Here is a 55,472-nt window from a genome sequence, read left to right as displayed (position 1 = left end):
GATCCCTCATGGGGCGCGAAGTAACCAATCAGATCGGCCCCGCATCGCGGAATGCACTGGCCCCAGGTGCGGGCATACTGCTCGAAGTCCCCGCGCTGGGCGGGCTCGATCTCGTAGCGGATGATACAGGTAATCATGGGCGTCTCCTTTCGCCCCCTCCTCGCACGTCCGCCCGCGCCGATGCTTCGGCCCCGGACGAACCATCCCCGCTTGACCGGCCGCCGCCCCGCGCTCACCCTGCCTCCATGAAGGAAGGCCCCGACATCACCCGCATCGCCGCCCTCATCGGAGACCCGGCCCGCGCCAACATGCTCACCGCCCTGCTCTCCGGCAAGGCGCTGACGGCAGGTGAGCTGGCGGAGGAGGCCGGCATCACCCCGCCCACCGCCTCGGGTCATCTGTCGAAGCTGGAGGAGGCAGGCCTGCTTTGGCGGCGCAAACAGGGCCGCCACGCCTACTTCGCCCTCGCCGGCCCCGATGTCGCCGCCACGCTGGAAGCCCTCGCCGGGCTCGCCGCAGCGCGCGGCCACCTGCGCACCCGCACCGGCCCGCGCGACGCGGCGCTGCGCGACGCCCGCATCTGCTACGACCATATCGCCGGGCTGGCCGGCATCCGCATCTTCGACAGCCTCGCCGCCGCGGGTGCCCTCACCGTCAACCGCGAGGCCATTACCCTCACGCCCACGGGAGAAGCCCGCATCACCGCGCTGGGCATCGACCTCGCCCCGCTGAAGGCCCGCCGCCGCCCACTCTGCCGCGCCTGCCTCGACTGGTCCGAGCGCCGCACGCACCTCGCAGGCGGCCTCGGCGCCGCCATCCTCACCCACGCCACCACCCAAGGCTGGGCCACCCGAACCGAAGGCTCCCGCCACCTCGCCTTCAGCAAAAAAGGCGCCTCCGAATTCGAAAGCGCCTTCCCGATCTGAAACAGGACAGTTCGTCTAAAATTGGCCCCACCCAACTTGCATTTTCTTGCTGCAAGTATCTCCGGGAGTCGCCATTGAGGCGCCATTGGTTCGAGCCCAATGGCGACGGGGCAGCGCCCCCACTCCAACAGAGGCCTCAGAGCGACTCTTCGAGGGCCGCAACAATCGCATCGCCCATCTCGGCGGTGCTCACCGGCTGCACGCCCTCCTCGCCGAGCAGGTCCGCCGTGCGCAGGCCCTTAGCCAGCACCGCGTTCACCGCCGCTTCCAGCCGGTCGGCCTCGGCGCCCTCACTGAACGAGTAGCGCAGCGCCATCGCAAAGCTCAGCACGCAGGCGATCGGGTTGGCCTTGCCGGTGCCCGCGATGTCGGGGGCCGAACCGTGGACCGGCTCGTAAAGCGCCTTGGGCCGGCCATTGGCCATCGGCAGACCGAGCGAAGCCGAAGGCAGCATGCCCAGCGAGCCGGTCAGCATCGCCGCGAGGTCGCTCAGCAGGTCGCCGAACAGGTTGTCGGTGACGATCACGTCAAACTGCTTGGGCCAGCGGGTCAGCTGCATCGCGCCCGCGTCGGCATACATGTGGCTCAGCTCGACGTCCGGATATTCGGCGTCATGGATCTCCTGCACCACGTCGCGCCACAGGATGCCGCTCTCCATCACGTTGGCCTTCTCCATCGAGCAGACCTTGTTGCCGCGTTTCCTGGCCAGCTCGAAGGCAGACCGCGCCACCCGGGCAATCTCGCTCTCGGTGTAGCGCTGAGTGTTGATCCCCACCCGCTCGTTGCCTTCCTTGATGATGCCGCGCGGCTCACCGAAATACACACCGCTCGTCAGCTCGCGGATGATCATGATGTCGAGGCCCGCCACCACGTCCTTCTTCAACGACGAAAAGTCGGCCAGCGCGTCGAAGCACTGCGCCGGGCGCAGGTTGGAAAACAGGTCCATCTCCTTGCGCAGCCGCAGCAGGCCCCGCTCGGGCTTCACGCTGAAATCGAGGTTGTCGTACTTCGGCCCGCCCACGGCGCCGAGCAGAACCGCGTCCACCTCCTGCGCCTTCGCCATGGTCTCGTCGGTCAGGGGCGTGCCGTGCTTGTCATAGGCGCAGCCGCCCACCAGGTCCTCGGACACATCGAACTTGAGGTCGCGCTTTTCGCCATACCAGTCGATCACCTTGCGGACCTCGGCCATCACCTCGGGGCCGATGCCATCGCCGGGCAGGATCAGAAGGGAAGGGTTGCTCATCGCGGTCTCCTCGCAGGTCTTTGCAAAATAGGGTCGCGCGAGGGCCTACGCCCTTGGTGCAGCAGGGTCAAGCAGCGGCGGCAGCGCCTCGGCCAGCACACCCCACACCCGCGCCACCCGGGGCACATGGCGCAGCTCCTCGTGGGCGGCCAGCCACATCGGCAGCGCCGGCACCGGATCGCCCCGCAGCAGGGCCACCACCCCGGGCTCCACATCGCCCACCATGCAGGGCGCAAAGCCCAGCCCGCAGCCCGCACAGACCAGTGCCCAGTAAACCGATTGGTCATCCACCCGCGTCGCAAAGCTGTGCCGGTCGGCCGCCATGCCAAACCGCCGGAGCCCCAGAATGATCCGCTCCTCGCGGTCGTTGCCCACGAGGTCCATCTCCATCATCGCGTCGAACGTCGCCGGTAGCTCCCGCCCCTCAAGGTAGCACTCGGCGCCATAGAGCCCCATCGGCAGGTCGCCCAGCCGCTTGGCCACGATGTCTAGCTGGGTCGGCTGATACATCCGCACCGCAATGTCAGCCTCGCGAAACAGCAGGTTGTCGCTGGCATCGTTGGGCACCAGCTCGATCTGGATGTCCGGCTCCTCACGCCGGATGCGGGCAATGATCCCGGGCAGGAGCCAGCGGCTGACGGCGACTGGCGCGGTGATCCGCACGGTGCCAGCAAGCTCCTCCTCCCGGCCCGCAGCGGTGAGCTCCATCCGCATCGCCGCCTCCTGCATCGCCCGCGCAGGCTCCACCAGCGCCGCGCCCGCCTCGGTCAGCGCCAGCCCCTTTGGTTCGCGCTTGAAAAGCCGCGTCGACAACGCATCTTCCAGCGCCTTCACCTGTCGGCCCAGCGTGGGCTGGCTGGTGCCAAGCTTCCGCGCCGCCCCCGAAAGCGAGCCCGCGTCGATCACCGCCAGAAAGGCCTGCACGCGCGACCAGTCGAGGGAGGAGGGGAGGCTTGCCATTCAGATATGAATACATGACCTTCATGTTCATGCAATTAACATTTGCGGATGAATACCCCATCTTCCCCGCATCACACCCCAACCGGAGACAGCGCAATGCCCGGAACAGCTCTCATCCTCGGTCCTAGCGGCCGCTTCGGTCGCCACGCCCACATGGCCTTCTGCGAGGCCGGCTGGCGCACCCGCCTCTTCGACCGCTCCCGCGACACCCTGTGGGATGCCGCATGGGGCGCCGATGTGATCGTCAACGCCTGGAACCCGCCCTATCAGCACTGGGCGCGTGATCTGCCCGGCCAGACCGCGCAGATCATCGAGGTGGCCAAGGCCTCCGGCGCCACCGTGCTGATCCCCGCCAATGTCTATCCCTACGGCCCCGATGCCCCGACGCAGCTCACCGCCACCACGCCCCATGGCGCCACCAACACCCTCGGCCGCCTGCGCGCCGAGATGGAGGCCGCCTATGCCGAGGCCGGGGTGCGAACCATCCTGCTCCGCGCCGGTGATTTCATCGATACCGAGCCCTCCGGCAACTGGTTCGACAGGATCATGACGCCAAAGCTGAAGGCCGGGCGCTTCACCTATCCCGGCCCTACCGATGTGCCCCATGCATGGGCCTATCTTCCCGATGTCGCCCGCGCCGCCGTGGCCCTCGCCACACAGCGCAACTCCCTGCCAACCTTCGCCGACATCCCTTTCTCGGGCTACACCGTCACCGGCAGGGAGCTTCGCGCGGCGCTCGAAAAGGCCTGGGGCGGGCGGCTCTCGCTTCAGCAGATGTCATGGTGGCCGCTCCGGATGATGGCCCCGGCCTGGCCCATGGCGCGCCATCTCGTCGAAATGTCCTACCTCTGGCGCATGCCCCACGGTCTCGACGCCGCGCCGCTTGCCGCGCACCTCCCCGACTTCCGGCCAACCCCGCTGGTCGATGCCCTCGCCTCAGCGATCCATCACTATATCGACCCAGACCAGCCGGTGGCGCGAGGCTGCCCGCGCCGTCGCAAGGTCCAGCCCGTCTAGCGGCTGGCCCTCCACGGGCCAGAGCACACCCGCCCCGGAGACCTCCAACCCGGCTTGCGGCAGCACGTAGTCGACCCGCAAGTTGCCGGGGCCGTCCCAATCGACCGTGTCCTGCCCGGCCGGGCCGCGCTGCTCCGCATCCGCCTCTGCCGCCCCGCCGGGGCCGAGCGGGGCCACATCCTGCAACGGCCCGGCCAGCAGGGCGCCCAGCACGTCGCGCCGCCCCTCGCCATCCACCGGGTCCACGTTCACCCGGCCCAACACCACGGCAGGCCCCTGCGGCGGCCCGCCCAGCCTGCCCGCGAGGTAGGCCTGCCAGAGCCGTAGCTCGTCCTCAGCCCGCCGCCCGTTGCGGTCCTCTTCGCCGTCGAAGACCGGCGGCGTCGCGGAGAAGGCAAGCAGGTGCAGCGGCCCGCCCGGCCCCTCCACCCGCAGATCCCAATGCGCCACGCTCGAAAGCCTCTGCACCCCCGCCGCCGCCTCGCTGGCAAACCACGGCGCCCCGCCCGGCAGGTCTCGCCACAGCAGCGACGTCAGCTCCGTCACCGGCCCGAGCGGATAGCGGCTGAGCACCGCCATGCTGCCCTCACCGGGAAAGCGGCCGAACCCCTGCGCATCCTCCGGCTCGTCCAGCCGCCCGTCGCCATCGAGGTCGAGCCCCGTGCGCAGGCCGGTGTTGCCCGGCGCGGTGAAAAGGTGAGGGTAGGGGGCGCCGGCCTCGGCCAGCCGGTCCGCGAGCGCCGCCAGCGTGGCACCCTCCATGTCCATGTCGATCCCGGTGAGCAGCAGCACATCCGCATCGGCCGCGCGCACCACGGCCACCACCGCCTCAACCTGCGCCTCGCCCTTGAGAATGTCGCGCAGCAGCAGGCCCGGTCCCTTGCGGGTCAGCTCGGGCGAGAAGGTCGCCACCCGAACCGTTTCGGCCCGGGCTGGTGTGAGAAAGATCGCGGCCAGCGCCGCAAGCGTCAGGCAGCGGCCAGCGTGTCGGTCACTTCGGCCCCGGCCTTCGCCTCGCTGGTGCGACGGCGCTTCTGCTCGATCATCGAGGCAATCCGCCCCATGGCGATGCCGCGCATGAACAGCGAGGAAGGAAGAAAGGCCCATGCCGCCATCGTCCAGATCAGGGTCTGCGGCGCTTCCATGGCCAGCGGCGTAAACACCACCGCCGCCATCTTGGCCACCGCCGGTGCCACGAAGGGTAGCAGAAAACCGAGGGTGATGTTGAGCCTTGCATCGCGGTTCAGCCGGTCCACCACGTCGCCGCCGGTGGTCGGGTCGAAGGTGGGCAGGTTCACCCAGACGTTGAAGGCACCCGAGCGCGTGGGCCAGCCCCCGGCGCGGATGTAGATCACGAAGACCGCCAGCGAGATCAGCGAGGTCAGGTAGGCAATGCCCGCCGCCGAGCGCACCAGGTCCAGATGCTCCGGGCTCACCGAGCTGGGCATGCTGAGCAGCACCAGCTGCACCGGGCTGTAGGGAAAGTCGATCGCATCGCCGATGAGTCGCCCGACCGCTTCGGTAAAGATCGTCAGCCCGTTCTCCTCAACCTGGCCACGGCAGAGCATGGTCAGCAGGAAAACGGTCACAAACAGCGTGCCGAAGCGCAGTCGGTTGAACGGCGGCGCATCGCGGAATTCCACGAGGCTGGGGTAGTTCGACGCGTATTCAAAGATCGTGAGGCCGGCCGCAAACAGCGCCAACAGGGCCGTGACCTGCGCCGCATCCGGGCCGATCCGGGGCAACAGCAGAGAGGGCGTCGCAATCAGCAACGCCACAAGTCCTGCGCGCACCAAGGCGCCTGTGATCCGGGTGATCACTGCTCGATCCCTTTCCCGCAGCCGGTTCCGATACATAGCCGGAAGCCGTTCTCCGCAGATTTCCGCCGATTGTGACGGTATGCCTCAAACTTGCCCAATTTTTGCCGTCTTTCATCTGCCGCCACAAGGTTCTGTTAAGGTTAACGAAATCATTTGGGCGGTTTCGCGGGCCAAGTGGTGCGGCTTTGCATCAAATTGCAGGCAGAAAGGTGGCCATCAAATAGGCAAACGCAACATGTTGTGGTGGCTCAATAATTTGCCCCAAGCCAACGGCCCGAACCTCGCAGCCGCCATCGTCACCCCAAAGAAAAAGGCCGCCCCGAACGGACGGCCTCCTTCATGTCTCTCGGACCAATCTCAAACCCAGGGACGGGCCTGCGCAGCCTTTTCCTCGAAGCTCTCGATGCTGGCCGCCTTCTCCAAGGTCAGGCCAATGTCATCCAGCCCGTTCAGCAGGCAGTGCTTCTTGAACGAGTCCAGCTCGAAGGTCACCACGCCGCCATCCGGCCCGGTGATCTCCTGTTTCTCGAGGTCCACCGTCACCACCGCATTGGCGCCGCGCTCGGCATCGTCCATCAGCTTGTCGACATCTTCCTGCGGCAGAACGATCGGCAGAATGCCGTTCTTGAAGCAGTTGTTGTAGAAGATGTCGGCAAAGCTGGTGGAGATCACGCAGCGAATGCCGAAGTCGGCCAACGCCCAGGGCGCGTGCTCGCGGCTGGAGCCACACCCGAAGTTGTCGCCCGCCACGATGATCTTGCTCTCCCGATAAGCCGGCTTGTTGAGCACGAAATCCTCGATCTCGTTGCCCTGCCGGTCATAGCGCATCTCGTCGAAGAGGTTCACGCCAAGCCCCGAGCGCTTGATCGTCTTAAGGAACACTTTGGGGATGATCATGTCGGTGTCGATGTTGACCAGCGGCATGGGCGCCGCGATCCCGCTGAGTTTGTCGAATTTTTCCATATCGGTCGTCCTTATCCGGCGGTCCGGGCGGCATGGGCCGCCAGGTAATCGCCGTAGGTTTCAGTATCGGGGCCACGCGGGGCGAGGAACTCCTCTGCCTCCGCCTGCGGCAGCGCGATGGTCACGGCACGGGCCTTGGCCGTGTCGAACTCGGCTTCCGTGAGCGGCCCGTCTCCCTTGTTCACGAGGGTCATCACTTCCGCGAAGGAGGGAATGGGCACGAGCACCAGCCCGCCGGGATTATCCAGCGCGCTGAGCTCGCCCCAAGGGCCAACCTTATGCGGAGCGAGGGCGCTCACATCATCTCCCGAACGTCGGTCAGCTTGCCGGTGATCGCCGCCGCGGCCGCCATGGCCGGGCTCACCAGATGGGTGCGGCCCTTGTAGCCCTGCCGCCCCTCGAAGTTGCGGTTCGAGGTGGAGGCGCAGCGCTCGCCCTCGGCCAGCTGGTCGGGGTTCATCGCCAGGCACATCGAGCAGCCCGCAAGGCGCCACTCGAAGCCGGCTTCCTTGAAGATGTCCGCGAGCCCTTCCTCTTCGGCCTGCGCACGCACGAGGCCCGAGCCGGGCACGATCATCGCCCGCATCCCGTCCTTGATCTTCTTGCCCTTCAGGATGGCAGCCGCCGCCCGCAGGTCTTCGATCCGGCCGTTGGTGCAGGAGCCGATGAACACCGTGTCGATCTCGATGTCGCTCAGCTTCTGGCCCGGCGTCAGCCCCATGTATTCGATCGCGCGCTTGGCCGCCTCGACCTTACCGCCCGAAAAGCTCTCGGGGGCGGGCACCACATCGGTGATCGGCAGCACGTCCTCGGGCGAGGTGCCCCATGTGACCACGGGGGCAATGTCTTCACCGGCGATGGTGATGACCTTGTCCCAGGCCGCATCGTCGTCGGAGTAGAGCGTCTTCCACCAGGTCAGCGCGGCTTCCCACTGGGCACCCTTGGGCGCATGCGGGCGGCCTTTGACGTACTCGTAGGTGGTCTCGTCAGGCGCGATGAGGCCAGCGCGGGCACCGCCCTCGATCGCCATGTTGCAGACGGTCATCCGGCCTTCCATCGAGAGGTCGCGGATCGCCTCGCCGCAATACTCGATCACGTAGCCGGTGCCGCCCGCGGTGCCGGTCTTGCCGATCACCGAAAGGGTGATGTCCTTGGCCGTCACGCCGGGGCGCAGCTTGCCGGTGATCTCCACCTTCATGTTCTTCGATTTCTTCTGGATCAGCGTCTGCGTTGCCAGAACATGCTCCACCTCGGAGGTGCCGATCCCGTGGGCCAGCGCCCCGAAGGCGCCATGGGTCGCCGTGTGGCTGTCGCCGCACACCACCGTCATCCCCGGAAGGGTCCAGCCCTGCTCGGGGCCGACGATATGCACGATACCCTGCCGCACATCGCTCACCGGGTAGTAGTGCACGCCGAAGTCCTTGGCGTTCTTGTCCAGCGCATCCACCTGGATGCGGCTGTCTTCGGTCATCTGCGCCGGGTCGTCGCGGCCCTCTGTGGTGGGCACGTTGTGGTCGGGCACGGCAATGGTCTTGTCGGGCGCGTGCACCTTGCGGCCGGCCATGCGGAGGCCCTCGAAGGCCTGCGGGCTGGTGACTTCATGCACCAGGTGGCGGTCGATATAGAGCAGGCAGGTGCCATCCTCGGCTTCATGCGCCAGATGGGCATCCCAGATCTTGTCATAGAGTGTCTTGGGGGACATCTGTCCTCTCCCTTGATAGTCATGGATTTTCGAATGTGGGGGGCGCTCAGGCGGCGCCGCGCCTCATAGCGAGGCGAGGATCGTCAGGGTCGCACCAAAGAACCGCCACGGCAGGCGGGCCCGGTCGTCCATATCGAAAACCACTGTCATGATCGGGGGAGATACACCCGCCCGGCCTTTGCGGCAAGAGGAGTCGCAAGAGCGCAGGGGCATGCGCCGTCGCGCTGCATCGGGCCGTGGCGGGCCAAATTTGGAGTGTCGCCAGACACTTGCCCCCTGTTCCCCTGCCATGCCACGATGCGGCAGGGAGGTGGCACCTCATGGGCCCGGACGAGCAGGCACAGCAGATCGAAGCGCTTCAGGCGCATTTCTCCGGCCTCCTCGGCATGGCCGAGAGCTTCCTGCTCTCCATGCTCCAGCCCTGGCGGCTCTACCAGCTCGCCATCGTTGCCGCCCTTCTTGCCGTGGCCTGGGTGCTCGGCCGCTGGGCCTCGCCCCGGATGCGCGACTGGATGCGCACCCTCGAAGGGCGGCCCAAGTGGCAGCTCCGGGTGCTGCTCGTGCTGGAGCAACGGCTGACGCTGATCTTCTTCGTGATCCTGTCCTGGGGCACCTTCCGCGTGATGCAGGAGGCCACCTGGCCCTCGCGCAGCTACATCATCGGCATCGTCGCAACCATCGCCACCGCATGGCTGCTGATCGGTCTGGCCACCCGCTTCATCCGCAACCAGTTCCTCCGCCGCCTCGTGCGCTGGGGCGCATGGATCTGGGTCACGCTCTACTTTCTGGGCCTCTGGGCCGACACCTCCGACCTGCTCGAAAGCGTGGCGCTGGAGGTGGGCGAGTTCCGCCTGTCGATCCTCGGGCTGATCAAGGCGCTGATCATCACCGGCCTGCTGTTCTTCTTCGCCCGGGTGATCCTGAAGGGCGCACAGGGCAAGATCCGGACGAACAAGGATATCTCGCCCTCGATGCAGGAACTGCTGATCAAGTTCCTGCAGGTGATCCTCTTCGGCGCTGCCTTCTTCCTCGGCCTGAAGGCGGTGGGCTTCGACCTCACCGGCTTTGCCGTGCTCTCGGGCGCCATCGGCATCGGCCTCGGCTTCGGCCTGCAGAAGGTGGTCTCCAACCTCGTGTCGGGGGTGATCATCCTGCTCGACAAGTCGATCAAGCCGGGCGACGTGATCACCGTTGGCGAAACCTTCGGCTGGATCAACTCTCTCGGCGCCCGCTACGTCTCGATCACCACGCGCAACGGCAAGGAATACCTGATCCCGAACGAAGACCTGATCACCCAGCAGGTGGTGAACTGGTCGCATTCCAACGATTTCGTGCGGCTCGATATCTTCTTCGGCACCGCCTACCACGACGACCCGCACGTGGTGCGCAAGCTCGCCATCGAAGCGGCCAAGAGCGTCGACCGCGTGCTGACCTGGAAGCCGCCGGTCTGCCACATCGTCGGCTTCGGCGACAGTTCGGTCGATTACATCCTGCGCTTCTGGATCGAAGACCCGACGGGGGGGCTGACCAACATCCGCGGCAACGTCTTTCTGGCGCTCTGGGACACCTTCAAGGAAAACGACATTTCCATTCCCTTCCCCCAGCGCGAAGTGCGGATGCTCGAAGACGAAGACCCCTCGCAACCCGCCGATGCGGAGATGCCGGCAACGGGCAAGGCCGACTGACCACCGCCCGTCCGGCGCTCCCACCCGCCCACCCCGCACCGGCCGGCCGGTGGTCCGCCGGCCTTGCGGGGCGCCGGGTTGCAGGAGGGCGAGTCTGGCCTAGCCAGTCCGCTCAGGCGGCCAGGGCCGGGAATCTTCGGCGGCAATCCAGGCCGTGACCCATTGGGGCAGGGTCATCGCAGGGTGGTCCGCCACCCCCATCGCCGCCATCACCTCGGCGGGCGGCACGATGCCCGCACCCCCCGTCACCGCCCCGCGAAACACCGCCTGCCCGCAGCAGGTCTCGCCGCGCCACATGCTCTGCTCGATGTATATGAACCTATGGTCCCAGCCGATCATCCGGCTCCGGGTCTCGAACCGCTGAAACATGGTGATCCGCTTGCGATAGCGCACCACCGAGCCCGCAATCGTCAGCCCCCAGCGGTTGCCCCGCAGCACCGGGATCATCCCGGTGCGCCGTGCCAGCGGGATGCGGCCAAGGTCATAGAGCGTCAGCGTGCGCCCGTTGTTCAGCTCCATCCAGAAATCGAGATCCCACGGCCAGCACCGGTGGTGGCTGATATGGGTGCCATCGAGGGGCAGGGCGGGCTGGCGGCCGGCGAGCCAAAGCTCCTTGGCCATGCGGATGAATGGGTACATGCGCCGGAACCTGCGCCCGCCAGCGCGCGCGTCAACCGCGACGTCACGGCACGGTTAACCCTGTTGCAACCTTCCCCGCCCATGAATACCTCTGTGCCGGACCAAACGGAGACCCGCCCCATGTTGATGCTCTACCAACTGCTCGATCTCGTGCTCGGCGTGGTCTTCTTCATCATGCTCGCCCATGTCATCATGAGCTGGCTGATCACCTTCCAGATCCTCAACCTGCGCCAGCCCTTCGTTTACCAGCTCTGGGACGGGCTCAATCGCCTGCTCGAGCCGATCTACCGCCCGATCCGCAAGGTGCTGCCCGACACCGGCGCGCTCGATCTCGCGCCGCTGGTGGCCTTCGTCATCGTGATCGCCCTGCGCAACATCATCCTGCCCGGCGTGTTCCAGCAACTCGTCTGAGCGCCTTCCCCTACGTCACTTTTTAAAGCCCCGCGGGTTCCCAAACCGGTGCGTTTCCCCATATAATAAGGCAGGAGCGGAAATTTCGGCCGTTCCATCTGCGTCAATTCATATCTGCATCAATCAATTCGGGAACGCATATCATGTCCAAAAAATCATCCATCCTGTCCAATGACTGGCAAGTCGCAGGGCTCATGCAGGGCGGCGGCGGTGCGGCCGTCGGCGGCGGTGCCTTCAGCTTCGTGATGAAGAGCGAGCGCGCCAAGTTCTGCGGTATCTTCACCTTTCTCGGCGCCGGCCTCGCGGTTGGCGGCTCCTCGGGCGGGGCTTCCGCGCCGAACCTGCTCACCGGCGGGCTCAACTGGTCGCCCCTCAAGGGGTATCAGGACCGACACTTCTCCGCCGACAACATCGACGGCTGCGCCGGGCGCCTCAGCACCATGGGCGCCTCCCTCGGCGCCGGCTTGGGCGTGGTGGCCATCACCGCCTTCGGCTGGGGCGGCTTCGTGTTCAACTCGCAGGATTCGCTCGGCATCAGCTTCGGGGGTGGCGCCGCCGCAATGACCCTCGTCGGACGCTGGGACCTGGCCACCGAAACCGTCATGTACCGCTGACTGGCAGCGTGGTGGCCCCACGCGCCCGCGCCATGGCTTGAAGCCGGGCACGGGGCAGGGGTAAGGGAGGGGCATGTCCGCCCCCGCCGAGCTCCTCCATTCCGTCTTCGGCTTCCCCGAGTTCCGCCCGGGGCAGGAAGAAATCGTATCCTCCGTCCTCGCCGGCGAGCCGACCCTGGCCATCATGCCCACCGGCGGCGGCAAATCGCTCTGCTACCAGCTCCCGGCGCTCTGCCGCGAAGGGGCCACGCTGGTGGTCTCGCCGCTCATCGCCCTGATGCGCGACCAGGTCGCGGCCCTTCAGGCGCTGGGCGTCGAGGCCGGGGCGCTCTGCTCGGCCAACACCGAGGAAGAAACCGACGCGGTGTTCCGCGCCATCGACGAGGGCACCCTCAAGATCCTCTACATGGCCCCCGAGCGCCTGCGCTCCTCGGGCACCGAGCGGTTGCTGCAGCGCGCAGGCGTCAAGCTCATCGCCGTCGACGAGGCCCATTGCGTCAGCCAATGGGGCCACGACTTTCGCCCCGACTATCTCGAGATCGGCCCGCTCTGCGCCCGCATGGGCGTGCCCCTCGCAGCCTTCACCGCCACCGCCGATGCCGAAACCCAGGATGAGATCGTCACCCGCCTCTTCGGCGGCAAGGCCCCCCGCGCCTTCCTGCGCGGCTTCGACCGGCCCAACATCCGCCTCGCCTTCGAGGCCAAGGACAAGCCCAGGGGCCAGATGCTCGCCTTCGCCGCCGCCCGGCGCGGGCAGGCCGGCATCATCTACTGCGGCACCCGCGCCCGCACCGAAAGCATCGCCGCCGCCCTCACCGCCGAGGGCCACGCCGCCGTGGCCTACCACGCGGGCATGGAGTCCGAGCCGCGCCGCGAGGTCGAGCGCCGTTTTCAGGCCGAGGACGGGCTGATCGTGGTGGCCACCGTCGCCTTCGGCATGGGCGTCGACAAGCCCGACATCCGCTGGGTGCTCCACGCCGACCTGCCCAAGTCGATCGAGAGCTACTACCAGGAGATCGGCCGCGCCGGGCGCGATGGCCTGCCCGCCGACACGCTCACCCTCTACGGCCCCGACGACATCCGCCTGCGCCGCTCCCAGGTCGACGAGTCGCTCGCCCCGCCAGAGCGCCGCACCGCCGACCATGGCCGCCTCAACGCCCTGCTCGGGCTGGCCGAGGCACAAGGCTGCCGCCGCAAGCTGCTGCTTGGTTACTTCGGCGAGGAAAGCGAGGATTGCGGCAATTGCGACCTCTGCGAAAAGCCGCCCGAGGTCTTCGATGGCACCGAGGCCGTCCGCATGGCGCTGTCCGCCGCGCTGCGCACCGGCGAATGGTTCGGCGCGGGCCACCTGACAGATATCCTGCTCGGAATCGAAACCGACAAGGTCCGCCAGCGCAATCACACCGAGCTGCCCACCTTCGGTGTCGGCACCAAGCACAGCCGCCGCGTCTGGCAGGCGGTGTTCCGGCAGATGATGGGCCTCGACCTGATGCGCCCCGACCCCGAGCGCCACGGCGCCCTGCGGATGACCGAGGCCGCCCGGCCCATCCTGCGCGGCGAGGCCTCGATCACGCTGCGCCGCGATTCCCTCGCCCGCGCCGACATTGCCCGCCGCCCGGCCGCAAAGGCGCTCGTCAGCGAGGAGGACGCCCCGCTGCTTTCGGCCCTCAAAGCCAAGCGCCGCGCCCTGGCCGAAGCACAGCGCGTGCCCGCCTATGTCGTCTTTCCCGATCGCACCCTGATCGAGATGGTCGAGAAGCGCCCCGAAACGCTGGACCAGATGGCGCAGGTCGGCGGTGTCGGGGCCAAGAAGCTCGAACGCTACGGCGCCGAGTTCCTCGCCGTGCTCACCGGTGCCGACACCCCCGAGATGCACCCGGCGCGCCGCGAACTGGCCGCGCGGGGGCAGGGCGAGGCCTTCGACCGGCTTCAGGCGGCGGCGCAACAGCTCTACCGGGGCGAGGACGGCACCGAAAAGCCGCTTTCCTGCGACACCGCCCTGCTGCGCCGCATCGTCAAGGCGCAGCCGGTTTCCATCGAGGCCATGGGACGGGTGCAGGGCATGAGCGATCAGCGGGTCGACCGCTTCGGCTGGGCCTTCCTCGCCGCGCTCGCCTCCGAGTAGCCGCCCCCGGTTTCCCTCCCCCGCATCAGTCGCTAGAACCTCGCCATGCTCATTGTGATCTCCCCCGCCAAACGGCTCGACTGGCAGCCCCGTGACCTCGCCGCCACCGCCCCGGCCTTCCCCGAGGATGCCGCCAAACTTGCGCGCGCCGGGGCAAAGCTCTCTCGCCCCGCGCTGCAAAAGCTGATGGCCCTCTCGCCCGACCTCGCGCAGCTCACGCAGGAGCGCTTCCGCGCCTACGCCCCCGAGCCGGAGCCCGAGGCCACCCGCCCCGCCGCGCTGGCCTTCGCGGGCGACACCTACACCGGGCTGGAGGCCGCCTCTCTCGACCCCGACGAGATGGACTGGGCACAGGATCACCTGCGCATCCTCTCCGGCCTCTACGGCCTGCTGCGCCCCCGCGATGCCATCCAGCCCTACCGGCTCGAAATGGGTTCGCGCCTCAAGGTCGGCCGCGCGGCGAGTCTCTATGCCTATTGGGGCGATCGGCTGGCTACCCGTCTGGCTCAGGAGGCCGAGGCGCTGGGCACCGGCACCCTCGTCAACTGCGCCAGCCAGGAATACTTCGGCGCCGTTGCCCCCAAGGCTCTGGGCGGGCTGAGTGTCGTGACCCCCCGCTTCTACGAAGAAAAGCCCGGCGGCCCCAAGCAGGTGAGCTTCTTTGCCAAGCAGGCCCGGGGCGCGATGGCCCGTTTCGTCATCCAGTACCGCCTGCAGGACCCCGCCGCGCTGGAGCGTTTCGACACCGGCGGCTATCGCTTCCGCCCCGATCTCTCCGAGCCCGGCAGCCCCACCTTCTCGCGCCCCGACACCACCACCGCCTGACCGGCCCGGGCCGGGCGCGGCGGCCTATCCGGCCAGCGCCTCGCGCTCCTTCTCCTCATCGCCGAAGGGCTCCGCGCCCTCCGGCGCATGCAGGGCAATCTGGGCGTGGATCAGCTTCTTCTTCAGCGGCTTGGTCAGGTAATGGTCGAGCCCCGCCGCCAGAATCGCCTCGCCGTCGCCCAGCAGCGCATGGGCCGTCATCGCCACCACCGGCACCCGGTTCCAGCCCTCTGCGGCTTCCATCTCGCGGATCGCACGGGTGGCGGCCTTGCCGTCCATCTCGGGCATCGAGATATCCATGAACACGAGGTCCGGCCGCTCGCTCCGATAGAACCGCACCGCCTCGCGCCCGTTCTCGGCAAAGGTCAGCTCGAGGTTCAGATCCTTCAGCATGCTCGAAAACACCAGCCGGTTGGTCTTGTTGTCCTCCGCCGCCAGCACCCGCATGAGCCGGGCCGGCCCGCCGCCCGCCGTCCCCTCGGGCGCTGAAGCCTCCGCGCGGCCCGGGGGCGGCGAAAAGCGCAGCGGCGAGGGCGGCAGGGCAGCATAGATCGCCGTTAGATCCCCGTTGCGGTAAGGGTAGGACAGCACGTGATCCACGCCCGCCTCGCTCAGCACCGCCCGCATCCCCTGCTGCCCCTGCCGCAGCACGCAGACAATCTGGCTGCGGGGCAGGGCGCGGCGCAGCTCGCGCATCAGCGGTCCCGGATCCTCGCCAAAAAATCCGCTGTCCAGCGCCACGAGGTCCGGCTCCGGCCCGGCTTCGATCAGGCTGCACAGCACCTCCCACGAGCGCGCCACCTCGATATCGAGCCCCGTCACCTCCGAGCGCCGCCGCGCCGCCATGGCCCCGGCCCGCGAGCCGGTGGCCGCGATGACACGCGGCCGCTTACCCTCGGGCCAGCTCCCGCGCACCAGCTGCGGCGTCTCCGCCTCCAGCCGCAGGTCGAGCACGAAGGTCGTGCCCTTGCCCGGCTCCGAGGTCAGCCCGATCTGGCCGCCCATCAGCTCCACAAGCTGCCGGGTGATCGCCAGCCCAAGCCCGGCGCCCTCGAACTTGCGGTTGCCCTCGTCCTGCACCTGGTTGAACTGGCCGAAGATATGCTCGCGCATCTCATCGGGTATGCCAATCCCGGTATCCTCCACCGCAATCCGCAGGCTCCACATCCCGCCCTCTTCCGGCGGCGGCGCGGCCCGCACCTCGATGCGCACAAAGCCCTCCTCGGTGAACTTGATCGCATTGCCCAGAAGGTTCACCACCACCTGCCGCAGCCGCTTCGGATCGGTCGTCACCACCACCGGCGCGTCCGGAGCATAGTCGAGCACAAGGTCCAGCCCGCTCTCGCGCGCCACCGGGATCGCGAGGGTGACGATCTCGCAGAGCATCGCCTCAAGGTCGACCTGCTCGGGAAACAGGTCCATCCGCTCCGCCTCGGCGCGGGAGAAGTCGAGCACATCGTTGATGATGTCCAGCAGCGCCTCGCCCGAGTTGCGGATGGTGCGGATGAACAACGCCTGCTCCTCGTCGATCTCGGTCTCCAGCAGCAGGTCCGCCATGCCCACCACGCCGTTCATCGGGGTGCGCAGCTCGTGACTCATCTTCGCCAGAAAGGCCGACTTTGCCCGGGTCGCGGTTTCGGCCGCGTCGCGGGCGTTCTTCAATTCCCGTTGGGCGCGCATGTTGGCGGTGATGTCGATCCCGAGGCACACCATATCGCCGTTGCGCGAGCGGCGGTCGTGCAGCCGCAGGTAGCGCCCGTCGAACAGGCGGATCGTCATGTCGGGGATGGTGTCGGTGTCCCACCTGTCGAGCATGGCGGTGATCCAGTCGCCCGGCGCGGCATCGCCCGGGTCCACCAAGCCCTCCTCCACGGCGAGGCGCAACATGTCCATGTAGGTGATTCCGGGGGCCATCTCGTCCAGCTCGGTAAACAGCGAAAGCCAGGCCGAATTGGCCGCAACCAGCCTGTCCTCGGCGTCGAAGACTGCAAAGCCATCCGTCACCGTCTCGACCGAATCCCACAGCCGCCGTTCCGCGATATTGGCAGCCTGTTCCGCCTTTTCGAGGTTGGCGCGGGTCTGCTGCGCCACGCCCTTCATGGTCTCCGCCTCTTCCTTCAGGGCATGGGCCTGCGCGCGGGTCGTCTCCACCACCTCGCGCTGGGCAATCACCGTGTCGGAGAGCTTGAGCGCGTGATCCGACAGCTTGCGGTTGGCGGCCATCAGCTCGCGGCTCTTCAGCTCCAGCATCCGCTCTGCGGCCAGCCGGCCCCGCCTCTCCCTCGCCAGCTTGTCCGTCAGTGACATCTCGTCAGGGCTCCCGTGGTTCGGAGCGCGTGCAGCCACCGGTCGGCCCGCGCGCTGTCACAGGTTTTGCCCGTATTGAGTTTAAACCGGCTTAACGTGAATTCGCCGTTCACAAAAACGCCCCGCCACTGGACTCGCGCTGCAGCGCCATGCCACCATCATCGCGGATTCACCGCATTTCAGATCCGAGGTCATTTTCCATGCGCCGTCGCCTTCTCGCGCCCCTTCTCTGCCTGCTCGCCCTCGTCTCCACCGGCCTGCCCGCCGCCGCCCAGCAGGGGCCGGACGGCCCGGCGCTCATCCCAGAGCGACGGCTGCTCCCCGAGAAGGACGTCGATTTCTACGGCGCCGACCTGCGCGCCCTCTTCGACACCTCCTACGAGGCCTGCCGCGCCGCCTGTTTTGCCGATACCGCCTGCACCGCCTTCACCTTCAACGCCCGCTCCAACTCCTGCTTCCCCAAGCGGGCGGTCGAGCGGCGCGAGCCCTACCAGGGCGCGCAATCCGCCACCATCGTCACCGAACCCGCCGACCGCCTCGCGCTGGCCGGCACCCGCGCCGGCGAGCTCGATTTTCTCCGCTCCGGCGACCTCAACGCCGCCCGCACCTTTGCCGAGGACATGGCCAGCCTGCACTCGCCCGCCGGCTGGACGCTGGAGCGCCTTCAGGCCGGGGCGCTGGAGGCTTTCCGAAGCGGTAATCCGCGCGAAGCCATGACATGGATGGGCCCCGCCGTGGTGCTCGCCGACCGCGATGACCAGTGGATCGACTATGCCCGCTATGCCCTCGGGGCCAGGGGCGAGAACTCCTCGCAGACCCGCCAGTACCAGCGCCGCGCCCTGATGGCCGCGATCAACGGCTACCTGCGGGCCGACACGGCGGCCGATCAGTCCGCCGCCCTCACCCTCATGGCCTCCGCGCTCGAAACCGCAGGCCGTGGCCGCGACATGATCCCGGCCCTGCGCCTCGCCCAATCCACCCTGCCCAGCCCGCAGACCCAGTCCGCGCTGGATGATGCGCTGGGCAAATACGGCTTCCGCATCACCGAGCACCGGGTTGATCCCAACCCCGCCGCGCCCCGCGTCTGCGCCACCTTCTCCGAACGGCTGGCCGAAAGCGGCACCGATTACGCCCCCTATGTCTCGCTGCCCGGCACCTCCTTCACCGCCGAGGCCTCGGGCAACCAGCTCTGCATCGAGGGCCTGGCCCATGGCGAGCGCTACCGCGTGGTGCTCCGCGCCGGTCTGCCCTCCGCCGAGGGCGAGAAGATGGGCAAGGACGTCGAGCTGTCGTTCTACGTCCGCGACCGCGACCCGCAGGTGCGCTTTCCGGGCCGCGCCTACGTGCTGCCCAAAACCGCCGATGCCGCGATTCCGATTGTCACGGTGAACACCGAGGAGGTCGACCTGTCGCTGCACCGGGTCTCCGACCGCAACCTGCTGCGCGTGATCCAGGAAAGCTACTTCGGCCGCCCGCTGAACGAATGGGAAGAAGACTACTTCGAGGGCGACATCGCCGAGACCGTCTGGGAAGGCACCGGCCACATGGAGCGCCGCCTGAACGAAGACGTCACCACCCGCCTGCCCATGGCCGAGGCCATCGCCGACCTGCCCGCCGGGGTCTATGCCCTCAAGGCCGGCATCCGCGGCGCCGACCCCTACGAGAACCCGGCCGCCACCCAGTGGTTCGTGATCTCCGACATCGGCCTCGCCTCCATGTCCGGCGCCGACGGGCTGCACATCTTTACCCGCTCCCTCACCTCCGCCGAGCCGCTCTCCGGGCTCGAGGTCACGCTTCTCTCCCGCTCCAACCGTGAGCTTGGCCACGCCACCACCGATGCGCAGGGCTATGCGATGTTCGAGCCCGGGCTGACCCTCGGGCGCGGCGGCGCGGCGCCTGCGATGGTGCTGGTCAAGCGCGGCGAGGAGGACATGGGCTTCCTGTCCCTCACCGATCCCTCCTTCGACCTCTCCGACCGCGGCGTCGAGGGCCGCGAGCCTGCCGGGGCCGTCGATGCCTTCCTCACCACCGACCGCGGCGCATACCGCGCGGGCGAAACCATCTATGCCACCGCCCTCGTCCGCGACGCCAAGGCCGAGGCCATCGACGCGCTGCCCCTCACCGCCATCCTCACCCGCCCCGACGGGGTGGAATACGCCCGCCATTTCTCTCCCGGCGGCACCGATGGCGGCCATGTCTTCTCCATGCCCGTCTCCGGCGTCGCGCCGCGCGGCGCGTGGAACATCGCGCTCCACGCCGACCCGAAGGCCCCGCCCATCGCCACCCGGACCGTGCTGGTCGAGGACTTCCTGCCCGAACGCATCGACTTCTCGCTCTCCGTGCCCACCGAGGGGCTGACCGAGGGCGAGGCGCAGGCCGATATCGAGGTGCGCTACCTCTTCGGCGCACCCGGCGCGGGCCTGCCCGTCGAGGGCGAGCTGCGCATTTCGCCGCGCCGCCAGCTCGAGGGCTTCGCGGGCTACTTCTTCGGCACCGCCAACAACGCCACCGGCCCGCAAACCTCGTGGCTCGACAGCACCACCACCGACGATGACGGCAAGGCGCAGATGGCGCTGACCATGCCCGGTGAGATGGAGGGCTTCGACGGCCCGATCGAGGCCCGCCTCACCGTGCGCGTGTCCGAAGGCTCCGGCCGCCCGGTCGAGCGCCGCGAGGCGGTCGTCACCGGGCCGGGCAAGCCGATGATCGGCATCCGGCCCGCCTTCGAGGGCGTGGTGCCCGAGGGCACCGAGGCGGCATTTTCCGTCATCGCGCTCGGGGCCGATCTCGCCCCCACCGAGATGCAGGTGAAATGGACCCTCAACCGCATCACCCGCCGCTACCAGTGGTACTCCGAGTACGGCGCCTGGAACTGGGAGCCGATCACCCGCCGCGAACGCATCGCCGTGGGCGAGGGCCGCCTTGGCGAGACCCCGCTCGCTGTCACGGGCGCCGTGGACTGGGGCAACTACGAACTGGTGGTGGAACGCCTCGATGGCGCCTTCACCTCCGCTTCCTACGAGTTCTACGCGGGCTGGTATGCGCCGGTCGATGTGTCTTCCACCCCCGACACGCTCGAGGTTTCGCTCGATGCCGAGAGCTACAAGCCGGGCGACACGGCCACCCTGCGCATCGTGCCGCGCTACGCCGGCAAGGCGCTTGTCACCGTGGTCTCCAACCGCCTGATCGACATGAAAACCGTCGATGTGGCCGAGGGCACCGACACGCTGGTGCAACTGCCCGTCACCGACGACTGGGGCGCGGGCGCCTATGTGACCGCCACCGTGATCCGGCCCATGGACCTTGCCGACAAGCGCGGCCCGGCCCGTGCGCTGGGCCTGTCCCACGCCGCGGTCGATCCCGGCGCGCACAAGCTCGCCGCCAGCGTCGAGGCCCCCGCCGAGATCCGCCCGCGCGGCCCGCTCGAGGTCGCCGTGAAGGTCGAGGGCGTGCAGCCCGGCGAGACGGCGCATGTGACCATCGCCGCCGTCGATCAGGGCATTCTCAACCTCACCGGCTTCACCCCGCCCGACCCCTCCGGCCACTACTTCGGTCAGCGCAGGCTCGGCATGGGGATGCGCGACATCTACGGTCGCCTGATCGACGGGATGAACGGCGCCATGGGCGAAATCCGCTCCGGCGGTGACGCCAACGCCAATGCCAACATGCAATCCCCGCCCCCGACCGAGGAGCTGGTCGCCTATTTCTCCGGCCCGCTCGACGTTGGCCCCGACGGCTACGCCCGCACCTCCTTCGACATGCCCTCCTTCAACGGCACGGTGAAGGTCATGGCCGTGGCCTGGTCCAAAACCGGGGTGGGCGAGGCCTCCGCCGATGTGCTGGTGCGCGATCCCATCGTGCTGCAAGCCTCGCTGCCCCGCTTCATGGCGCCTGGCGACGAGGGCCGCCTGCTGCTCGAAATCACCCATGCCTCGGGCGAAACCGGCCAGATCGGCCTTGCCGTCACCGGCACCGGGGTCAGCCTGTCGGAAGGCGCAAGCAGCGCCATGGACCTCTCCGAGGGCCAAACCATCCGCCTGCCGCTCACCGTGGTCGCGGGCGATCCGGGGCTGGCCACCATCAACGTGGCGCTCACCACGCCCTCCGGCGAGGTGCTGAACAAGCCGCTGAACCTGCCCATACAGCTCAATGATCCCGAGGTCTCCCGCACCTCGCGCTTCGAGCTGGCGGCAGGGCAGAGCTTCAGCTTCACCCGCGATGTCTTCACCGGCCTCCAGCCCGGCACCGGCAAGGCCACGCTGGCCCTCGGCCCGCTCGGGCGCTTCGACGTGCCCGGCCTGCTGGCCTCGCTCGACCGCTACCCCTACGGCTGCACCGAGCAGACCACATCGCGCGCCATGCCCCTGCTCTATTTCGATGAAGTGGCCCGCGCGATGGGTCTGGAAGAGCAGGCCGACACCCGCCAGCGCATCGAGGGCGCGATCACCCGCATCCTCGCCCGTCAGGCGGCGTCGGGCGGCTTCGGCCTCTGGTATGCCTCCGACGGCGACTTCTGGCTCGACGCCTATGTGACCGACTTCCTCAGCCGGGCACGCGGGCAGGGCTATGACGTGCCGGCCATCGCCTTCCGCAACGCGCTCGACAACCTGCGCAACCAGGTCAATTACGCCCCCGACTTCGACTCGGGCGGCGAGTCGATCGCCTATGCGCTGATGGTGCTGGCTCGCGAAGGGGCGGCCTCGATGGGCGATCTCCGGTACTACGCCGACGTGAAGCCCGAGGCCTTCACCACCCCGCTCGGCGCGGCCCAGCTCGGCACCGCGCTCTCGCTCTACGGCGACCCGACCCGCGCCGACGCCATGTTCACCCGCGCCGCCGCCCAGCTCGTGGCCCAGACCGGCGCCGCACCGGGCACCGGCTGGCGGGACGACTACGGCACCAACCTGCGCGATGCGGCGGCGGTGCTGGCGCTGGCAGCAGAAGCCGGCACGCAGGTCGTCAACCGCGAGGCCCTCGCCGTGCGCGTCACCGGCGAAACCGGCTATCGCTCAACGCAAGAGAAGGTCTGGACCCTGATGGCCGCCAAGGCCCTCATCGACGCCGCACCGCGTGATGGCTTCACCCGCAACGGCCAGCCGGTCACCGGCCCGCTGGTCGAGGTGCTGGCCGACGAAACGGCGGCCCAGCCGGTGGAAATCAGCAACGACAGCGGCGCGGCAACCACCCTGACCCTCACCACCTTCGGCGTGCCCTCCGAGCCCGAGCCCGCAGGCGGCAACGGCTATGCCATCGAGCGCGAGTATTTCACCATGGAGGGCTTCGGGGTCGACCTCGGCGCAGTGCCCTCGGGCGAACGCATGGTGGTGGTGCTCACCGTCACCCCCTTCGGCCAGCGCGACGCCCGGCTGATGGTGGATGATGCCCTGCCCGCAGGCTTCGAGATCGACAACCCCTCGCTGATCCGCTCCGGCGACATCCGCGAGCTGTCCTGGCTCAAGACAGTCTCGGCAGAGCACTCCGAGTTCCGTCAGGAGCGGTTCCTCTCGGCGGTCAACTGGCGCTCCGACAAGCCGTTCCGACTGGCCTATATCGTCCGTGCCATCTCGCCCGGCAGCTACCACCACCCGGCGGCCTCGGTCGAAGACATGTACCGCCCCGCCTTCCGCGCCCGCACCGATGCGGGCCGGGTGACGGTGGTGGAGTAGGGCCGGGGGCGCGGTGAAAAACGGCAAGATTCACGCCATCGCCCGCTGGCACCGCCTCGACATGGCGGGCGATGACACCTGCCGCCTCGTCGAGGAGCCCGATGGCTGGATGCTCTGCGGCCACGCCCGCTACGAAACCGGCGGCACCCGCGCCGCGCTCGACTACATCGTGCGCTGCACCCCCACCTGGGAGAGCCGCTCCGCCGACATAACCGGCCTGATCGACGGCCAGGACGTCGCCTGGCGCCTCCTGCGCACCGATGCGGGCTGGCAGCTGGGCGAAAGCCCCGCCGCGCTGCCCGACTGCCTCGATATCGACCTCGCCTTCACCCCCGCCACCAACCTCCTGCCCCTGCGCCGCCTCGCCTTCGACGAGACGCAGGCGGTCGCGGCGGCATGGTTCCGCGAGGATGAAGACAGCGGTCGGCTCGACCGGCTCGACCAGCGCTACACGCCCCGCGGCGCAGGGCGCTTCACCTATGCCTCCCCCGGGTTCGAGGCCGAGCTGGAGGTGCACCCCTCCGGCTTCGTCACCCGGTATCCGGGCCTCTGGGAGGGCACTGTCGATGCGGAGTGAACGGCGCATCGCCCGGCTCGCGGTGCTCACCGCCGTCACGCTCTTCGCCCTCGGGCTCGGGCGCGACAAGCTGGATGGCTGGATCGCCGCCACCGTGCTCCCGCCCCTTGTGGCCGAAACATCGCCCGAGGTGCTGGCCCGCGACGGGGCGCTGCTGCGGGCCTACACGGTCTCCGATGGCCGCTGGCGGCTGCACACCACGCTGGGCGAAGTCGATGCCCGCTATGTCGACATGCTACTGGCCTATGAAGACAAGCGCTTCCGTTCCCACCCCGGCGTCGACTGGCGGGCCACGCTGCGGGCCGTGGGGCAGGCGGCGTGGAACGGCAAGGTCATCTCCGGCGGCTCGACGCTGACAATGCAGGTCGCCCGCATTCTGGAAGATGGACCCACCGGCCAGTGGCAGGGCAAGATCCGTCAGGTCCGGCTGGCGCTGGCGATGGAGCGCCGCCTCGGCAAGCAGGCGATCCTCGAGCTCTACCTCAACCGCGCCCCCTTCGGCGGCAACCTCGAAGGGGTGCGCGCCGCCTCGCTGGCCTACTTCGGCAAGGAGCCCCGCCGCCTCACCCCCGCCGAGGCCGCGCTGCTGGTGGCCCTGCCCCAATCCCCCGAGCGCCGCCGCCCCGACCGCGAGAACGATGCCGCCACCGCCGCCCGTGGCCGCGTGCTCGACCGGATGGTGGGCAAAGGCCTGCTGACCGAGGCCGAAGCCACCGCCGCCCTGCGCGACCCGGTGCCGGCCCGCCGCCGCGATTTTCCGGCGCTGGCGCCCCATCTCTCTGACCACTTGCTGGCGCAAAACCCCATCGGCACCCGCCACGCCACCACCATCGACAAGCGCCTGCAAGCCGCGCTGGAGCCGCTCGCCGCCCAGACCGCCCGCGAGATCGGCGAAACGATCTCGGTCGCCATCGTGGTGGCCGATCACCAGAGCGGCGAAATCCTCGCCTCGGTCGGCTCGGCAGGCTACCTGAACGACGCCCGCGCCGGCTGGATCGACATGACCCGCGCCCTGCGCTCCCCCGGCTCGGCGCTCAAGCCGCTGGTCTACGGCCTCGCCTTCGATCAGGGGCTGGCGCACCCCGAAACCCTGATCGAAGACCGCCCCATGGCCTTCGGCAGCTACGCCCCGCAGAACTTCGACAACCGCTACCGGGGCACGATCCGTCTCTCCGAGGCGCTGCGCCAGTCGCTCAACATCCCCGTGGTGCAGCTGACCGAGGCCCTCACACCAGAGCGGCTGCTGGCCCACATGCGCCGCGCCGGAATGGCCCCCAAGCTGCCCCGGGGGCGCCCCGGCCTCGCGGTGGCGCTGGGCGGCCTCGGCGTGACCCTCCAGGACCTCACCCAGCTCTATGCCGCCATCGCGCGGGGCGGCCAGAGCGTGACCCTCTCGGCCTCCCAAAGCCCGCCGCGCAGCGCGCCCAAACAGGTGCTCTCGCTCGAGGCGGCTTGGCAGATCACCCATATCCTCGCCCAGCTCACCCCTCCGCCCCGCGCCTCGCACGGGCCGATGGCCTGGAAGACCGGCACCAGCTACGGCCACCGCGATGCCTGGGCGGTGGGCTATGACGCGCGCCACGTGGTCGGCGTCTGGATCGGCCGCGCCGATGGCACGCCGGTGCCGGGGGCCTTTGGTGCCGGGATCGCCGGGCCGCTGCTGTTTTCCAGCTTCGACCGGCTGAAGGACAAGCGCGAGGCCTTCAGCCCGCCGCCGCCCTCGGTGCTGCTCGTCTCCAACGCCGAGCTGCCCCAGCCGCTGCGCCACTTCGCGTCCCGCTCCGCGGCCCTCTCCACCATCGCGCCCGATGCCCCCAAGCTCGCCTACCCGCCCGACGGGGCCGAGCTGGAAACCGGCGGCGCGCTGGTGGTCAAGCTCCGCGACGGCCGCCCGCCCTTCACCCTGCTCGCCAACGGCGCGCCGCTGGCCACCGGCCTGCGCGCCCGCGAGGCGCAGTTCGACTGGTCCGCCCCCGGCTACCTCCAGCTCACGGTGATCGATGCAACCGGCGCCACCGCCCGGGCCTCGGTCCGGGTGCTGAACTGAGAGCGCGGGCCAAAAGAGATTTGATGAGTATTTGCAGCAAGAAAATGAACAGGACGCGCCAAGCCTCGTTTTCCTGCTGCAACCACGCCTGGGAGCGCCGGCAGCTTGCGCGACGCCGGGGCAGGGCGTAGGGAAGGCAAACGCCACCTGCCTTCGGGAGAGCCCCATGCAAGCTGCCGCCACCACCGCCCACAACCGCCTGCCCGATGATCGCCTGATCGTGGCGCTTGATGTGCCCAACGCGGTGCAGGGGCTGGAGCTGGCCGGGCGGCTGAACGATGCGGTGAGCTTCTACAAGATCGGGCTCGGAATGCTCTGCGGCGGGGGCATGGCGCTGGCCAACGAGCTGAAGCAGGAGCACGGCAAGCGCATCTTTCTCGACATGAAGCTCTTCGACATCGGCGCCACCGTCGAGGCCGCCGTGCGCGGGATTGCCCAGTTCGAGCTGGATTTCCTCACCGTCCACGGCGATCCGCACGTGGTGCGGGCGGCGCAGGAAGGCAAGGGCGGCAGCGAGTTGAAGATCCTCGCCGTGACGATCCTCACCTCGCTCGATCGGGCCGATCTCGATGCCGGGCTGATCCGCGAGGGCGACATTGCCGAGATCGTCACCGAGCGCGCCGCCAAGGCCTTCGAGGCCGGGGCCGACGGGGTGATCGCCTCGCCCCATGAGGCGGCGCTGATCCGGGCGCTGCCGAGCGCCGAGGGCCGGCTCATCGTCACCCCCGGCGTGCGCCCGGAGGGCAGCGCCAAGGGCGACCAGAAGCGCATTGCCACGCCCGCCTATGCGGTGGAGCAGGGGGCCGATCATATCGTTGTCGGCCGCCCGGTGTGGCAGGCGGACAACCCCGACGGGGCCGCCCGCGCCATCATTGCAGAGCTGCCCTGAGGCCGCTCAATAGGCGATGGTGAAGACCTCGCCCCGGTGCTTCGGCGCCTCCAGCTCATCCACCAGCGCCACCGCATAATCCTCGGCGCTGATCCGGCTTTCGCCGTTTTCGTCCGACAGCAGCACATCGCCGCCAAGCCGAAACTTCCCCGTTCGCTCGCCCGGTGCGATCTGCGCGGCGGGGGCAAAGAAGGTCCACGCTACCCCGCTGTCGGGCAGGCTTTCCTTGAAGGCCTTCATGCCGGTCGCCTCGGGCAGGATCTCGGGCGGCAGGTTCGGCAGCAGCGGTGAGCCATCCGGCAGGTTCAGCGTGCCCGCGCCGCCGACCACCAGCAGCGGCACGCCCGCCGCCTTGGCCCCCGCCGTCACGCCCGCGCCGATTGCTGCCATCTCGGCCACCGCATCGCCGGTGCTGCGCGGGCTGACGGAGGTGACGATCACCTCCACCCCCTCGGCCGCCGCCGCCACCGCCGCGCCATCCGTCACATCCAGCGCAATTGCCTCCGCCCCCTCGGGCAGCGCGATTTTTGCGGGGTTGCGGCTGGCCGCCTTCACCTGGTGCCCGCGCGCGGTGGCCTCGGCCAGAATGCGCGTGCCGATCACGCCGCTGGCGCCGATCAAAAGGATGTTCATGGGTCTGTCTCCGTGTTAGGTTACTATCGAGAACCTACATACGACCCGGAACCACCCGGCGGGAGAGGCATTTTCCCGTCACATGGTTACCCCGAAGTTACTACTCCAGGAGCCCCCCATGACCACCCAGGCCCGCCGCCGTATTTCCTATGATTGCCCCATGCGCGATGTGCTCGACCGCATCGGCGATGCATGGTCGCTGCTGGTGATGCTCGAGCTGATGAACGGCCCCTGCCGCTTCAACGCGCTGGCCCGCGTGGTCGATGGCGTTTCGCGCCGTATGCTCACCGTCACCCTGCGCAACCTCGAGCGTGACGGGCTGGTCAGCCGCGAGGTGCTGCCGCTCTCGCCGCCGCAGGTGGAGTATGCGCTCACCCCGCTCGGCCTTTCGCTGCAATCGGCGCTGATCGGCCTGCGCGACTGGGCGGTGGCCCATCAGCCGCAGATCAACGCCCGCCGCCGCGCCTATGACGCCCGCGAGGAGGCGCTGGCCTGAAACGGCAAAAGGGCCGCCCGCAGGCAGCCCTTTCCATGCGCGTTCAACAGGGCTCAGCCCTCGTTGATGTCCTCGTCGAAGGTCTGCACCTGCCGGCCCTTGCCGCCGAAGGTCTTGTAGCAGACCAGCCAGGCCACGAGCGAAACCACCGCGAAGATCAGCGCGATCCAGGCGAGGTTGCCGCCAAAGCCGATGCCGATCGCCAACAGCACGCCCACCACGGCGGCGCCGATGGCAAAGCCGACGAAGATGAAGCCAGGGGCAAAGAGCTCGAGGATCGCCAGCACCACGGCCAGCGCGAGCCAGGCCCACCACGTGGTGAACAGCTCGGTCATTTGGCGCTCCCTCCCAGCATCCTGAAGGCGTTGCCGAAGGCTTCCATGGCATCGGCGGGCACGATGATCGTCTGCTTGCCCTCGCCTCCGCCCAGCTTGTTCAGGCTCTCCACCTGCTTCAGCGCAATCTGGTACTGCGCGGCCTCGATCCCGTTGTCCTGAATCGCCGCCGCCACAACGCTGGTGGCATAGGCCTCGGCATCGGCCTGCACACGGCGGGCCTTGGCGGTTTGTTCGGCGGCGTAGAGGTCGGCATCCGCCGCCAGTTCCACCGCGCGCCGCTTGCCCTCGGCCTCTGTCACCTGCGCCCGGCGGGCACGTTCGGCGTTGAGCTGCTGCAACATGGCCGAGCGGGTGGCCTCATCGAGGTTCACATCGAGAATCTCGGCGCGGGTCACTTCGATGCCCCAGTCGTCCACCGCGTTCTCCACCAGCGCCTTCATCGACGAAATCAGCGCCGAGCGGTTGGATTGCACCTCGTCCAGCTCCATCTTGCCGATCTCGGAGCGCACGATACCGGCCACCGTGGTCGCAATCGCGCCATCCACGTCGCGGATCCGGTACACCGTCTTTTCCGGCTGGAGGATGCGGTAGAACACCGAGGTCTCGACCTGCACCATCACGTTGTCGGCGGTGATCGCATCCTGATTCGAGTTCGGAAGCTGCCGCTCCAGAATGCTGATCTTGTGCCGCACCCGGTCAATGAAGGGCACGATCAGGTTGATCCCCGGCCCCAGCACGCTTTTCAGCCGCCCGAACCGCTCAACCACATATTTTTCCGACTGGGGCACGATCCGCACGCCCAGAAAGATCGAAATGATGACAAACAGCGCCAGCAGGCCAACCACGATGGTCCCACCACTGATGCCCGGAAGAAAATCCATGAGGTTCATGACTAAATCCTGTAACTAACTGCCCCTGCCACATCACATATGGGGATCAATCACGCCGTTTTGAAGAGTTTTCCGAATCACCCGCCTTCCCGGCACAGCCAGCGTGACTCTACGGACACGCGCCCCCGGGCTGATTGACAAAGCCTCGCCACAGGCCCCATCTGGCCCCACACCCCCGACGGTCGCCCGCCTTTCCGCCAGCTCCCCGCCGTCTTTGCACCGGAGCTTGCACATGACCACCACACCCCTCGCCACCGCCTTTGCCGAAAAGCCGATGGCCCCGCTCGAAGAGATCGCCGCCACCGCAGGCGTCACCGTGGCCGAGGTGCTGCGCGCCCTTCCCGATGGCGAGGCGGTCTGCATCGCGGGCAGTCACTTCGTGGAGGTCATGCAGGCCATGCGCGACTGGGGCGAGGTCACAACCATCGTCAACACCGGCGACGTGGTGCTGGAGGTGAAGGCCCCCATCCCCGATGGCTCGGTGGCGCGGGGTTACTACAACCTTTCGGGCAAGCCGCTGCACGGCCACCTCAAGCTGGAGGCTTGCGAAACCATCGCCTTCGTCTCCCGCGAAATGTTCGGGCGGCTCGGCCACTCGGTGCAGTTCTACAGCCATGCGGGCAACTGCATGTTCAAGGTCTACCTCGGCCGCGACGAGGCCCGCAATTTCCTGCCCGGGCAGGAGGCCGCCTTCACCGCCCTGCGCGCACGTCTGTCAGCAGCCTGATCAGCCCCCTTGGGCGGGGCGCTCCGGCGCGCTAGATTGCGCGGCGAAAGGTGCCCCATGCCCGCCCTCTGCCGCGATTGCCTGACCACATTCGAGACCGGACCCCGATGCCCCGCCTGTCGCAGCCCCCGCGTGGCCGCGCACCCCGAGCTGTTTGCCCTCTCCATCGCCCATATGGATTGCGATGCCTTCTATGCCTCGGTCGAAAAGCGCGACAATCCCGAGCTTGCCGCCAAGCCGGTGATCATCGGCGGCGGCAAGCGCGGCGTGGTTTCCACCGCCTGCTACATCGCCCGCATCAAGGGCGTGCGCTCGGCCATGCCGATGTTTCAGGCCCTCAAGCTCTGCCCCGAGGCGGTGGTGGTGCGCCCGCGCATGGAGGTCTACGTCGAGGTCTCCCGCGCGATCCGCGCGATGATGGAAGAGCTGACCCCGGTGATCGAGCCGCTCTCGCTCGACGAGGCCTTCATCGACCTCACCGGCACCGAGCGCCTGCATGGCGCGCCGCCCGCCGTCATGCTCGCCCGGCTGGTAAAGCGGATGAAATCCGAGCTGGGCATCACCGGCTCAATCGGCCTGTCGCACAACAAGTTCCTCGCCAAGATCGCCTCCGATCTCGACAAGCCGCAGGGCTTCTCGGTGATCGGTGCGGCAGAGACCGAGGATTTCCTGCGCGACAAGCCGGTGCGGATGATCTGGGGCGTGGGGCAGGCGTTTCAGGCCTCGCTCGAGGGGGCGGGCATCCGCACCTTCGCCGACCTGCGCCGCTGGGACCAGAAGGAGCTGGCCGCCCGCTTCGGTGCCTCCGGCGCCCGCCTCTGGCACCTCGCCCGCGGGCAGGACAAGCGCCGCGTCAGCCGCGATTCCGGCCTCAAGTCGATCAGCAACGAAACCACCTTCTTCGAAGACACCGCCAGCACCGACATTCTCGACGGCCACATCTGGCGCCTGTCCGAAAAGGTCTCGGCGCGCGCCAAGGCCAAGGAGCTGTCGGGGCGCACCGTGACGCTCAAGCTCAAGACCGCAAAGTTCAAGCTGCTCACCCGCCGCACCACCCTGCGCGAGCCGACCCAGATGGCCGACCGGCTCTACCGCACCGCCCGCGACCTTTTCGACCAGGCCGGCAACAGCGGCCCTTTCCGCCTCATCGGTGTCGGTCTCTCCGATCTGGGGCCGGAAGCGGCGGCAGACCTCTCGGGCGACCTGCTCGACCCCGGCGCAGGCAAGCGCGCGCAGGCCGAGCGGGCGACCGACGCAATCCGGGCCCGCTTCGGCAATCAGGCCATCCTGAAGGGCAGGGCGCTCCGGTAAGGGTCGATGCAGGCCACCGGCGCGGCCATCGCGGCGCCTCTAGCCTTCGATCTTCACAATCGTCCCCTGCGCCGCCGCGCAGAGCTTCTCTTCCCCATCCGTGACCGAGTAGATCTCGCAGCGCGTCACCGCCTGCCTGCGGCCATGGCCCACAACCTCGCCCCGCGCCACCAGCCGGTCGCCATTGCCCGGGCGGATGTAGTTGATCTTCAGCTCCGAGGTGATGACCGGCCCCAGCACAGCGCCCCCCGCAAAGGTCAGCGCCATATCGGCCAAGGTCGCCAGCACGCCGCCATGGGCAATCCCCATGTGCTGGCGCAGCTCATCGCGCATGGTCGCAGAGATCACGCAGCGCCCGCCCTCGAACAGCTCCAGCTCCGCGCCAACCAGCTTCGAGAACGGCTGCGCCTCCAGAATCGCCTGCGCCTGCTCCATCAAAAGCATCAGCGGCCTCCTCTTCCTGTTGCCCACAGGATGAGCGCCCCCGGCACCGGGTCAAACCTTACGTAACGTTGCAAAACCAAGGGATGGAGCCCCGAGGCGATTGTCCGGCTATTCCGCGGCCAGCGGCATCGCCGCGCCGCCCCGCCCGATCGCGGCAATCTCGCCAATGACCTGCCCCAGCCGGGTGCGGATTTCATCGAACTGCGGACCGCGCTCGATGGTCTCTTCGTTCATGTAGAGCGAGCGGTCGATCTCCACCTGAATCGCATGTTGCCCCCGCGCCGGGCGGCCATAGCTCTGCGCCACATAGGCCCCGGCAAAGGGCGCGTTGCGCGCCACCCGAAAGCCCGCCCCGGCAAAGGCGGCTTCCACGAGGTCCATCACCTCGCCACCACAGGCCGCGCCAAAGCGGTCGCCCAGCACGATCTCGGGCAGCCGCGCCGCCGCGCCCCGGCCCTTGCGGGAGCCGGCGGCGTCGATCGCCTCATGGGGCATCGAATGGCAGTCGATCAGGATGGCGCGGCCAAACTCGGCCCGCGCCTCGTCGATCTCCCGTTGAAGGGCACGGTGATAGGGCCGCCAGACCTCGGCAATCCGGTCCTTGGCCTCCTCCAGCGTGATCTTGCCCCGATAGATCGCCCGCCCCCCGGCCACCACGCGCGGAATCACCCCCAGCCCGGAGCTGACGCGCGGGTTGTGCGTCACCGTGGCCACACCTCGGATCAGCGCCGGGTCCAGCTCGTCGGCAGAGCGGTTGAGGTCGATATAGGCCCGCGGTGCGGCCGCAGCGATCAGCGGGGCGCCATGGGCGGTGGCATCGGCAAAAAGCTCATCCACAAAGGCATCTTCCGAGCTGCGGATGCTGCGCTCGTCCAGCACCGATGCCCGCAGAAATGCCCAGGGGTAATCGCAGCCCGAATGCGGCGAAGCAAACACCGCCCCGGTCGTCCGCTGACGCGGCCGCTCGATCCGATAGGACTTTGCCTCTCTCGTGCTCATGAACAAAACTATAGCGGCAAAGCGCCGCTTGCCAAAAGCCCTTGAACCGCGCTCGGCTTCACTTTATACGCCACCGCACCGACGCGGACCGCCCCGCGTCTTTTGTTTTGAGAACGGGGCGATTCGAAGAGGTCAGGGCGATTAGCTCAGCGGTAGAGCACTTCGTTGACATCGAAGGGGTCACTGGTTCGATCCCAGTATCGCCCACCATATGAGCCGACCCTTCCGGGGTCATTGTTGAACTTGGCACCCAACTGCCGCGTTAGGGGCCGCAAGAGAGGAAAGGTTGAAGATATGAAAGTCCGCAACTCGCTCCGCTCGCTGAAAAACCGGCACCGGGATTGCCGTATCGTGCGCCGTAAAGGCCGCGTCTACGTCATCAACAAGACCCAGCGCCGCTTCAAGGCCCGTCAGGGCTAAGCGTTTCAGCGCGTGAAAACGGAAGGGCCGCCCCACTCGGGCGGCCTTTTTGGTTTCCGGCCCGGCCCGCGAAAGGCCCCGCCGCCAGAATCACCCGCGCCTCAGCCGCCCGGCGCCTCGTCGTCCTTCGCCAGCGAGGCATGGCGATGAATCATCTTCCAGCCCTCGCCCTCGCGCCGGAACACCTCCGTCACCCGCAGCTTCATCGGCACCCGCGCCCCGCCGCCCGCCATCTGCACCTCCGCATGCTGATAACCGGTCCAGAACGCCAGCCCATCGGCCGCGCCGCTGTCGAGCACCTCGAAATGCGTCTCGCTGCCCGGCGCAAAGCTCGCCGCGCCGGTGGAATTGGCGGCATTCACCACCTCCGCCCCCTGCGTCACCCCGCCGCCCGGATCAAAGAACGTCGCCTGCCCATGCTCGGCGGAAAGCCCCACGACGGGGGCGGCATCGCCCGCCACATAGGCCCGCGCCGCAGCCTCCCGTCGCTCCATGAAACTGTTGAAATCATAGGGCATGGCTGCCTCCCGTGATGGTTTCACAGGCTCAACCGCCATCCGCCCCAAGCCGTTCCCGGCGCTCCTGACAGCGTGATGTCAGCGCGGCTCCCACAGCTCTATCGGGTTGCCCTCGGGGTCGTTCAGCCGCGCAAACCGCCCGTTGGGGTAGGCCTCCGGGTCGCGTTGCACCTCGGTCCCGGCGGCCTCGATCTGCGCGATCATCGCCTCGAGGTCGCGCACCCGGAAATTCAGCATGAAGGCCTTCTCCCGGTTGCCGAAATAGTCGGTGACCTTCTCGAAGGGCGCAAACACCGTCGCCCCCGCCTCCTGCGTCCAGGGCTCTGCATCATAGCTGCCGGGCACCCTGTCGATGCCCAGCACCTCGGCATACCATGTCGCCAGCGCCTCCGGGTTCTCGGCCCTGAAGAAGAACCCGCCAAACCCCGTCACCTTCTCCATGGCCCGCCCTCCCGGTCATTCCCGAATGATACGTATCCCCGCATCCGCCAGCATTCGGCTCACCGTCGCCTCGTCGAGGTAGCCGGTCACTTCCAGCTCGCGGTCACGCTGAAACCGTCGAATGGCGCGGCGGGTCTGGTCGTCGAACTCGCCATCCGTGGCCCCCGGCTCCAGCCCGAGCTGCGCCAGACGCCGCTCCACCAACACCTTGGTGAACTGCGGCAGCCCCAGCGCCGCTTCCCGCGCCTCGGCCTCCTGCCGGTCGGGGCTGGCCTCCACGGTCAGCTTGTCGATCTGGGCGCGGGCCTCTTCTGCAAAGGCGCCCTTGGGGTAGGCCACCAGGTAGTTGCGATAGCTCGCCACCGTGTTGGCCTGCACCGCCACGTCCCAGGCCGCACGATCCTGCGCGGCGGCCTCGCGGCGCTTGTCTTCCTCGATGATCGAAAGCTGCTCCTGCGCGATCTCGCTGTAAATTCCGTCAGGGTATTTCTTGAGGTACACCCGCAGGCCCGCCTCGTCGCCCGCCGCGCCGGTGACCTCCCAATAGGCCCGGTCGGCGCGCTCCGCCTCCAGCCGCCGCCGCTCGGCCTCGGCCTCCAGCTCGGCGCTGCGGCGCTCGGCCTGCTCCGAAAGCCGGGTGATCTGCTGACGGGTCAGGTAGGTCGAGGGCGGAAAGCCGTTTTTCTCCTGAAACGCCTTGATCGCGCCCCGCGTGCCGGGGCCGAAAATACCGTCGATTCCCCTCGGCTTGTAGTCCAGCACCGTCAGGTTGCGCTGAATGCCGCGCCGCTCGTCGCGGCTCAGCTCCAGGGCTTCCTCCGCCTTGCGCTCTGCCCTGTAGGGCTCGGCCTCGATCTCGGCAATTGCCTTGCGGGCGGCGTCGGCAAACTGGCCCAGCGGATAGCGGGCAAGGTAGCCGAGGTAGGCTTCCTTGCTGTCGGCATCCACCGCGCTCTCCCACACCGCGCGCTCCACATCGGCGGCATCGGCCACCGGCTCGCTGCTCGGCTCGGGCGCGGTCTCGCCCTCGGGCCGCCAGATCGTCGCGGCCGAAACATAGCCCTCTCCGGTCAGCCCCTCGGCGCCGTTCACCAGCGCCTCAAGGCTCCGGCCCTCCTGCATCAGTGGCCCCACCGCAAAGGCCCCGATCTGCGCCGAACGGCCCCGTATCACGGTCACACCCTGCGGCACCTCCAGCGGCCCCAGCCCGGCGGCAAGCCCCGCGCCCAGATCCTCCGGTGCCGCGCTCGTGCCGATCAGCACAACCGACTGCCCCGGCACCTCCGCCGCGATCTCCAGAATGGTCGAAAGCGCCAGCCCCTGTCCCGCCACCGTGGCCAGGCTCGGCGCCTTGGCATCATCGGCCAGCAGCCAGGTGTCGCTGCCCGAGCGCACGAAAGGCCCCGACAGGTGCACCACCAGCCGCCGCTCGCCCGCCACGCCGCTCAAGAACCGCGCCAGCCCCTCGCGCATCAGCGCCGCCGTCGCCGGGCTGCCGCCGATCACGGTGAAGCCCGCGCCCTCGTAGGCGGCGGCAAGGTCCGGCGCAGAGCCGCCGAACAACCCTCGCCCGGCCTCCGGCTGCCCAAGGATCAGCGCCCGGTCGGCCATCGCAGGCCCGGCCACCAGCGCCAGTGTCAAAAGGATTGCTCGTCTCATGCCCGCCTCCCGGGCCCTTCGAGCGGCCCTAATCGTAACTTCTCTGGTCGTCTATCACCTTGCCGTCTTTCGGCAGGCTTCCCAAGGAATGAATGCTGACCTCACCAGAAAGTTTCAGGATCTCGCGTACGGCTTCGGCCAGCGTGTCTTTGCTGCCACCCTCCGATTCGAAGGCCACGGCCATCACATCGCGCTCATCCTCGCGCGTCACCGTCACCCGCGCCCGCGCCGCGCCCACGCGTGAAACAAGCTCGGCCACCTGCTCGGGGCGCACGAACATGCCCTTGATCTTGGCGGTCTGGTCGGCCCGCCCCATCCAGCCCTTGATCCGCATGTTGCTCCGCCCGCAATCGCTCTGGCCCGGCAACACGGCGGAGAGATCGCCGGTGGCAAAGCGGATCAGCGGGTAATCGGGGTTCAGCGTGGTCACAACAACCTCGCCCACCTCGCCCTCGGGCACCGGATCGCCGGTGCCCGGGGTGACGATCTCCACCACCACGCCCTCGGCCACGATCAGCCCGCTCTCGGGGCTGCTCTCATAGGCGATATTGCCCAGATCGGCGGTGGCATAGCATTGCAGACAGGTGATCCCGCGCCCCGCGTACCACTCGCGCAGGCTCGGAAACAGCGCCCCGCCCGACACCGCCGCCCGGCTGATGCCCAGCGCCACGCCCATCTCGTCGGCCTTCTCGACGATGACCTTCAGGTAATCCGGCGTGCCCGCATAGGCGGTGGCCCCCAGATCGGCGGCGGCGCGCACCTGCAACTCGGTCTGCCCGGTGCCCGCCGGGATCACCGCCGCGCCCACGGCCCTTGCGCCATTGTCAAACATCATGCCTGCCGGGGTCAGGTGGTAGCCAAAGCAGTTCTGCACCACGTCGCCCGCACCAATGCCCAGCGCCCGCAGGAAGGGGGCAAACCGCCACCAGTCTTCCGCATTGCTCATCCCCGGCTCATAGATCGGCCCGGGCGACTGGAACAGATGGGTAAAGCCGGTGGCCTCCACCGTCGCCAGCCCGCCAAAGGGCCGCCGCGCGGCCTGCGCCTCCATCAGCGCGCCCTTGCGCAGCACCGGCAACGCGGCCAGCGCGGCGGCGTCGGTGATCGCGCCCGCATCAACGCCCGCAAGCGCGCCGTATCCCGGCAAGCCCTGCGCCCGCGCCACCTGACGTGGCAGCGCCTCGGCCAGCTCCGCCGCCCGCGCCTGCGCGCTGCGCCACTCCGGTCCCTCGTCGGCCATCATATCCTCCTCATATGCTGTTCGGGGCGCGCGAGCGGGTCAAATCCGCTGCCCGTCCTCCACAAGCTGCCCGTCAAACGCCTCGCGCACCAGCCCCCGCACCGGGGCGAGCACCTCTTCCAGCACCGGCCAGTTCCACAGCGCCAGCCCGCAGCCCGCAATGATGAACCCCGTGCCCTCGGCCCAGTCGTTCACCGCCGTCGGCGCATGGCAGCGGGCACAGCGCACCGCGCCGGGGCCAAAGTCGCCCTCCGCCGCTGCCGTGCCGAGCGCGTCGACCTGCGCCGCCGCCGGAATCGCCTCGCCGCAGTTCGGGCAGGCAAAGACCTCGCGGTTCAGCTGTGCGTAGTTGAAGATCGGATCGGTGCAGAACTCCGCACCATTGGTCCGCAGCGCCGACAGGCGGCCATGCCCCACCGGCACCAGCGCATCCACCGCCGGCCCGCTCCGATAGACCGGCCCGCGCGGGTTGCCCAAGATCGCACCCGGCTCGTTGTCGCCCTCGATCAGCCCCGCCGCGCGCATCGCATCGGCAAGGTCGGCCAGCCAGTCCAGCGCATCCGCCGGGGCCGGGCCGGGGCAGGCCATGAACCAGACGCTGTCGCCCATGTCAGGCCAGCCACCTCTTGCGCCGCCGGTAGCTGCGCACGTCCCGGAAAGACTTTCGCCCCTCCTCGCTCATGCCCAGATAAAATTCCTTCACATCAGGGTTCTCCCGCAGCTCGGCGGCGGGCCCGTCCATCACGATCCGCCCCGATTCGAGGATATAGCCGTAATGCGCAAAGCGAAGCGCGACATTGGTGTTCTGCTCCGCGAGCAAGAAGGTCACCCCCTGCTCCTCGTTCAGCCGCTTCACGATGCCGAAGATCTGCTCCACCAGCTGCGGCGCCAGCCCCATGCTCGGCTCGTCCAGCAGGATCGTCTCGGGCCGCGCCATCATCGCCCGGCCAATCGCCACCATCTGCTGCTCCCCGCCCGAGGTATAGCCCGCCTGGCTCTTCCGCCGCTCCTTCAGCCGCGGGAAATAATCGTAGACCATCTGCAAATCGGCCTCGGTGGCGCCGCGCCCGTCGCCTCGGGTGTAGGCCCCGGTCAGCAGGTTCTCCTCCACCGTGAGATGCTCAAAACAATGGCGGCCCTCCATCACCTGGATGATCCCGCTCTTCACCTGCGCCGCCGGATCCTCGCCCGTCAGCCGCTCGCCCCGGTAGCTGATCGACCCCTTGGTGATCTCGCCCCGCTCCGATTTCAGCAACCCGCTGATCGCCTTCAGCGTGGTGGTCTTGCCCGCCCCGTTGCCGCCCAGCAGCGCGGTGATCCCGCCCTTGGGCACCTTCAGGCTCACACCCTTCAGCACCAGAATGACGTGGTTGTAGATCACCTCGATGTTGTTGACCTCAAGCAGCGTGTCGCTGTCGGGCGTCGCGGCATCCAGCATGGTCCGGCTCTCCTCCCGGCGGCAGCTCGCCCCCGGTTCATCTCGCAAATTGCCTGAAAGGCCCCGGCCGACGAGTGCCGGCCGGGGAGGTTCGCATCAGTTGCAGGCCGGCTCCACGCCCGCTTCGGCGGCATAGGCCGCGCTGTCTTCCTCGATCAGCGGCGCGAGGATTTCCTGATCCGACTGGTAGTAGTCGGTGATCAGGCTCCACTCGCCGGCAGCCGCATCCCACTGGGCCACGGCACCATAGCCGTCGCCGCCGTGGTTCTCGCAGCTCACCTTGAACTCCGGGCCAAAGCCGGGCAGGCCGAGCGCCGCCATCTTGGCTTCCGTGATCTCGAGGTTCTCCATGCCGTCGCGCATCTGCGCCGGGGTGATGGCGCTCTCACCGCTCATCTCCTGCGCGGTCTTGATCGCTTCGGCCGCCAGCATCGCGGCATACATGCCCCGGTTATAGAGCGCCGTGCCAAGCTGATCGCCCGCACCTGCGGCCTTGCCGGTGTCCACAACATGGGTCTTCAGATCGGCATAAATCGGATAATCATCTCCCAGATTGTGAAAGGTCAGAGCCTTGTAGCCATTGGCACCGTCACCGGCGGGCAGCACGTCGTTCTCCGAACCCGACCACCAGATGCCAATGAAATGATCCATCGGATAGCGGATGTTCACCGCCTCCTGCACGGCAACCTGGTTCATCACGCCCCAGCCCCACATGATCACGTAATCCGGCTTTTCGCGGCGGATCTGAAGCCACTGGCTCTTCTGCTCCTGCCCCGGATGGTCGACCGGCAGCAGGCTCAGCTCATAGCCATGCTTCTCGGCCAGGCTCTCCAGCGTGCGGATCGGCTCCTTGCCATAGGCGGAGTTGTGATAGACCAGCGCAATCTTCTTGCCGGTCAGGTCGCCGCCTTCCTCGTTTGCAATATGGGTGATCGCGATCGAGGCGCCGTCCCAGTAGTTCGCCGGATAGTTGAAGATATAGGGGAACACCGCGCCATTCTTGGCGGAGGTCCGGCCATAGCCCATCGTGTGCATCGGAATGCCATCGGCGGTGGCCTTGGGGATCAGCTGATAGGTGATCCCGGTCGAGAGCGGCTGATACACCAGCACACCTTCGCCCTTGGTGGCCTCGTAGCACTCCACACCCTTCTCGGTGTTGTAGCCGGTCTCGCATTCGACGAGGTTGATCATCTCGCCGCCAATGCCGCCGTCACGCTCGTTGAGCAGGGTGAAATAGTCCTGGTAGCCATCCGCAAACGGAATGCCGTTGGCCGCATAGGGGCCGGTGCGGTAGCTCAGCGCCGACATGGTGATCTCTGCCATCGCCGGAGCGGCGGCCATCACCGCGCCAAGCGCCAGTGTTGCAAGTTTCAGTCTCATCGGGGTCTCCTCCCTTGGTTGGTCCGATGTTGCGTTGTGCCGGGGTTCTCCCCCGGTCTCCTCCTCCTCGGCCCGTGCGGTGGGCCAATCCCTTGTCCGGGCACTCCCGCCCGAAGCAATCCGTAGGGTGGGTGCAACCCACCTACCGCTCGCCCGCCCTAATGCGGGAACGGCCAGAGCCTCAGCTTGTCCTTCGCCACCCGCCAGAGCTGCGCCAGCCCGTGCGGTTCCGCGACGAGGAAAACGATGATGAGGGCGCCCACGATCATGAACTCCAGATGCGCCGCCAGATCGGTCGGCCACCCCAGCGTGCCGACCAGAAGGTTCTTCAGAATGACCGGCAGCAGCACCAGAAACGCCGCCCCCGCGAAGCTCCCGAAGATCGAGCCGAGGCCCCCGATGATCACCATGAACAGCACCAGAAAGCTCTTGTTGATCCCGAAGACCTCGCCCACCTCGACCGCCCCGAGATAGACCGCAAAGAACAGCGCCCCCGCGATCCCGATGAAGAAGGACGAGACTGCAAAGGCCGAGAGCTTGGCCGTCAGCGGGTTCACCCCGATGATCTCGGCGGCAATGTCCATGTCGCGGATCGCCATCCACTTCCGGCCCACCGTGCCCCGCGTCAGGTTGCGCGCCAGCCAGGCCACCAGCACCACGAAGACGAGGCAGAACAGGTAGGTCGCCCAGGCATCGGTTTCCGGGCCCGTCACCTTCACGCCAAACACCGTGCGCTCCGGCGCGCTGATCTGGCCCGTGGCCGAATAGTTGTAGAACCACGGCACCCGGTTGAAGATCCACACCAGAAAGAACTGCGCCGCCAGCGTCGCCACGGCAAGGTAGAACCCCTTGATCCGCAGGCTCGGCAGGCCAAACAGAATGCCCACGCCCGCCGTGATGCCCCCCGCGAGGATCACGTGAAAGAAGATGCTGATATCGGGGAAGGCGGTCATCAGCTTGTAGCAGGCATAGGCCCCCACCGCCATGAACCCGCCGGTGCCAAGGCTCACCTGCCCGCAATAGCCGGTCAGGATGTTCAGCCCGATGGCGGCGATCGAATAGATCAGGAAGGGCAGGAAAATCGCGCTGACCCAGTAGTCGTTTATGAAGAACGGAATGACCCCGAAGGCCACCGCCAGCACCGCGTAGTAGCGCCAGCGGTCGAACTTGATCGGAAAGGTCTGGCTGTCCTCCGCATAGCTCGTCTTGAAGTCGCCCGCCTCGCGATACAGCATCAGCCCTGTCCTCCGCTTCCGGCCCGGCCCGCCCTGGGGCCGCCCGCAGTTGGTCCGTTCCTGCTCCCTGCGAAGCAGGCCAGTCTCGTAATCTCCGGGCGCAGCCTGCGTCCCGTCGAAGATGCCACTCGGCCGGGGCCGCACAACCCTGACGAAGGTGCCTCCGCGCTGCCCCAATCGTTTGTTTCCATCGCAGAAACAGGGGCCGAAAAACCATTGCAGCGCCGTGCCGTCGGCCGTGCCGCAGGCAGTCTCAAACCGCCTATGCACCCTGAGGTTGCAGGCCGGACTCCCCGCTTTTGAGACAATCCCGCCAAGCGGTCGCCGCAATTTTCAGGCAAATTCTTTCCAACGCAACGCATGAGAGCCCACCAGAGAGCCGAGATGCCCGACACGAAGAATCGCTTTGTCGCCCTGTCGCCGCAGGCCCAGATCCAGCCGCTGGATGAGGTGCCGGGCGAAGACGAGATGCGCAAACCCCGCGAAGGGGTGTTCGGCCGTCTGCTCGACCGGGTGCAGAGCGCCATCGTCGAGGTGATCCGAGGCCTGATGCCGTATCTCATCGTCTCGGCGGTGCTGATCGTGGCCATCGCCGTGTTCTTCGGCGTCTCGGTGCAGGCCGCCATCATCCTGCTCGGGCTGGGTGCCGTCGGCCTCGGCGTGTTCGTCGCCGCCACACAGGGCTGACACCGACCGCGCCCCTGCGCCGCGCAAGGCGCCGCATCCCGGCGCCCCAGGCGGGCCATACCGCCACCCGTCCTTCTGCCCGGCAAGATGGCAAAGATCGGATCAGACCCGTTCAATGATGCGCTCCCCAAACAGGCCCTGCGGGCGGAACACGAGAAAGATCAGCGCCAGCACATAGGCAAACCAGTTCTCCGTCGCCCCGCCCACCAGCGGCCCGACAAGAAACTCGAACAGCTTCTCCCCCATCCCGATGATCAGCCCGCCCACGATGGCGCCGGGGATCGAGGTGAAGCCGCCCAGCATCAGCACCGGCAGGGCTTTCAGCGCAATCAGGCTGAGGCTGAACTGCACACCGCTTTTGGTGCCCCACATCATCCCCGCCACCAGCGCCACGAACCCGGCAATCCCCCAGACCAGCACCCAGATGAACCGCAGGCTGATGCCCACGCTCAGCGCCGCCTGATGGTCATCCGCCACCGCCCGCAGCGCGCGGCCCTGCTTGGTATATTGCGAAAACAGCACCAGCCCGGTGACGAGCAGCGCCGCCACGAGGGTTGCCACGAGGTCGAGGTTGTCGATGAAGAAGCCGTAGCCGAAGGCGTTGAAGGTGGTCTCGTCGATCCACCCGTTGATCCCCTGCGGCAAACCCACGTCGAGCTTCTTGATGTCCGAGCCCCACATCAGATCGCCCAGCCCTTCAAGGAAATAGGCCAGCCCGATGGTCGCCATGAACAGGATGATCGGCTCCTGATTCACGAGGTGCTTCAGGATCAGCTGGTTCACCGCCCAGGCAAAGGCGATCATCACCAGCACCGTCCCGATGATCGCCACCACCGCCGGCAGGTGCCACCCGAAGTGGTGCAGATCGGTGCCGAAGATCGCGTTGATCAGGTGGCTGAACGGGATCTGCCCGTCCTGCAACCCCACCAGCGTCATCGCCGCAAACAGCGCCATGACCCCCTGCGCGTAGTTGAAGATCCCGCTGGCCTTGAAGATCAGCACGAACCCCAGCGCCACCAACGCATACATGACCCCCGCCATCAGCCCGTTCAGGGTCACTTCCATGGCAAACAAGAGCTGGTCGGGCATCAGGTCACTCCTTGCAGGTCTGTCCGGACGGGCCGGTATCTGTCACCCACACGCGCACCTCGGGCGGGTCGGTCCGCTCCATGGTGTAGAGCCGCACGAAGGTTGGCTTTCCGATCATCGGGCACTTGCGCAAGCCGGGGCTGGCCGGGGTGCCGCCGTGGCGCTCGAAGCCCTCGGCCTCAAGCGCCATCACCGGCCCCATGGCCAGCTTCTCCCAGCGGGTCTGGCTGGAGCGGGTCGGGGCAGGGAGGGCAAGATAGCAATGCACCTCCTCCATGTCGCGCCCGTCCCGGTTCAACTCGTCCAGCCCGGCGCCGATGGTGCCGATGCGGCCCGGCGCCCCGTAGATCGCGCCCCATTGTGGCGCGCCCAGCTCGAACCGGCGCACAAGCTCCAGCCCGGCCGCCTCCAGCGGCTCCGGGCTTTCGGCCTCCACCACGGCGCGGCACAAGCCGATCGCGTCCCCGATCGCCCCCGGGTTCGCCCCGGCCGGGGCGGCAGCGAGCATCAGGAGAAGCGCCGCAAGCCTCATCCCGCGCACCCCGCGCTGACCTTGCCGCCGGTAAACACCACCGTGCCCATGCTGAGCTCGTCACTGAGCGGGCCGTTCAGGATCAGCGCCACCGCATTGGGGCCAACGCAGATGGTGGCGGCAATGTAGAGCGTGTCGCCGTAGCTGGTGCGATACTTGTCCACCGTCCGCACTTCGCGCAGGTAGTCCTCCACCGTCCGGGTCAGCACGCTCGCCTGCTTGTCGCCCACCTCGCAGAGCCAGTCCTCGCGCGCATCGCGGTGCATCGAGAAATGCGGCACCTTGGGTTCGGTCAGGATCGCGCCGGTCTCGTTGGCCTGCGTTCCCACCGGAAGCGCCGGGCCGGTCGGGTCGCCGAGGGCGACGGCCTCGGTACAATAGGTCAGGTAGGTTTCCAGAACGTCCGGCGCGACGGCGCGGGCGGGGGCAGCGTACAGAGCGGTTAACAAAACCGCCGCAGCGGCGAAGGCCGCGCGCGTATGCACGGGGTGTGCACAGGGTGTGTACAGGTTGTGTCCCGATAGTTTTCGCACATGAAGGGCGGTTAAGGCGGCGATCTCTCTAATCATGTGCAACTCCCAGGTAGGCATCAATGACCGCCTGATTGTTGCGCACTTCGTCCGGGGTGCCATCCCCGATCTTCTTTCCGTAATCCATCACGACCACCCGGTCGCTGAGATCCATGACAACGCCCATATCGTGTTCGATAAGCGCAATTGTCGTGCCATATTCGTCATTTACGTCGAGGATGAAGCGGCTCATGTCCTCCTTCTCCTCCACGTTCATCCCCGCCATCGGCTCGTCGAGCAGCAGCAGTTTCGGCTCGGCGGCCAGGGCACGGCCAAGCTCCACGCGCTTTTTCAGCCCGTAGGGCAGGCGGCCCACCGGGGTCTTGCGGATGTTCTGGATCTCCAGAAAGTCGATAATCTTTTCAACAGCTTCCCGGTTCTCGCTCTCTTCCTTCTCGGCCTTGCCCCACCAGATCGCCTGGGCCAGCATCCCGCTTTTCATAAAGCCAAGGCGGCCGGTCATGATGTTGTCGAGCACCGACATGCCCTCGAACAGCGCAATGTTCTGAAATGTCCGGGCAATTCCCTGCCGCGCCACCTCGTAGGGCTTCATCGGCGCGCGCTTCGCCCCATGAAACCACACCTCGCCTTCCTGCGGGTTGTAGAATCCGCTTATCACGTTGAGCATGCTCGATTTTCCGGCCCCGTTCGGGCCGATGATCGCCCGGATCTCGCCCTCGCGGATGTCGAAGGAAATATCCTTGATCGCCACCACCCCGCCAAACCGCAGCGTGATGTGCTTCATCTCCATCATGACCCCGCCAATCGTGCGGCCATCTGCGGTCACGTAGCTCTCGGCGGGTTGGTCAAGCATGGGTCATCCCCCTGGCATCGCAGGAAATTTTCATTCGGCAGCCACCTTCCGCGCAGGCTCGAACACCTTCGCATCCCGCAGCTCCAGCGTGGCCTTGATCGAGCCCTTGCGGCCGTCCTCATAGGTCACTTCGGTCTCGGTGAAGACGGTCTGCGACCCGCCGTAGAGCGCGTCCACGAGGTCGGAGAATTTCTCGCCGATCACCCCGCGCCGCACCTTCTGCGTCCGCGTCAGCTCGCCGTCATCGGCATCGAGCTGCTTGTGAAGCACCAGAAAGCGATGAATCTGGCATCCCGCGAGCATCTCGTCCTGCGCCACCGAGGCGTTAACCTCTTCTACATGGCTTTGGATCATATTGAGCACATCCGGGTGCCCCGCCAGCTCCTGGTAACTCGCATAGGCGATGTTGTTGCGCTCCGCCCAGTTGCCCACGGCCCCGAGGTCGATGTTGATCATGGCACAGCAGCGGTCGCGGCCCGCGCCGATCACCACGGCCTCAAGGATGTTGGGGTAGAACTTGAGCTTGTTCTCCACGTACTTGGGGGCAAACATCCGGCCATCGGCCAGCTTGCCCACGTCCTTGGCGCGGTCGATGATGCGCAGGTGGCCGCTCTCGGGCTCGATGAAGCCCGCATCGCCGGTGGCCACCCAGCCCTCGGCATCCTTGGTCGAGGCGGTGCTCTCGTCGTTCTTGTAGTACTTCACGAAGACACCGGGAGAGCGATAGTAGACCTCGCCATTCTCGTCGATCTTCAGCTCCACCCCCGGTGACGCCACCCCCACCGTATCGGCCCGCACCTCGTTGTCGGGCTGCTGGGTGATGAACACGCTGGCCTCTGTCTGGCCGTAGAGCTGCTTCAGGTTGATCCCCAAAGAGCGATAGAAATCAAAGATTTCCGGGCCAATCGCCTCGCCGGCCGTATAGCCCACGCGCACCCGGCTGAAGCCCAGCGTGTTCTTCAGCGGCCCGTAGACAAACAGCTCGCCCAGCTTGTATTTTAGCCGGTCGCCCGCGCTCACGCTCTTGCCGTCCAGCAGGCTTGGCCCGACCTTGCGGGCATGGGCCATGTACTTGTCGAACAACCACTTTTTCACCCGGCCCGCGTCTTCCATCCGGATCATCACCGAGGTCAGCTGGGTCTCGAACACCCGGGGCGGGGCAAAGTAATAGGTCGGCCCGATCTCGCGCAGATCGGTCATCATGGTGCTTTCGCTCTCCGGGCAGTTCACGCAGAACCCGGCCCACATCGCCTGTCCCACCGAGAAAATGAAATCCCCCACCCAGGCCAGCGGCAGGTAGGCCAGAATCTCTTCGTTTTCAGTCAGATGGTCGAAGGCGGCAGAGTTCTTCGAGGTCTCGATGATGTTGCGGTTGCTGAGCACAACACCCTTCGGCTTGCCCGTGGTGCCGGAGGTGTAGAGCATGACGCAGGTGTCGTCCCACCCCAGCGCCGCCTCGCGTTCGCGCACCACCGGCTCCAGCCGCTGCCGCCCCGCACGCCCTTCGGCCTGCACATCGGCATAGGCGTTCATCTGGCTGTGGTCGTATTTCCGCAGCCCCCGCTTGTCGACGTAGATGATCTGCTCGATCCCCTCGACCCGCGCCTGCACCTCGATCACCTTGTCGACCTGTTCCTGGTCGCCACAGATCACGAAGCGCGCGCCACAGTGCTCCAGCACATAGGCCATCTCTTCCGCGTTCGCGTCCTGATACAGCGCCACCGGCACCGCCCCGCATTTCTGCGCGGCCACAAAGGACCAGTACAGCGCAGGCCGGTTGCGCCCGATGATCGCCAGGTGGTCGCCGGGCTCAAGCCCCAGCGCAACCAGCCCCATCGCCAGCGCATCCACCTCCTCGGCGGTCTCGGCCCAGGTCCAGCTCTGCCAGATCCCGAATTCCTTCTCCCGAAAGGCCGGACGACTGCCGAACTGACGGCTATTGCGCGCCAGAAGCGCAGGTATGGTCTTAAGATCGCCCTCGGGCGTTACCGTCACCGTCAATGTCTCCTCCCAGAAGGCGCCTCTCCCCAGGCACCAGGCCTTTGGCCCGACGTTGATTGTCGGTTACTATGGTCAAGGCAGGGGGGATGCGTCAAATGATTTTCTGAACGAGTGTTCAATAGCTGCGAAACTCTGTTCCGAAAAAGTGAAAGGTGAGACGGATGGACGTTGTTTCATTGGCTTTCTATGCCGTTGTCTGCGGTTTGCTCGCCGGCTTCGTCCCGGCGCATTGGCGTGTGCCCATCCGGTTCGGCATCGGTGTCGCCGTCGGGATCGTGGCCGCAAGCCTGCTTCCGGCGCTGCGCGGATTGTTCTGAGCCGCGAGTCGATTGCACCTGCCCGCCCGGCGCTGTTAAGTCGGGCGGCAACGAGCGGGGAAGTCACATGGTCCATCTCTGGGTCCGCGCCGAGGAGCGCGAAAATGAACGGCGCGTGGGCCTTGTGCCCGATGCGGTCGAGGCCCTCAAAGCCGATGGCTTCCGCGTTACCGTCGAGGACAGCCCCGACAGGATCCTGCCGATCGCGCGCTACAAGGCCGCCGGCGCAGAGATTGCCCCCCGCGGCAGTTGGCGCGAGGCCCCACAGGATGCCCTGATCTACGGCCTGAAGGAGCTGCCCGAAGACGGAAGCCCGCTGACCCACCGCCACATCATGTTCGGCCATGCCTACAAGGGCCAAAGCGCCGGAAAAGAGCTGCTTCGGCGCTTCGGGGCAGGCGGCGGCACGCTCTACGATCTCGAGTATCTCACCGACGAAAATGGCCGCCGTGTTGCCGCCTTCGGCTATTGGGCCGGATTCGTCGGCGCGGCCGTCACGCTGAAGGCCTGGGCCGCCGCGCAGCGCGGCGGGCAATGCGGCGCCGTCAGCGAGTGGGAAGAGCAGGGGGCACTGGTCGACGAAATCCGCGCCGACCTCGCGGATCTCAACCTGCCCCGCGCACTCATCGTCGGGGCCCTCGGCCGCGTCGGCAACGGAGCGGCCGACATGTGCAACGCCGTCGACATCGAGCCCCTGCGCTGGGACATGGCCGAAACCGCCTCGGGCGGCCCGTTCCCCGAGATTCTCGCGCACGAACTCTTCTTCAACTGCGTGCTGGCAGGGCCCCAAACCCCTGTATTCGTGCCTAAAGAGGCCCTGTCGGCCCCGCGCGCACTTGCGGCCGTGGGCGACATCGCCTGCGACCCGACCAGCGATTTCAACCCGATCCCGGTCTATGACTCGGCCACGAGCTGGGAGTCCCCGGTGCATCGCGTCGCCGAGTCGCCGGTGCTCGACATCATGGCAATCGACAACCTGCCTTCCTTGCTCCCCAGAGAGTCGAGCGAGGATTTCGCAGGGCAGATGCTGCCCCACCTGCTGCGCCTCGGTGAGATCGGCAAGGGCGTCTGGGGCAGGGCGGAAACTACATTCAAGGACCACATGAAATGACGATTCACTGGTGCGGCACAGGCCTTTCGGCCATCCCGGGGCTGCGACGACTGCTGACCGAGCGCGATGATGTGGCGGTCTGGAACCGCACGGTGGAGAAGGCCCGCGAGGCCGTTGGCGACCTGACCGACGACATTCGCGCCTTCGATATGGAAGCGCTCGCTGGCAATCTGGCCGCGGGTGATATGGTGGTGTCGATGCTGCCTGGCGACCATCACGTGCCGCTGGCGCAGCTTTGCCTCGACAAGGATGCCAACTTCGTTTCCTCCTCCTACATCAGCCCCGAAATGCGGGCGCTGGACGGGGTGGCGAAGGAGAAGGGGCTGCGGTTCGTCAACGAGGTGGGGCTCGATCCGGGCATCGACCACCTGATGGCCCATTGGCTGATGGCCGACTACCGCGCGTCCGAAGGCTTCAACCCCGATAACGTGCTGAGTTTCATCAGTTATTGTGGCGGAATTCCGAAGGAGCCCAACGCCTTTCGCTACAAGTTCTCATGGTCGCCACTCGGCGTTCTGAAGGCGCTCAAGTCTCCCTCCGTCTCGCTGCGCAGCCATTCCGAGCTGCGGGTGTCGCGCCCCTGGGATGCCCTCAGCCGCTACGACGCGCCGCTGGCCACGCCCGAGAGCTTCGAGGTCTACCCCAACCGCGACAGCCTGCCCTTCATGGCCGAATACGGCTTTGAGCCGGGTTGGAAGGTAAAGGATTTCGTCCGCGGCACGCTACGGCTCAACGGCTGGGCGGAGGCCTGGAAGGACGTGTTCGCCGAGGTCGAGGCGCTGGAAGGCAAGCCCGAGGCCGATGCCCGGCTGGCCGAGATGGCCTCGGAATTCTGGGACAAGCACGCCTACGCAGAGGGCGAGCCCGATCGGGTGGTGCTTTGTGTTGCGCTGAAGGCCGAGGCCGAAGGCGTTCCCGTCTACCACAAGACCTACGCCATGGACGCCTGGGGCGATGCCCGCGGCTCGGCAATGGCCCGGCTGGTGAGTGATACGGTGGCTTTGGCCGTCGAGGCGGTGCTGGCGCAGGAAATCCCGGCAGGGGTCAGCGCAGCGCCGTCCGATCCCCGGCTCGTTCTGCGCTGGCTCGATCGGGTCAATACCACCGCACAGCACCTGATGGTGGTGGATCACCTGAACGGCTGAAAAGAAAAGGGCCCGCCTTCGCCATGGGGGACATGCGAAGACGGGCCTGAGACAGGGACGGGCCAGGCAGCAACCCGTCGCGCTGTGGTGGGCCCGAGCGATCCGCTACAGGGCCCACATCCAAAAACCTATCGCGCCTGAAGTGCGCGCTCTCCCGCGGCAACCAGCTCGGCAACCATCTTCTGATGGCCCCATTGAACGTGCCCGGGGATGGATACATGTACCTTGCGCCGCAGGGGCGTTCCGGTGGTGAAGCTGACATCGGCCTCAAACCTGCGCATGGCCGGGTCGTAGATGACTTGATCAATCTGTGGTCCGGTGAACGGCATCTCTGCCTCCTCATCCTGTGGTTCACACTTTCAACTCAACAAGATGTGGGAATGTTCCCTAAAATTTTCCATGAGGAGTCACGAAAGAGTGAGTCCGCGGAACCCGGCCCTCTTGAGAGTGGCGCGGGGCGACCCCAAATAGATGTGCGAAGGCCCCGAAAGGTCTGTGCCGCCGGGCGGGCAGACCAGCATGGGGCGCTTGTGAAAAGGAGAACTACCGATGAACATGAACGAGTTCACGGAACGGTCTCGCGGTTTCATTCAAGCTGCACAGACCATAGCAATGCGCGAGGACCATCAGCGGATGGTGCCGGAGCATCTTTTGAAGGCCCTGATGGACGATGAGCAGGGCCTCGCTTCCAATCTGATAAAGAGCGCAGGTGGCCAGCCGGCCCGCGTGCTCGAGGCGCTCGAGGCCTCGCTTGCAAAGCAGCCCAAGGTTTCGGGCGATGCCGGGCAGGTCTATCTCGATAGCCAGACCGGCAAGGTGCTCGACGAGGCTGCCAAGATCGCCAAGAAGGCGGGCGACAGTTTTGTGCCGGTCGAGCGGATTCTGACCGCTCTGGCCGTTGTGCGCTCTGGCGCCAAGACGGCGCTGGAGGCGGGCGGCGTCTCTGCGCAAAATCTCAACGGCGCAATCAACGACATCCGCAAGGGCCGCACTGCCGATACCGCTTCGGCGGAAGAGGGCTACGACGCGCTGAAGAAATACGCACTCGACCTCACCGAACGTGCCCGCGAAGGCAAGATCGACCCGATCATCGGCCGCGACGAGGAAATCCGCCGCGCCATGCAGGTGCTCTCGCGCCGGACCAAGAACAACCCGGTGCTGATCGGTGAGCCCGGCGTGGGCAAGACCGCGATTGCCGAGGGCATTGCCATTCGCATCATCAACGGCGACGTGCCCGAGAGCCTCAAAGGGAAGACCCTGATGGCGCTCGACATGGGTTCGCTGATTGCCGGCGCGAAGTATCGCGGCGAGTTCGAGGAGCGGCTGAAGGCGATCCTGAAGGAAATCGAGGCCGCCGCGGGCGATATCGTGCTGTTCATCGACGAGATGCACACGCTCGTGGGCGCCGGCAAGGCCGATGGCGCGATGGATGCTTCCAACCTGCTCAAGCCCGCGCTGGCGCGGGGCGAGCTGCATTGCGTTGGCGCCACCACGCTGGATGAATATCGCAAGCACGTCGAAAAGGACGCCGCCCTTGCCCGCCGGTTCCAGCCGGTCATGGTGGAGGAGCCGACGGTGGAGGACACCATTTCGATCCTGCGGGGCATCAAGGAGAAGTACGAGCTGCACCACGGTGTGCGGATCTCCGACTCCGCCCTCGTGGCCGCAGCGACCCTGAGCCACCGCTACATCACCGACCGATTTCTGCCCGACAAGGCGATCGACCTTGTCGACGAGGCGGCGAGCCGTCTGCGGATGGAGGTGGATAGCAAGCCCGAAGAGCTGGACGCGCTCGATCGGCAGATCCTGCAGATGCAGATCGAGGCAGAAGCCTTGAAGAAGGAAGATGACCAGGCCTCCAAGGACCGGCTCGAGAAGCTGGAAAAGGAGCTGGGCGATCTTCAGGAGCGGTCCGCCGAGATGACGGCCAAATGGCAGGCGGAGCGCGACAAGCTCGAAGGTGCCCGCGACATCAAGGAAAAGCTCGACCACGCGCGCGCTCAGCTCGATCAGGCCAAGCGCGAGGGCAATCTCGCCAAGGCGGGCGAACTTTCCTATGGGGTCATCCCGGGGCTCGAGAAACAGCTGGCAGAGGCCGAAGCGTCGGAAACCGACGTGATGGTCGAAGAGGCCGTGCGCCCCGAGCAGATCGCCGAAGTGGTCGAGCGCTGGACGGGCATTCCGACCGCACGGATGCTGGAAGGCGAGCGCGAGAAGCTGCTGCGGATGGAAGACGAGATCGGGAAGCGGGTGATCGGCCAGCGCCAGGCTGTGCGGGCCGTGTCAAACGCGGTGCGCCGTGCGCGGGCCGGGCTGAACGACGAGGCGCGGCCGCTGGGCAGCTTCCTCTTCCTCGGGCCGACCGGCGTGGGCAAGACCGAGCTGACCAAGGCCTTGGCCGAGTTCCTGTTTGACGACGACAGCGCAATGGTGCGGATCGACATGAGCGAATTCATGGAGAAACACGCCGTTGCCCGCCTGATCGGCGCGCCTCCGGGCTATGTCGGCTACGACGAAGGCGGCGTGCTGACCGAGGCGGTGCGGCGTCGGCCCTACCAGGTCGTGCTCTTCGACGAGGTCGAGAAGGCGCACCCCGACGTGTTCAACGTTCTGCTTCAGGTGCTCGATGACGGGCAGCTGACAGACGGGCAGGGGCGGACGGTCGACTTCAAGCAGACGCTGATCATCCTCACCTCCAATCTCGGGGCACAGGCGCTCAGCCAGCTTCCCGAAGGCTCCGATGCAGGCGAGGCCAAGCGCGACGTGATGGACGCGGTGCGGGCACACTTCCGCCCCGAGTTCTTGAACCGTCTCGACGAGACCATCATCTTCGACCGGCTGAGCCGGGGCGACATGGACGGGATCGTCGATATCCAGCTTGCGCATCTGCGCCGCCGCCTTGGCGCGCGGGGCATTGCGATCGAGCTGGACGAAGGCGCGCACAAGTGGCTGGCCGACGAGGGCTATGATCCGGTCTTCGGGGCTCGCCCGCTCAAGCGGGTCATCCAGAGGGCCCTGCAGAACGAGCTGGCCCAGATGCTGCTGGCCGGTGACATCAGCGATGGCGATACGGTCACGGTCTCTGCCGGGGCGGACGGGCTCATCATCGGTGACAAGGTGACGGGGTCCAACCGCCCGCGCCCTGACGATGCCGTGGTGCATTGAGCCCGATTGATCCGGGCCCTTCGCCCGCCTAAGAACGCAAGGCCCCCTTCCTTCCCGGGAGGGGGCCTTTGCTTGGGGAGGGGAAGATGAAGGGTGCAATCATCACCGGCGGCGCACGCGGGATCGGATTGGCGACGGCAAAGCTGCTTACGGCGGACGGATGGAAGGTCGCCCTGGTCGACCGAGACGATGCCGCGCTTGAACAGGCCTTGCCCGAAGTGCCCGGCAGCGTTGCCATCAGCGCGGATGTTTCGCAGCCCGAGGACGTGACGCGAATGGTTGCCGAGGCGAAGGCCGCGCTGGGCCGGATTGACGGGCTGGTAAACAATGCCGGCGTCGCACTGTTCGGCCCCGAGGCCGAAACCGGCTTTGCCATGTGGCGCGAAGTCATGGCGACCAATCTCGATGGGGTCTTCCTCTGCACCCAGGCCGCTCGAGAGGCGTTGTTTGAAAGCCGGGGCGCGGTCGTCAACATCGCATCCATCTCGGGCCATCGGGCCAGCACGCTGCGCGTCGCCTATGGCACCTCGAAGGCCGGGGTGATTCACCTGACCAAGCAGTTCGCAGCCGAATGGGGCGAAGCGGGTGTGCGTGTAAACTGTGTTGCCCCCGGCCCGGTCGATACCAAGCTGGCGCTCGCCGTCCACACCCCCGACATCCGCGCCGCCTACCACGATGCGATTCCGCTCAACCGGTACGGCAAAGAAGAAGAGATCGCGCAGGGCATCGTCTTTCTGCTCTCCGAGAAGGCTAGTTACATCACCGGGCAATTGCTCTCGGTCGATGGCGGGTTCGAGAGCACCGGCATCGGTCTTCCGTCGCTTCGCGGGTAGGGCAGGCGAAGCCCGGTTCTCTGCACTTGCCCTTGCCTGCTGCCCCGCGCATCCTGCCGCCACCTACCGAGGGAGGGCAGGCAGATGTTGTTTAGCAACTGGGCAGGCTGGGCGCTGGAGGTGCTGGCGTTTGCGCTGCTGATCGCAATCGGCATCGCCATCCTGATCGCAGTCACTCTCTTTATAATAGACAAGACCCAGACGCAGGACGCCATTCGCCGCAATTACCCGGTGATCGGGCGCTTCCGGCACCTGTTCAGCACGCTGGGCGAATTCTTTCGGCAGTACTTCTTTGCGATGGATCGCGAGGAGCTGCCCTTCAACCGGGCGCAGCGCGACTGGGTGAAGCACGCGGCCGCCGGGCATTCCAACACCGTGGCGTTCGGCTCCACCCGCAACATCAGCGTTGTCGGCACGCCGATCTTCGTGAACGCCGCCTTTCCGCCACTGGATGACCAGTTTGCCTCGACCGAGCCGATGCTGATCGGGCCGCATTGCCGCCAGCCCTACACGGCGCAGTCGATCTTCAACATTTCCGGCATGTCCTATGGGGCCCTCTCCAAGCCCGCCGTCCGTGCCCTGAGCCGCGGGGCCAAGCTGGCGGGGATCTGGATGAACACGGGCGAGGGCGGGGTGAGCCCCTACCACTTCGAGGGCGGATGCGACCTCGTGTTTCAGATCGGCACCGCCAAGTACGGCGTGCGCGATCATGACGGAAACCTGTCTTACGAAAAGCTGAAGGAGCTGGCCGATCATCCGCAGGTCAAGATGATCGAGCTGAAGCTGGCGCAGGGAGCCAAGCCGGGGAAGGGGGGTATCTTGCCCGCCGCCAAGGTGACGCCCGAGATTGCCGAGATCCGGGGCATCCGCGTTGGCGAGGCGTCGATCTCGCCCAACCGCCACCCGGATATCGACGACTGGGGCGATCTGCTCGACATGATCGACCATATCCGCGAGGCCACCGGCAAGCCCGTGGGGTTCAAGACGGTGATCGGCAATATCGAGGCCTGGCGTCCGCTGTTCGAGCTGATCGCGCAGCGCGGCGAGGCTTCGGCGCCCGACTTCATCACGCTGGACGGGGGAGAGGGCGGCACGGGGGCCGCTCCGATGCCTCTGATGGATCTCGTCGGCATGCCGATCCGCGAGGCCCTGCCGGTGTTCAACAACCTGCGCGACGAGTTCGGCCTCAAGGAGCGCATCCGCCTCGTGGCCTCCGGGAAGATGGTGAACCCGGGCGATGTGGCACTGGCGCTGGCGCTGGGGGCCGACTTCGTGACCTCGGCCCGCGGCTTCATGTTCTCGCTCGGTTGTATCCAGGCCTTGAAGTGCAACAGGAACACCTGCCCGACCGGCATCACCACCCACAACCCCCGCTTCCAGAAAGGGCTGGTGGTTGAAGACAAGGACAAGAAGGTGGCCCATTATGCCAAGTCGGTAATCAAGGAGGTGGAGACGATCGCCCATTCCGTCGGGGTCGCCGAGCCCCGGCTGATGCGGCGACGGCATGTGCGGATCGTTCAGGCCGATGGCACCTCGATCCCGTTCAACCGCATCCTGCCCAGCTTCAATGCACCGCCCGAATAGGGCGGTCCGCGTGTTTCAACGGCTGACGATCCTGTCAGCCAACCGGCTCGTGAGAAATGTTTCAGATTTCGCACTCTATATAGTGAGCGGGGAAAGAAGGAGACGACCATGGCTTTTCGCTGGACCAACAAACTGACCCGCGCCGACGTGACACCGGAGCCGATCTGGCTGAACCGGCGTCAGATCATCGCCGGGCTGACAGCCGCAGGTGTGGCCGGTGGCCTTGCCGGTCAGGCTCAGGCCGCGACCGGCGAACTGGAGCCCAACAGCCTCGAAGACATCTCGAGCTACAACAACTACTACGAGTTCGGCACCGGCAAGAACGACCCTGCCGCCAACGCCGGCGCGCTCGACACATCCGACTGGAAGATCGAGATCGACGGGATGGTCGACAAGCCGGGAACCTACACCCTGGCCGATCTGACCGAAGGGCTGACCGAGGAAGAACGGATCTACCGCTTCCGCTGTGTCGAGGCCTGGTCGATGGTGGTGCCATGGAATGGCTTCGAACTGGCCGATCTTCTGGCCAAGGTCGGGGTGCAGAGCGGTGCCCGCTATGTCGCGTTCGAAACCGTCGTGCAGCCCGAGAACATGCCGGGCGTGAAGCGAAAGGTCATTCCCTTTCCCTACGTGGAGGGCCTGAGGCTCGATGAGGCCATGCATCCGCTCACGATGATGGCCACCGGGATCTACGGCAAACCGATGCCAAACCAGAACGGTGCGCCGATCCGGCTGGTGGTGCCGTGGAAGTACGGCTTCAAGTCGATCAAGTCGATCGTGCGGATCAGCCTCGTGAATGAAGAGCCGCCGACGACGTGGAACAACCTGAATGCCCGGGAGTACGGGTTCTATTCGAACGTGAACCCCGAGGTGAGCCATCCGCGCTGGAGCCAGGCATCTGAGCGGGTCATCGGCGGCGGGCTCTTTGCCTCGCGCCAGGACACGCTGATGTTCAACGGATATGAAGACGAGGTCGCTGCGCTCTACGAGGGTATGGATCTCTCCAAGAACTATTGAGCCGGTGACCGACATGATCGACT

At 67.0% G+C, this 55,472-nt stretch carries 53 protein-coding genes and 1 tRNA gene (2 of these 54 running past the window's edge); 25 read left to right on the top strand and 29 right to left on the bottom strand.

Annotated features, from left to right (window positions below):
- Window positions 1-137, bottom strand: the 5' end (the start) of a protein-coding gene (locus GTH22_RS14205) for an NIPSNAP family protein (RefSeq protein WP_252946180.1). 178 nt of this gene lie to the left of the window's left edge; 137 of the gene's 315 nt are visible here — the first part of the coding sequence; the start codon lies at window positions 135-137; its stop codon lies off the left edge, out of view.
- A gap of 108 nt (window positions 138-245) precedes the next feature.
- Here GTH22_RS14205 and GTH22_RS14200 point away from each other — a divergent pair, with 108 nt between their 5' ends.
- On the top strand, window positions 246-926 hold the full coding sequence (locus GTH22_RS14200) for a helix-turn-helix transcriptional regulator (RefSeq protein WP_252946179.1): 681 nt from the start codon (window positions 246-248) through the stop codon (window positions 924-926).
- A 136-nt stretch (window positions 927-1,062) separates the two neighbouring features.
- Here the strand turns inward: GTH22_RS14200 and leuB are convergent, their stop codons facing one another.
- Complete coding sequence (leuB, locus tag GTH22_RS14195) at window positions 1,063-2,169, bottom strand: 3-isopropylmalate dehydrogenase (protein ID WP_252946178.1); 1,107 nt, start codon at window positions 2,167-2,169, stop codon at window positions 1,063-1,065.
- A gap of 45 nt (window positions 2,170-2,214) precedes the next feature.
- The gene (locus GTH22_RS14190) at window positions 2,215-3,129 is read right to left on the bottom strand and encodes a LysR family transcriptional regulator (RefSeq protein ID WP_252946177.1); all 915 of its coding nucleotides are present in this window, start codon (window positions 3,127-3,129) and stop codon (window positions 2,215-2,217) included.
- 96 nt (window positions 3,130-3,225) lie between these two features.
- On the opposite strand from GTH22_RS14190, the gene GTH22_RS14185 reads away from it, so the two are divergent.
- Complete coding sequence (locus GTH22_RS14185) at window positions 3,226-4,146, top strand: epimerase (RefSeq protein WP_252946176.1); 921 nt, start codon at window positions 3,226-3,228, stop codon at window positions 4,144-4,146.
- Here the strand turns inward: GTH22_RS14185 and GTH22_RS14180 are convergent.
- The 5 genes from GTH22_RS14180 to leuC form a co-directional block, all read right to left on the bottom strand.
- Window positions 4,066-5,058 carry an endonuclease/exonuclease/phosphatase family protein gene (locus GTH22_RS14180; RefSeq protein WP_252946175.1) on the bottom strand — a complete coding sequence of 331 codons (993 nt, stop codon included), beginning with the start codon at window positions 5,056-5,058 and terminating at the stop codon, window positions 4,066-4,068. The two genes, GTH22_RS14185 and GTH22_RS14180, sit on opposite strands and share 81 nt — an antisense overlap.
- Window positions 5,059-5,114: 56 nt before the next feature.
- Window positions 5,115-5,966 (bottom strand): hypothetical protein, encoded by an 852-nt coding sequence (locus tag GTH22_RS14175; RefSeq protein WP_252946174.1) that lies wholly within the window; start codon window positions 5,964-5,966, stop codon window positions 5,115-5,117.
- A 357-nt stretch (window positions 5,967-6,323) separates the two neighbouring features.
- Entirely contained in the window at window positions 6,324-6,929 is a 606-nt protein-coding gene (gene leuD, locus GTH22_RS14170) for a 3-isopropylmalate dehydratase small subunit (RefSeq protein ID WP_252946173.1), read from the bottom strand.
- A gap of 11 nt (window positions 6,930-6,940) precedes the next feature.
- Window positions 6,941-7,228 (bottom strand): hypothetical protein, encoded by a 288-nt coding sequence (locus GTH22_RS14165; RefSeq protein WP_252946172.1) that lies wholly within the window; start codon window positions 7,226-7,228, stop codon window positions 6,941-6,943.
- Window positions 7,225-8,631 (bottom strand): 3-isopropylmalate dehydratase large subunit, encoded by a 1,407-nt coding sequence (leuC, locus tag GTH22_RS14160; RefSeq protein WP_252946171.1) that lies wholly within the window; start codon window positions 8,629-8,631, stop codon window positions 7,225-7,227. Before leuC ends, GTH22_RS14165 begins: the two co-directional genes overlap by 4 nt.
- 320 nt (window positions 8,632-8,951) lie before the next feature.
- Between leuC and GTH22_RS14155 the strand changes: the two genes are divergently transcribed.
- Window positions 8,952-10,316, top strand: coding sequence for a mechanosensitive ion channel family protein (locus GTH22_RS14155; RefSeq protein WP_252946170.1), 1,365 nt, complete (start codon window positions 8,952-8,954; stop codon window positions 10,314-10,316).
- A gap of 99 nt (window positions 10,317-10,415) precedes the next feature.
- Here the strand turns inward: GTH22_RS14155 and GTH22_RS14150 are convergent, their stop codons facing one another.
- Entirely contained in the window at window positions 10,416-10,955 is a 540-nt protein-coding gene (locus tag GTH22_RS14150; protein ID WP_252946169.1) for an acyl-CoA thioesterase, read from the bottom strand.
- A gap of 120 nt (window positions 10,956-11,075) precedes the next feature.
- On the opposite strand from GTH22_RS14150, the gene GTH22_RS14145 reads away from it, so the two are divergent.
- The 4 genes from GTH22_RS14145 to yaaA all read left to right on the top strand — a co-directional run bounded on the left by GTH22_RS14145 (window position 11,076) and on the right by yaaA (window position 14,930).
- Complete coding sequence (locus tag GTH22_RS14145; protein WP_252946168.1) at window positions 11,076-11,366, top strand: YggT family protein; 291 nt, start codon at window positions 11,076-11,078, stop codon at window positions 11,364-11,366.
- Window positions 11,367-11,509: 143 nt separating this feature from the next.
- Window positions 11,510-11,980: a hypothetical protein gene (locus GTH22_RS14140; protein ID WP_252946167.1), complete on the top strand. Its 471-nt coding sequence runs from the start codon at window positions 11,510-11,512 to the stop codon at window positions 11,978-11,980.
- A gap of 73 nt (window positions 11,981-12,053) precedes the next feature.
- Window positions 12,054-14,105 carry a DNA helicase RecQ gene (gene recQ, locus GTH22_RS14135; protein WP_252946166.1) on the top strand — a complete coding sequence of 684 codons (2,052 nt, stop codon included), beginning with the start codon at window positions 12,054-12,056 and terminating at the stop codon, window positions 14,103-14,105.
- Window positions 14,106-14,150: 45 nt separating this feature from the next.
- Complete coding sequence (gene yaaA, locus GTH22_RS14130; RefSeq protein WP_252946165.1) at window positions 14,151-14,930, top strand: peroxide stress protein YaaA; 780 nt, start codon at window positions 14,151-14,153, stop codon at window positions 14,928-14,930.
- 24 nt (window positions 14,931-14,954) lie between these two features.
- Here yaaA and GTH22_RS14125 read toward each other — a convergent pair whose 3' ends face one another.
- Window positions 14,955-17,237, bottom strand: a complete 2,283-nt coding sequence (locus tag GTH22_RS14125) for an ATP-binding protein (protein ID WP_252946164.1) — start codon at window positions 17,235-17,237, stop codon at window positions 14,955-14,957.
- Between the two features lie 200 nt (window positions 17,238-17,437).
- On the opposite strand from GTH22_RS14125, the gene GTH22_RS14120 reads away from it, so the two are divergent.
- The 4 genes from GTH22_RS14120 to pyrF all read left to right on the top strand — a co-directional run bounded on the left by GTH22_RS14120 (window position 17,438) and on the right by pyrF (window position 26,416).
- On the top strand, window positions 17,438-22,903 hold the full coding sequence (locus GTH22_RS14120; RefSeq protein ID WP_252946163.1) for an alpha-2-macroglobulin family protein: 5,466 nt from the start codon (window positions 17,438-17,440) through the stop codon (window positions 22,901-22,903).
- 13 nt (window positions 22,904-22,916) lie between these two features.
- Complete coding sequence (locus GTH22_RS14115) at window positions 22,917-23,480, top strand: putative glycolipid-binding domain-containing protein (protein ID WP_252946162.1); 564 nt, start codon at window positions 22,917-22,919, stop codon at window positions 23,478-23,480.
- The gene (gene pbpC / locus GTH22_RS14110) at window positions 23,470-25,527 is read left to right on the top strand and encodes a penicillin-binding protein 1C (protein WP_252946161.1); all 2,058 of its coding nucleotides are present in this window, start codon (window positions 23,470-23,472) and stop codon (window positions 25,525-25,527) included. The genes GTH22_RS14115 and pbpC overlap by 11 nt, the downstream gene beginning before the upstream one ends.
- Window positions 25,528-25,693: 166 nt before the next feature.
- Window positions 25,694-26,416, top strand: a complete 723-nt coding sequence (pyrF, locus tag GTH22_RS14105; protein ID WP_252946160.1) for an orotidine-5'-phosphate decarboxylase — start codon at window positions 25,694-25,696, stop codon at window positions 26,414-26,416.
- A 6-nt stretch (window positions 26,417-26,422) separates the two neighbouring features.
- On the opposite strand, the gene GTH22_RS14100 is transcribed toward pyrF, so the two are convergent.
- A complete protein-coding gene (locus GTH22_RS14100; protein ID WP_252946159.1) occupies window positions 26,423-27,049 on the bottom strand; it encodes an NAD(P)-dependent oxidoreductase in 627 nt (208 codons plus the stop codon).
- Window positions 27,050-27,167: 118 nt separating this feature from the next.
- Here GTH22_RS14100 and GTH22_RS14095 point away from each other — a divergent pair, with 118 nt between their 5' ends.
- Window positions 27,168-27,545 carry a helix-turn-helix domain-containing protein gene (locus GTH22_RS14095; RefSeq protein ID WP_252946158.1) on the top strand — a complete coding sequence of 126 codons (378 nt, stop codon included), beginning with the start codon at window positions 27,168-27,170 and terminating at the stop codon, window positions 27,543-27,545.
- Window positions 27,546-27,598: 53 nt separating this feature from the next.
- Here GTH22_RS14095 and GTH22_RS14090 read toward each other — a convergent pair whose 3' ends face one another.
- Window positions 27,599-27,880, bottom strand: coding sequence for an NfeD family protein (locus tag GTH22_RS14090; protein WP_252946157.1), 282 nt, complete (start codon window positions 27,878-27,880; stop codon window positions 27,599-27,601).
- Window positions 27,877-28,773 (bottom strand): SPFH domain-containing protein, encoded by an 897-nt coding sequence (locus GTH22_RS14085; protein ID WP_252946156.1) that lies wholly within the window; start codon window positions 28,771-28,773, stop codon window positions 27,877-27,879. The genes GTH22_RS14090 and GTH22_RS14085 overlap by 4 nt, the downstream gene beginning before the upstream one ends.
- Before the next feature lie 232 nt (window positions 28,774-29,005).
- On the opposite strand from GTH22_RS14085, the gene hutX reads away from it, so the two are divergent.
- Together hutX and GTH22_RS14075 are read left to right on the top strand one after the other, a co-directional pair.
- A complete protein-coding gene (gene hutX / locus GTH22_RS14080) occupies window positions 29,006-29,500 on the top strand; it encodes a heme utilization cystosolic carrier protein HutX (RefSeq protein ID WP_252946155.1) in 495 nt (164 codons plus the stop codon).
- A 57-nt stretch (window positions 29,501-29,557) separates the two neighbouring features.
- Complete coding sequence (locus tag GTH22_RS14075; protein WP_252946153.1) at window positions 29,558-30,811, top strand: DNA polymerase IV; 1,254 nt, start codon at window positions 29,558-29,560, stop codon at window positions 30,809-30,811.
- A gap of 39 nt (window positions 30,812-30,850) precedes the next feature.
- Here the strand turns inward: GTH22_RS14075 and GTH22_RS14070 are convergent, their stop codons facing one another.
- On the bottom strand, window positions 30,851-31,255 hold the full coding sequence (locus GTH22_RS14070; protein WP_252946151.1) for a PaaI family thioesterase: 405 nt from the start codon (window positions 31,253-31,255) through the stop codon (window positions 30,851-30,853).
- 108 nt (window positions 31,256-31,363) lie between these two features.
- Entirely contained in the window at window positions 31,364-32,254 is an 891-nt protein-coding gene (locus tag GTH22_RS14065) for an N-formylglutamate amidohydrolase (protein WP_252946149.1), read from the bottom strand.
- A 135-nt stretch (window positions 32,255-32,389) separates the two neighbouring features.
- On the opposite strand from GTH22_RS14065, the gene GTH22_RS14060 reads away from it, so the two are divergent.
- A tRNA-Val gene (locus tag GTH22_RS14060) sits at window positions 32,390-32,464 on the top strand.
- Between the two features lie 84 nt (window positions 32,465-32,548).
- Window positions 32,549-32,674: a type B 50S ribosomal protein L36 gene (gene ykgO, locus GTH22_RS14055; protein WP_039685556.1), complete on the top strand. Its 126-nt coding sequence runs from the start codon at window positions 32,549-32,551 to the stop codon at window positions 32,672-32,674.
- Window positions 32,675-32,775: 101 nt separating this feature from the next.
- Here the strand turns inward: ykgO and GTH22_RS14050 are convergent, their stop codons facing one another.
- From GTH22_RS14050 to GTH22_RS14015, 8 genes are all read right to left on the bottom strand, one after another.
- Window positions 32,776-33,192: a DUF4440 domain-containing protein gene (locus GTH22_RS14050; RefSeq protein ID WP_252946147.1), complete on the bottom strand. Its 417-nt coding sequence runs from the start codon at window positions 33,190-33,192 to the stop codon at window positions 32,776-32,778.
- Between the two features lie 78 nt (window positions 33,193-33,270).
- On the bottom strand, window positions 33,271-33,633 hold the full coding sequence (locus GTH22_RS14045) for a VOC family protein (protein WP_252946145.1): 363 nt from the start codon (window positions 33,631-33,633) through the stop codon (window positions 33,271-33,273).
- A 15-nt stretch (window positions 33,634-33,648) separates the two neighbouring features.
- Window positions 33,649-35,292 (bottom strand): peptidoglycan-binding domain-containing protein, encoded by a 1,644-nt coding sequence (locus GTH22_RS14040; protein ID WP_252946143.1) that lies wholly within the window; start codon window positions 35,290-35,292, stop codon window positions 33,649-33,651.
- A gap of 28 nt (window positions 35,293-35,320) precedes the next feature.
- Window positions 35,321-36,532 (bottom strand): phenylacetate--CoA ligase family protein, encoded by a 1,212-nt coding sequence (locus GTH22_RS14035; protein ID WP_252946141.1) that lies wholly within the window; start codon window positions 36,530-36,532, stop codon window positions 35,321-35,323.
- 39 nt (window positions 36,533-36,571) lie between these two features.
- Window positions 36,572-37,141: a hypothetical protein gene (locus GTH22_RS14030; protein ID WP_252946139.1), complete on the bottom strand. Its 570-nt coding sequence runs from the start codon at window positions 37,139-37,141 to the stop codon at window positions 36,572-36,574.
- Between the two features lies 1 nt (window position 37,142).
- The gene (locus GTH22_RS14025; protein ID WP_252946137.1) at window positions 37,143-37,970 is read right to left on the bottom strand and encodes an ABC transporter ATP-binding protein; all 828 of its coding nucleotides are present in this window, start codon (window positions 37,968-37,970) and stop codon (window positions 37,143-37,145) included.
- Window positions 37,971-38,066: 96 nt separating this feature from the next.
- Window positions 38,067-39,350: an ABC transporter substrate-binding protein gene (locus GTH22_RS14020; protein ID WP_252946135.1), complete on the bottom strand. Its 1,284-nt coding sequence runs from the start codon at window positions 39,348-39,350 to the stop codon at window positions 38,067-38,069.
- A 158-nt stretch (window positions 39,351-39,508) separates the two neighbouring features.
- A complete protein-coding gene (locus GTH22_RS14015; protein WP_252946134.1) occupies window positions 39,509-40,585 on the bottom strand; it encodes a branched-chain amino acid ABC transporter permease in 1,077 nt (358 codons plus the stop codon).
- Between the two features lie 384 nt (window positions 40,586-40,969).
- On the opposite strand from GTH22_RS14015, the gene GTH22_RS14010 reads away from it, so the two are divergent.
- Window positions 40,970-41,272: a hypothetical protein gene (locus GTH22_RS14010; RefSeq protein WP_252946132.1), complete on the top strand. Its 303-nt coding sequence runs from the start codon at window positions 40,970-40,972 to the stop codon at window positions 41,270-41,272.
- Window positions 41,273-41,374: 102 nt separating this feature from the next.
- On the opposite strand, the gene GTH22_RS14005 is transcribed toward GTH22_RS14010, so the two are convergent.
- From GTH22_RS14005 to GTH22_RS13985, 5 genes are all read right to left on the bottom strand, one after another.
- Window positions 41,375-42,361, bottom strand: a complete 987-nt coding sequence (locus GTH22_RS14005) for a branched-chain amino acid ABC transporter permease (protein WP_252946130.1) — start codon at window positions 42,359-42,361, stop codon at window positions 41,375-41,377.
- 4 nt (window positions 42,362-42,365) lie between these two features.
- Window positions 42,366-42,893: a hypothetical protein gene (locus GTH22_RS14000; protein WP_252946127.1), complete on the bottom strand. Its 528-nt coding sequence runs from the start codon at window positions 42,891-42,893 to the stop codon at window positions 42,366-42,368.
- Window positions 42,890-43,342, bottom strand: coding sequence for a hypothetical protein (locus tag GTH22_RS13995; protein ID WP_252946125.1), 453 nt, complete (start codon window positions 43,340-43,342; stop codon window positions 42,890-42,892). Before GTH22_RS13995 ends, GTH22_RS14000 begins: the two co-directional genes overlap by 4 nt.
- A 112-nt stretch (window positions 43,343-43,454) precedes the next feature.
- Window positions 43,455-44,276, bottom strand: a complete 822-nt coding sequence (locus GTH22_RS13990; RefSeq protein WP_252946123.1) for an ABC transporter ATP-binding protein — start codon at window positions 44,274-44,276, stop codon at window positions 43,455-43,457.
- A gap of 30 nt (window positions 44,277-44,306) precedes the next feature.
- The gene (locus GTH22_RS13985; RefSeq protein WP_371928355.1) at window positions 44,307-46,277 is read right to left on the bottom strand and encodes an AMP-binding protein; all 1,971 of its coding nucleotides are present in this window, start codon (window positions 46,275-46,277) and stop codon (window positions 44,307-44,309) included.
- Window positions 46,278-46,438: 161 nt separating this feature from the next.
- On the opposite strand from GTH22_RS13985, the gene GTH22_RS13980 reads away from it, so the two are divergent.
- The 3 genes from GTH22_RS13980 (at window position 46,439) to GTH22_RS13970 (ending at window position 48,850) form a co-directional block, all read left to right on the top strand.
- The gene (locus GTH22_RS13980; RefSeq protein ID WP_252946119.1) at window positions 46,439-46,594 is read left to right on the top strand and encodes a hypothetical protein; all 156 of its coding nucleotides are present in this window, start codon (window positions 46,439-46,441) and stop codon (window positions 46,592-46,594) included.
- Between the two features lie 67 nt (window positions 46,595-46,661).
- On the top strand, window positions 46,662-47,705 hold the full coding sequence (locus GTH22_RS13975; protein WP_252946117.1) for a saccharopine dehydrogenase: 1,044 nt from the start codon (window positions 46,662-46,664) through the stop codon (window positions 47,703-47,705).
- Window positions 47,702-48,850 carry a saccharopine dehydrogenase C-terminal domain-containing protein gene (locus GTH22_RS13970; protein ID WP_252946115.1) on the top strand — a complete coding sequence of 383 codons (1,149 nt, stop codon included), beginning with the start codon at window positions 47,702-47,704 and terminating at the stop codon, window positions 48,848-48,850. The genes GTH22_RS13975 and GTH22_RS13970 overlap by 4 nt, the downstream gene beginning before the upstream one ends.
- 128 nt (window positions 48,851-48,978) lie before the next feature.
- On the opposite strand, the gene GTH22_RS13965 is transcribed toward GTH22_RS13970, so the two are convergent.
- Complete coding sequence (locus GTH22_RS13965; RefSeq protein WP_252946112.1) at window positions 48,979-49,179, bottom strand: hypothetical protein; 201 nt, start codon at window positions 49,177-49,179, stop codon at window positions 48,979-48,981.
- Window positions 49,180-49,399: 220 nt separating this feature from the next.
- Here GTH22_RS13965 and clpB point away from each other — a divergent pair, with 220 nt between their 5' ends.
- The 5 genes from clpB to msrQ all read left to right on the top strand — a co-directional run.
- Window positions 49,400-52,015, top strand: coding sequence for an ATP-dependent chaperone ClpB (gene clpB / locus GTH22_RS13960; protein WP_252946110.1), 2,616 nt, complete (start codon window positions 49,400-49,402; stop codon window positions 52,013-52,015).
- Between the two features lie 86 nt (window positions 52,016-52,101).
- Window positions 52,102-52,848, top strand: a complete 747-nt coding sequence (locus tag GTH22_RS13955) for an SDR family NAD(P)-dependent oxidoreductase (RefSeq protein ID WP_252946108.1) — start codon at window positions 52,102-52,104, stop codon at window positions 52,846-52,848.
- Between the two features lie 84 nt (window positions 52,849-52,932).
- Window positions 52,933-54,432, top strand: a complete 1,500-nt coding sequence (locus GTH22_RS13950) for an FMN-binding glutamate synthase family protein (RefSeq protein ID WP_252946106.1) — start codon at window positions 52,933-52,935, stop codon at window positions 54,430-54,432.
- A 108-nt stretch (window positions 54,433-54,540) separates the two neighbouring features.
- Window positions 54,541-55,449 (top strand): protein-methionine-sulfoxide reductase catalytic subunit MsrP, encoded by a 909-nt coding sequence (gene msrP / locus GTH22_RS13945; RefSeq protein ID WP_252946104.1) that lies wholly within the window; start codon window positions 54,541-54,543, stop codon window positions 55,447-55,449.
- Between the two features lie 13 nt (window positions 55,450-55,462).
- On the top strand, window positions 55,463-55,472 hold the beginning of the coding sequence (gene msrQ / locus GTH22_RS13940; RefSeq protein ID WP_252946102.1) for a protein-methionine-sulfoxide reductase heme-binding subunit MsrQ. Its footprint extends 599 nt past the window's final position; 10 of the gene's 609 nt are visible here — the first part of the coding sequence; its start codon is at window positions 55,463-55,465; the stop codon falls past the right edge of the window.

It is taken from the genome of Oceanicola sp. 502str15 (assembly GCF_024105635.1).
Lineage (GTDB): Bacteria > Pseudomonadota > Alphaproteobacteria > Rhodobacterales > Rhodobacteraceae > Vannielia.
The sequence above is the reverse complement of the archived record's forward strand: the minus strand, read 5'-3'. Positions and strand labels throughout refer to the sequence as shown.

What these genes read in the sequence shown, in the direction of transcription:
- GTH22_RS14075 (WP_252946153.1), top strand. Translation starts at nt 29,558, where the DNA reads ATGCCCGCCCTCTGCCGCGATTGCCTGACCACATTCGAGACCGGACCC.
- GTH22_RS14190 (WP_252946177.1), bottom strand. Translation starts at nt 3,129, where the DNA reads ATGGCAAGCCTCCCCTCCTCCCTCGACTGGTCGCGCGTGCAGGCCTTT.
- GTH22_RS13965 (WP_252946112.1), bottom strand. Translation starts at nt 49,179, where the DNA reads ATGCCGTTCACCGGACCACAGATTGATCAAGTCATCTACGACCCGGCC.
- GTH22_RS14020 (WP_252946135.1), bottom strand. Translation starts at nt 39,350, where the DNA reads ATGAGACTGAAACTTGCAACACTGGCGCTTGGCGCGGTGATGGCCGCC.
- GTH22_RS14100 (WP_252946159.1), bottom strand. Translation starts at nt 27,049, where the DNA reads ATGAACATCCTTTTGATCGGCGCCAGCGGCGTGATCGGCACGCGCATT.
- GTH22_RS14045 (WP_252946145.1), bottom strand. Translation starts at nt 33,633, where the DNA reads ATGGAGAAGGTGACGGGGTTTGGCGGGTTCTTCTTCAGGGCCGAGAAC.
- ykgO (WP_039685556.1), top strand. Translation starts at nt 32,549, where the DNA reads ATGAAAGTCCGCAACTCGCTCCGCTCGCTGAAAAACCGGCACCGGGAT.
- GTH22_RS14040 (WP_252946143.1), bottom strand. Translation starts at nt 35,292, where the DNA reads ATGAGACGAGCAATCCTTTTGACACTGGCGCTGGTGGCCGGGCCTGCG.
- leuB (WP_252946178.1), bottom strand. Translation starts at nt 2,169, where the DNA reads ATGAGCAACCCTTCCCTTCTGATCCTGCCCGGCGATGGCATCGGCCCC.
- GTH22_RS14090 (WP_252946157.1), bottom strand. Translation starts at nt 27,880, where the DNA reads ATGACCGAGCTGTTCACCACGTGGTGGGCCTGGCTCGCGCTGGCCGTG.
- GTH22_RS14200 (WP_252946179.1), top strand. Translation starts at nt 246, where the DNA reads ATGAAGGAAGGCCCCGACATCACCCGCATCGCCGCCCTCATCGGAGAC.
- GTH22_RS13970 (WP_252946115.1), top strand. Translation starts at nt 47,702, where the DNA reads ATGACGATTCACTGGTGCGGCACAGGCCTTTCGGCCATCCCGGGGCTG.
- yaaA (WP_252946165.1), top strand. Translation starts at nt 14,151, where the DNA reads ATGCTCATTGTGATCTCCCCCGCCAAACGGCTCGACTGGCAGCCCCGT.
- GTH22_RS14035 (WP_252946141.1), bottom strand. Translation starts at nt 36,532, where the DNA reads ATGGCCGACGAGGGACCGGAGTGGCGCAGCGCGCAGGCGCGGGCGGCG.
- leuC (WP_252946171.1), bottom strand. Translation starts at nt 8,631, where the DNA reads ATGTCCCCCAAGACACTCTATGACAAGATCTGGGATGCCCATCTGGCG.
- GTH22_RS14140 (WP_252946167.1), top strand. Translation starts at nt 11,510, where the DNA reads ATGTCCAAAAAATCATCCATCCTGTCCAATGACTGGCAAGTCGCAGGG.
- GTH22_RS14120 (WP_252946163.1), top strand. Translation starts at nt 17,438, where the DNA reads ATGCGCCGTCGCCTTCTCGCGCCCCTTCTCTGCCTGCTCGCCCTCGTC.
- GTH22_RS13980 (WP_252946119.1), top strand. Translation starts at nt 46,439, where the DNA reads ATGGACGTTGTTTCATTGGCTTTCTATGCCGTTGTCTGCGGTTTGCTC.
- pyrF (WP_252946160.1), top strand. Translation starts at nt 25,694, where the DNA reads ATGCAAGCTGCCGCCACCACCGCCCACAACCGCCTGCCCGATGATCGC.
- GTH22_RS14030 (WP_252946139.1), bottom strand. Translation starts at nt 37,141, where the DNA reads ATGGGCGACAGCGTCTGGTTCATGGCCTGCCCCGGCCCGGCCCCGGCG.
- recQ (WP_252946166.1), top strand. Translation starts at nt 12,054, where the DNA reads ATGTCCGCCCCCGCCGAGCTCCTCCATTCCGTCTTCGGCTTCCCCGAG.
- GTH22_RS14155 (WP_252946170.1), top strand. Translation starts at nt 8,952, where the DNA reads ATGGGCCCGGACGAGCAGGCACAGCAGATCGAAGCGCTTCAGGCGCAT.
- GTH22_RS13990 (WP_252946123.1), bottom strand. Translation starts at nt 44,276, where the DNA reads ATGCTTGACCAACCCGCCGAGAGCTACGTGACCGCAGATGGCCGCACG.
- GTH22_RS14015 (WP_252946134.1), bottom strand. Translation starts at nt 40,585, where the DNA reads ATGCTGTATCGCGAGGCGGGCGACTTCAAGACGAGCTATGCGGAGGAC.
- GTH22_RS14145 (WP_252946168.1), top strand. Translation starts at nt 11,076, where the DNA reads ATGTTGATGCTCTACCAACTGCTCGATCTCGTGCTCGGCGTGGTCTTC.
- GTH22_RS13950 (WP_252946106.1), top strand. Translation starts at nt 52,933, where the DNA reads ATGTTGTTTAGCAACTGGGCAGGCTGGGCGCTGGAGGTGCTGGCGTTT.
- GTH22_RS14125 (WP_252946164.1), bottom strand. Translation starts at nt 17,237, where the DNA reads ATGTCACTGACGGACAAGCTGGCGAGGGAGAGGCGGGGCCGGCTGGCC.
- GTH22_RS14185 (WP_252946176.1), top strand. Translation starts at nt 3,226, where the DNA reads ATGCCCGGAACAGCTCTCATCCTCGGTCCTAGCGGCCGCTTCGGTCGC.
- GTH22_RS13975 (WP_252946117.1), top strand. Translation starts at nt 46,662, where the DNA reads ATGGTCCATCTCTGGGTCCGCGCCGAGGAGCGCGAAAATGAACGGCGC.
- GTH22_RS14010 (WP_252946132.1), top strand. Translation starts at nt 40,970, where the DNA reads ATGCCCGACACGAAGAATCGCTTTGTCGCCCTGTCGCCGCAGGCCCAG.
- GTH22_RS14025 (WP_252946137.1), bottom strand. Translation starts at nt 37,970, where the DNA reads ATGCTGGATGCCGCGACGCCCGACAGCGACACGCTGCTTGAGGTCAAC.
- GTH22_RS13955 (WP_252946108.1), top strand. Translation starts at nt 52,102, where the DNA reads ATGAAGGGTGCAATCATCACCGGCGGCGCACGCGGGATCGGATTGGCG.
- pbpC (WP_252946161.1), top strand. Translation starts at nt 23,470, where the DNA reads ATGCGGAGTGAACGGCGCATCGCCCGGCTCGCGGTGCTCACCGCCGTC.
- GTH22_RS14070 (WP_252946151.1), bottom strand. Translation starts at nt 31,255, where the DNA reads ATGCTTTTGATGGAGCAGGCGCAGGCGATTCTGGAGGCGCAGCCGTTC.
- GTH22_RS14095 (WP_252946158.1), top strand. Translation starts at nt 27,168, where the DNA reads ATGACCACCCAGGCCCGCCGCCGTATTTCCTATGATTGCCCCATGCGC.
- leuD (WP_252946173.1), bottom strand. Translation starts at nt 6,929, where the DNA reads ATGGAAAAATTCGACAAACTCAGCGGGATCGCGGCGCCCATGCCGCTG.
- GTH22_RS14085 (WP_252946156.1), bottom strand. Translation starts at nt 28,773, where the DNA reads ATGAACCTCATGGATTTTCTTCCGGGCATCAGTGGTGGGACCATCGTG.
- clpB (WP_252946110.1), top strand. Translation starts at nt 49,400, where the DNA reads ATGAACATGAACGAGTTCACGGAACGGTCTCGCGGTTTCATTCAAGCT.
- GTH22_RS14005 (WP_252946130.1), bottom strand. Translation starts at nt 42,361, where the DNA reads ATGCCCGACCAGCTCTTGTTTGCCATGGAAGTGACCCTGAACGGGCTG.
- GTH22_RS14065 (WP_252946149.1), bottom strand. Translation starts at nt 32,254, where the DNA reads ATGAGCACGAGAGAGGCAAAGTCCTATCGGATCGAGCGGCCGCGTCAG.
- msrP (WP_252946104.1), top strand. Translation starts at nt 54,541, where the DNA reads ATGGCTTTTCGCTGGACCAACAAACTGACCCGCGCCGACGTGACACCG.
- hutX (WP_252946155.1), top strand. Translation starts at nt 29,006, where the DNA reads ATGACCACCACACCCCTCGCCACCGCCTTTGCCGAAAAGCCGATGGCC.
- GTH22_RS14000 (WP_252946127.1), bottom strand. Translation starts at nt 42,893, where the DNA reads ATGAGGCTTGCGGCGCTTCTCCTGATGCTCGCTGCCGCCCCGGCCGGG.
- GTH22_RS14050 (WP_252946147.1), bottom strand. Translation starts at nt 33,192, where the DNA reads ATGCCCTATGATTTCAACAGTTTCATGGAGCGACGGGAGGCTGCGGCG.
- GTH22_RS14150 (WP_252946169.1), bottom strand. Translation starts at nt 10,955, where the DNA reads ATGTACCCATTCATCCGCATGGCCAAGGAGCTTTGGCTCGCCGGCCGC.